Here is a 53,792-nt window from a genome sequence, read left to right on the forward strand (position 1 = left end):
TGGACTGGATCGTCATCACCGACCACGGCGGCCCGGCGCACCAGAAGTTCTCGGTCGACGCGATCACGCCCGAGATCGAGGCGGCCCGTGGCCAGTTCCGCGATCTGCTGATCTACCAGGGCCTCGAGTGGAACATCCCCAGCGCCGAGCACGCCACGGTCATGCTCCCCCCGGGGCGCGACACCGTGGACATCCTCAAGGCGTTCGAGGCCGGCTACGACGGCTCCGTCCTGAGCGCCCGCGGCGTCACCGGCAACGTCGAGCCCTACGCGCTCGAGGGCCTGCGGTACCTGGACAACCAGGTGCGCAACCGGCGTACCGAGATCGCGCTGATGTTCGCCAACCACCCGAGCCGGCAGGGCATCGACAGCCCGCACGAGATCCGCAACTGGCGCGACGCGGCCCCGTCCGTCGCGGTCGGCATGGAGGGTGCCCCCGGGCACCAGGCCGCCGGCATCCCGACCTCGCAGGGCGGCCCGGGCCGCGCCCGCGGCTACTACGACAACGCCGGCACCCGGGCCGACCGGTTCGCGCCCTACCCGGCCGAGTCCTACCGCACCTTCGGTGGCTTCGACTGGATGACCGCGACCGTCGGCGGCCTCTGGGACTCCCTGCTCGCCGAGGGCAAGCCGTGGTGGGTCACCGCCACCTCCGACTCCCACCAGGTCTTCCGGGACACCCGGGTCCCGGGGTCGCAGAACTACGACCAGACCGGCGTGCGCGGCGACCCGGTCGACACCGGCGTCCCGATCACCACCTACGGCGACTTCTGGCCCGGCCAGTACAGCAGCACCCTGGTCGTGGCCCAGTCCCGGCAGTACGTCGACGTGATGCGCGGGCTGCAGTCGGGCAAGGTCGTGGCGGTGCACGGCCGGCTCATCGACGGCCTGGACCTGCGCGTCCGCTCCATCGGCGATGGTGACAGCCGGGGCGTGACCCTCGGTGGCCGCACCTTCGTCCGCCGCGGCGGCGACGTGCAGGTGTCGATCACCGTCGAGCTGGCCGGTGGTCCCAACGCCAACGGCGACGTGCCGGAGCTGGCCAAGGTGGACCTGATCAGCGGCCCGGTGACCGGCGTCGCCGCCGACCGGGACGTCTTCCGCGCGCCGCAGACGACCGTGGTCGAGACCTTCGAGGTCCACGCCCGCGGCCGCCGGGCCACGTTCGAGCACACGTTCAAGAACGTGCAGCAGTCGTTCTACGTCCGGGTGCGCGGCAGCGACGGCCGGCAGCTGGACGCGAGCGGCAACCCGCTGATCGACGTGGTCGGCAACGCGAACCCGTGGGAGGACCTCTGGTTCTACGCCAACCCCGTGTTCGTCGACGTCTTCTGATGGCCGGTCGCTGGTTCGGCGGGTCCCCGGGGGCCGAGGTGCTCCCCGACGCCCACCTGCTGGCGGCGGTCGACGCCGCACTCGCCGGGTCGGGCACCTCGGCGGAGCTGGTCTGCACCTCGGTGGACCGCTCCGCCGGGGTGCCCCGCACCGGGGTGGCCCTGCGGTTGTCCGCCGAGCCGGCCGACCCTGCCGGCACCCGGGTGGCGCTGGCCCGGGCGCTGGGCGGGCCGGTGGTCGACGAGGGCACGGCCGGTCAGGGACACGACGCGGCGCCCGCCGTCACGGCCCTCACGCAGGTGCGGGACGGCGCGGACGGGCGGTGCGTCCGGTTCCCCGGGCAGGACGTCGTCCAGGGTCGTCTGTCGGTCGCCGACCTGGTCGCCGCGACGGCGATCGAGGAGGTCGTCGGTGTCGGTGTCCAGGTGGGGCCCGAGCACGTCGTCGACACCCTGGGCTTCCTGCGTCCGGTCTTCACCGCGGGACGGCTCAGGCTGGTGGTGGAGCAGGGGGCCGAGGGGGCCCTGCAGCCGTTCGAGATCGCCGACCCGCACGAGTGCTGCGGCGGAGTGGCGCACTGACCCGGACCTCGGAGGGGCAGCCCCTCCGGGGTCGGGGTCAGACCACCGGGGTGGCGAAGCCGATCTCCTTGCCGGCGAGGCAGGCGGGGAAGGTCTCGAACACCGCCGCCCGCTCGGGGGAGGCGTTGTAGCGCTCCTCGACCTCGAGGAAGTCGGCGTCGTCACCGTCGTGGGCGACCGCCCAGGTGAAGGTGGAGTGCTCCTCCTCGGCCAGGGCGAACAGCACCCGGAAGCCGAACTGCTCCCGCACCGGGACGATGGTGGGGAACCACGCCAGGAAGTCGGCCATCCGGCCCGGTTCGATCTCGTAACGTCGCAGCTGCACGGTCATGCGCCCAGTCTGATGGAGTCCCAGCGGCGCGGGAACCGCGCCCTGGGACTCCATCAGCGCAGGGTCAGGACGACGGCGGGACGTAGAACTGCAGGTCGTTGCCCTCGGAGTCCTTGAACGGCGCGATCCGGCCCCACGGGTGGTCGCTGATGCCGCCGGTGAACTCCACGCCCTTGCCCTGCAGCTCGGCCACCTCGGCGTCGAGGTCACCGTCGGGCTGGAAGGTGATGACGGCGCCGCCGTCGGCGTGCCTCGCGGTCCCCTCCCGGGCGTTGAGCCCGATCATCAGGCCGTTGGAGTCGAACTCGCTCCAGTCCTCGGTGACCTTCTTCTCGGTCAGCCCCAGGGTGTCCCGGTAGAAGGCCCGGGCCCGGTCCATGTCGTCGACCGGCACCCACACGCTCGCCACACCACTCGCCACGTCAGTTCTCCTCAGGTAGGTCGTGCACGACCCGTGCCCAGCCGGGCGGTCCGGCAACCACCGCACGGCCCCGGCAGACTGGGGGCGTGCGCACCTCGACCGACGGCTGGACGACGTGTGCGCTGGGGCACCGGCACTGGGGGCGGGCCGGCGCGGCCGGGCTGCTGCTGCACCGCCCCGGGTCGGCCGGCACCGAGGTCCTGCTGCACCTGCGGGTGGGCTGGTCGCACCACGGCGGCACCTGGGGCACCCCCGGTGGCGCGCTGCTGGCCGACGAGGCCGCGGCCGACGGCGCGCTGCGCGAGGCAGGGGAGGAGCTGGGCCTGCGCCGCTCGGACGTCGTGCTCGGGACGGCGTCCGTCGACGACCACGGCGGCTGGAGCTACACGACCGTGCTGGCCGTCCCCGCCGGGCGGCTGGAGGCGGCCGACCTGGTGCTGAACGAGGAGAGCACCGACGTCGGCTGGTTCGCCCTCGACGCACTCCCCGTGCTGCACCCGGGGCTGGCCGGCTCGCTGCCGACCCTGCTGCCGCTGCTGGCGGCCTGACTCACGCGCTCCCGGGGACGGTGACCGGGACGACGACCAGCCGGTGGTCACCGAACTCCATCGCCCGCACCTCCGCCGGTCCGGCCTGAACCGGGTCGAGGGCCAGCACGTGGTCGAACTGCACCCGGGGCGCGGGTGCGGGGTAGGTCGGCGCGCTCGCCAGCCGCTGGGCGCGGGCCAGGGTCGCCGGCAGGGGGCCGATCAGGTTGAGGTCACCGGCCAGCAGCACCGGCCCGGGCAGCGTGCGGGACCAGCGGCGCAGCCGGAGCAGCTGGCGGGACGCGGTGTGCGGGGCGAAGGACAGGTGGGTGCTGATCACGGTGACCCCGTCGAGCTCCGCGGCGACGGCCAGCCGCGGCTCGTCGGGGAACCACCAGGTCCGGCTCTCCCCGGTGCGCGGGTCGGGGGCCCGGATCGGCAGCCTGGCCCGGCCGGCGCCCAGCGCCTGCACCGACCAGCGGCGCACGGGCAGCCGGCTGAACAGCGCGATGCCGTAGAGCGGGCCGGTGGGCTCCTCCCACGACCCGCGCAGCACGGGCGGGTCGACCGGCGTCCAGCTGCGGAAGGGGTCGGGTGTGCCGGCGACGGCGGCGGCGAACCGCCAGTCGGTCGTGCCGAGCGCGGCGGCGACCTCGGCGGGCTGGTCGACGCCGTGCGAGCGCGGCTGGGCGACGTCGACCTCCTGGACGGCGAGGACGTCGACGTCGACGCCGGCGAGCGCGGCCCGCAGCCCGGCGGCGTCGAGCGAGCGGCCCCCGGAGTCGCGGGCAGAGGCGAGGTTCAGCGTGCCGACCCGGAGTTCCACCCGCCCATCAGACCAGTCCCACGGCAGTCGTGCTCTGCTCACGGTGGTGCGCGGAGCACGAGCGTCCGGGGAGCAGGTGCCCGGGGCGGCGGCTAGGTTCCCACCCGTGAGTGCACGCGCGGACGTCTCGGAGATCTTCGACGCCTCGGCCTGGGCGCAGGTGCCGGGCTTCGAGGGGCTCACCGACGTCACCTACCACCGCGCGGTCGACGCCGGGGTGGTGCGGATCGCGCTCGACCGGCCCGAGGTGCGCAACGCCTTCCGGCCGCAGACGGTCGACCAGCTGCTCGCCGTGTTCGAGCACGCGCGGCTGTCTACCGACGTCGGCTGCGTGCTGCTCACCGGCAACGGCCCCAGCGAGAAGGACGGCGGCTGGGCGTTCTGCTCCGGCGGTGACCAGCGGGTGCGCGGGAGGTACGGCTACGAGGCCGGCGACGGCGTCAGCGGGCGGCTGCACATCCTGGAGGTGCAGCGGCTGATCCGCTTCATGCCCAAGATCGTCGTCTGCGTCGTCCCGGGGTGGGCGGCCGGCGGCGGGCACAGCCTGCACGTGGTCGCCGACCTCACCCTGGCCAGCGCCGAGCACGCCCGCTTCAAGCAGACGGACGCCGACGTGGGCAGCTTCGACGGCGGGTTCGGCTCGGCCTACCTCGCCCGGCAGGTGGGCCAGAAGTTCGCCCGCGAGATCTTCTTCCTCGGCGAGGAGTACTCCGCCGCCGACGCGCACGCGATGGGCATGGTCAACCGGGTGGTCCCGCACGCGGAGCTGGAGGCCACCGCGCTGGACTGGGGACGCCGGATCGTGGCCAAGAGCCCGACCGCCCAGCGGATGCTCAAGTACTCGTTCAACGCCATCGACGACGGACTGGTCGGCCAGCAGCTCTTCGCCGGGGAGACCACCCGGTTGGCCTACATGGCCGAGGAGGCCGTCGAGGGCCGCGACTCCTTCCTGGAGAAGCGCCCCGCCGACTTCACCCGCTTCCCCTGGCATGTCTGAAGGACCCCGTCGCCCCCCACCACTCGCTCCGCTCGCGGCGGGCCCCTGCGACGGGGCCTTCCAGACCAGACCACGAGCCCACGTCATGGAGGTAGGAAGATGATCATCGAGGTGATCGGCGGTGCCGACGAGGTGCCCGAGGTGCGGGTGGCCGACGTCGACGACCTGACCCGGCTGCACCTGGCCGTGGGCGCGGTGACCGACGAGGAGGCCGACGCCGCGCTGCGCTCGGCCGGGATGGGCCGGCTGACCGACGGGGACACCGGCGTGGTGTCCGTCGCCGCGCTGCGTGCGGCCGCCGAACCGCAGGCGTCGACCGCCGACTGGGGCGACCGCTTCGACGCGATGGTGATCTTCGCCGCGGACAAGGGCTGGACCGCCGACGACGGCGCCGGTCTGCAGGTGCACGTGGAGCCCGCCGCGTCCGCCTGACCAGCGGTTCGACCCGGTCACCGGCACGGCGCGCCGCGCCCGGGTCACCTGTGGTCTCGCTGTGTCACGGCGCGGTGGTTGTGGTCGTTCCATGTTCTTGGGCACGATTGCACGGTGGCGATGACAGACCTCCCCCCGCGACCCGCCGGCGCACGTCCTCCGGGCCGCCCGCTGTCCTCGGAGCTCTCCGACCAGCTGGTCGCCGTGGCGATGGACATCCTGGCCGACGAGGGGTGGGGGCGGCTGAACAGCGACCGCGTCGCAGCCCGTGCCAAGGCGGGCAAGGCCGGCATCTACCGCCGGTGGCCCACGATGGCCGCCCTGGCCCGGCACGCCCTCTCCACGACGTCGCTGGTGGAGCTGCCCGCTGACGCCGGCTCGCTGAGCGCCGACCTGTGCGGGCTGCTGGTGCGCTGGACCCAGCCGCTGGACCGGTCCGAGCGCGCGGCGGCCAGCCTCGTGGGCGCCGCCCGGCACGACGACGACCTGCGGGCCGGCCTGGACGAGGCGCTGCTGCGCCCGCTGGGCACCGCGGTGCGCGAGATCGCCGCCCGGGAGGCCGCCCGCGGGCACGAGCTGCCGGCCGCGCGCGTAGCGCTCCTGGGCTCGGTGCTGGAGGCGCTGTGGTGGCAGCGCTACGCCGCCGCTGCTGCGGCTCCGCGGAGCTCCGCGGAGGTCGAACACCTGGTCACCGACGTGCTGGTGCCCATCGTCGAGCCGGAGCACGTGGCCGAGCCCGAGCGCGTGGCCACGGCCGGCTGACCGGCGCTCAGTCCACCGACAGGCCCAGCTGCCCGGCCAGCTCCCGGACGGCGTCCTCGAGGACGCCGAAGGTGGCGGTCACCGCGGCCTGCGCTGCCGCCTGCCCTGCCGGCGTCCAGCCGTCGGCCAGGCCGGTACGGCGGTGCTCGGCCACGAGCACCGCGCCGGCGTTGAAGAACAGCTCGGCGGTGAGCCGGCCGAGCAGCTGCACGGGGGCCGGCGCGGGCCGTGCGGGTCCGGCGAGGGCGGTGGCCAGCGCGTCGACGGTCAGCTCGACGGCCTCGGCCACGAGCATGCGGCTGCGGGTCTGCAGGTCGGGGGAGCGCACCATCGCCTCGACGTAGCTGCTGCGCTCGGGCAGCCCGGCCTCGGCGACCAGCGTGCTGATGTCCCGCTCCACCTGGTGCCGCAGCGCGCTCAGCGGTCCGGTGCCCGGCGGGCGCCCGGCGACGGCGGCGGCCGGGCCCCTGATCTCGGGGATGCGCCCGTCGTGGAAGAGGGCCTCCTTGCTCTCGAAGTGGTTGAAGACCGTCTGGACGGCGACGTCCGCGGCGGCGGCGATGTCGGCGGTCGTGACGGCCTCGAACCCGCGCTCGGCGAACAACCGGTGCGCCGCGCTGCGGATCTCCGCCCGCGTCCGTGCCTTGCGCAGCTCCCGCCGCCCCCCGGTGACGTCCTCCACGCCGCCAGCGTAGGTGGCCGTGCGGTCGCCGCCGGTGGATCAGCCGGTCGGCGCGCTGTCGGCGGCCCGGCGGAGCTCGGCGGCGGCCGGTGCCCAGTCCGCCCAGGTGGCGTCGGCCCAGGCGCCGACCAGCGCCGGGAGGTCCACCACGTCGAGGTCGGCGGCGAGGTCGGCCACCGTCGTCGTCCAGCGGGCCGGCCGTTGCAGCGACCGCAGTGCGGCGTCGTCCACCCGGGCGGCCAGGGCCGCAGCGGCGAGCGGGCCCTGCCCGCGGTCGCGCTCCAGGTACAGCCGGAGCGCGGCCGCGGCCGGCTCGCCGGGCAGGTGGTGCTGGGCGTCGTAGGTGTCGCGGGCCAGCTGCAGCAGGGCGGCCGTCTGCGCGTCCTGCGCCGCCTCGTCGCGCAGCCCGCCGACGGTCACCTGGAACAGGTGCCAGCAGCCGGCGGAGGCACCGGGGTGCCGGCCGTCGGCGTCGGCGGTGGCGACGAGGACCGCGCCGCAGCCGGGGCAGACCGTCGTCCGCAGCTCGGTGGGCCCGGACGAGGTGTCGGCAGCGGTCACGACGGTCGATGGTGCCGTACCCGGCCGGGAGTCGCCGACCGGGACACCGGTTGGCCGGTGCACCAGTGGGGAAGCCAAGCCGCATGGCCGAACCCACGATCGCCGTCCTGGACGTCGACGGCACCCTCGTCGACTCGAACTACCAGCACGCCCTGGCCTGGTACCGGGCGCTGCGCTCGCTCGGGGAGACCTTCCCCGTGTGGCGCATCCACCGCCTCATCGGCATGGGCGGGGACCAGCTCGTCGGTGCCCTCGGCGGGGACGAGGTGGAGGCGCGCATCGGTGACCAGGCGCGGGAGAGGTGGGTCGAGGAGGTCGACACGCTCATCGGCGAGATCGCCCCGCTCCCCGGCGCCCGCGACCTGCTCGCGGCGATCAAGGACCGCGGTCACCGGCTCGTGCTGGCCAGCTCGGGCCAGCCCCAGCACGTCGACCGGTTCGTGGACCTGCTGGGCGTGCGCGACCTCGCCGACGCGATCACCTCCTCCGAGGACGCCGAGGCCTCCAAGCCCGCGCCGGACCTGCTGCAGGTGGCGCTGCAGAAGCTGGGCGCGTCCCCGGACGCCGACAGCGTGATGATCGGCGACTCGGTGTGGGACGTGGAGGCGGCGAAGAAGGCCGGGATGCCCGCGATCGTCGTGCGTTCGGGCGGCTTCGGCGACGACGAGCTCCGCGACGCCGGCGCGATCGCGATCTACGACACCCCCGCCGACCTGGCCACGGCCCTGGACGACACCCCGCTGGCCTGACGGGGCGGGCCCGCCGGCGTCACGCCGGCGGGTCGGCCCTGCTCAGCCGACGACCCCGGCCCGCAGGACGGCGTACTCCTCGACGGCGGCCATCGGCGGGCGCTCGTCGACGGCCACGCTGTGGCTGGTCGGCACGAACCCGCTGCCGTCGTGGGCGAACTGGGTGAGCAGCCCGCCGGGCTCCAGGCGGCCGCGGGCCGGGCGGCCGCGCTCGGCCCGGGACAGCACCGTGGACACGATCTGGCCGGCCATCTTCCCCAGCGCGACGTCGGTCTGGTGGGAGTGTGTCCGGGTGCCGAGGTCCACCTGGGCCAGACCCTGGAGCCCGCAGATCCGCAGCAGGTCGATCAGCAGGCCCACCTCGACGCCGTAGCCGGAGACGAACGGCACCTGCTCCAGCACCGACCGGCGGCCGGCGTACTCCCCGCCCAGCGGCTGCACGAAGCCGGCCAGCTCGGGCCACAGCGCGTTGAGCAGCGGCCGGGCGGTGAGCTCGGTGACCCGGCCACCACCGACCGGGCGGTGCACGCCGTCCACGGTCAGCGGCCGGGTGTAGCAGCCCTTGACGTACTCGACGCGCGGGTCGAGCAGCAGCGGGGTGAGCAGCCCGGGCACGTAGTGGCCGACGTCGCCGAGCAGGTCGGAGTCCATGAAGACGACGAGGTCGCCGGTGGTGGCGGCCAGCGACTTCCACAACGCCTCGCCCTTGCCGGGGCGGTCGCCGTAGCAGGGCAGCACCTCACCGGCGGCGACCACCTCCGCCCCGGCGGCGCGGGCCGCCTCGGCGGTGGCGTCGGTGGAGTTGGAGTCGACGACCAGCAGCTCGTCGACGAGCGGGACGTCCTGGACCCAGCGGGTCACCAGGTCCCGCACCAGGACGCCGACCGTCGTCTCCTCGTTGCGTGCCGGGAGGACGACGCTGATCCGGTGGCCGCCGCGGCGCTTGGCCAGCAACAGGGCGTCGACGTCGATCTCGGCCAGGGAGGTGGCCGACGTGGTGCGGTGCTCGAACCAGGCGCGGGCGTCAGGTCGCATCGGCCCACTGTCGAGCACGGCCGTCTCCCTCCGCACGTCGGCGGGACGTCGTTCACACGAACTTCACGTTCGGTGGCACGAGTGTGACCATCCGGACCCACGCGGGCAACCACCGGGCGGACCCCCGGCGAACGGCCGCTGAACGGCCCGCCCGCGCCGGACGCCGCGCGACGGGACGCGCCCAGGGCGACCGGTGGGACGGGCGGGGAGGGTGGGTGCGTCAGCGTTGCCCCCCGGTCCGGACGGCACCTGGCGTCGGCCCGCCGCGTCCCGCCGGGACGTGACTCGAGCGGGCGCGGGGGCAGGCACATGGGCGGTCACAGGACGGTCCGGACGCACCGGCGGGCAGCACGGACGGCGGATCGGGTCGTCACCGTCACCGTCGTCCTCGTGGTGCTCCTGCTGCGGCTGGGGGTCACCGCGGCCGGCGCCACGCCCTACCCGTCGCCGGCCGGCGGCACCCGCGACGTCACGGGGCCGGTCCTGGACCGCTGGCTGGCGCTGGGGGGTCCCACCGGGCCGCTCGGCGCGCCGCTGACCGGGACCGTCGCGACGCCCGACGGGCTCGGCCGCTACGCGCACTCCCAGGGCGGCTCGGTCTACTGGTCGGCCGGCACCGGGGGCGCACGCGGTCACCGGCGCCGTGGGGGACCGCTGGGCCGCGACCGGCTGGCAGAACGGTCCGCTGGGCCTGCCGACGTCCGACGCCTTCCCGGTCACCGGTGGCAGCGCGCAGGACTTCCAGGGCGGCCGGCTCACCTCCACCGGCGGCGGCACGGCGATCAACACCGGCCTCCCGCTGGGCGTCGTCCCGCCGGGCACCCAGGTGGCCACGGTGGTGGCGCCGTCGGCCGGTTCGACCACCGCGACGCTGACCGCCTGGCAGCGGGGTGACCGCGGCTGGACGCCGGTGGTCGGCCCGGTGACCGCGCGGGTCGGCGCGGGGGGCGTGGGCGCGGCGAGCGAGTCGAGCACCCGCACCTCGGCGGGCACGTTCACCCTCACCGAGGCCTTCGGCCGCGCGGGCGACCCCGGCACGGCGCCGCCCTACCGGGTCGTCGACCGCGACGACTGGTGGGTGTCGGACGTGAACAGCGGCCGGTACAACACCCACGCCCGCTGCGCGCCGGGCACCTGCGACTTCGACGAGCGCGCGGGGGAGAACCTGCTCGCCGCCGGCCGCGTCTACGACAACGCGGTCGTCATCGACTACAACCGCCGGCCGGTCACCCGCGGCGCCGGGTCGGCGTTCTTCCTGCACATCGTCAAGGGCGCGGCGACGGCCGGGTGCGTGGCGATCGACCAGGCCGGCCTGCAGGCCGTGCTCCGCTGGCTGCGTCCGGGTGCCTCCCCGGTCATCAGCATCGGCGTCGGCTGACCGGCAGCACCCCGCTCAGGCCTGCGCGGCCACCGGGGGTCCGGCGACGGCGTCGTCCGCCGGTGCGTCGCCGGCCGGCTCGGGGTGGCCCAGGTCGGTGAGCCACCCGCGCAGCACCCGGTGCAGGTGCTCGGCGCCGACGACCTCGCCGGGGTCGGCCCACGCCCGGGGCGCGAGCAGGAACCCGTGCTGCTGCGGGCCGCCGAGACCACCGTGCGAGCCGACGTGCGGCTCGAAGGGGGAGGCCTCGTCGGTGACCGGGTCGTAGGCGCTGTTGACGACGACGTCCGGGCAGTGCGCGAACCCCGTGGCCCGGGCGACCAGCCCGGCCGCGTGCGGACCGTAGGGCGCGAGCGGGTCGGTGCCGATGACCACGCCGGTGCGCAGCCGGTGCAGGCCCTCGCGGCCGAGCACGACCGGCCCGAACTCCTCCGAGTGCACGAGCAGGAAGCCGATGCCGGCGTGGTCGACCAGGCTGGGCAGCAGGTCGGGCCAGTGCCGCTCGATGGTCTCCAGCGGCACCCGGCCCGGGTGGTCGGTGAAGGAGACCATCGCCATGTGGCCGCTGACGGTCACCACCACGCCGGGGGCGACCCGGGTGACCGCGCCGGGCTCACCGGGCGGGGTGGGCACCTCGGGGGCGGCAGAGCGCTCCACCCGCGCCCGCAGCCGCCGGGCCACCATCCCGCCCCCGGCGGCGGCCTCGGCCAGCGCGCCCGTCATCTGCCAGCCCGGCGCCGTCCGGGCGGGGGCCGGCGGCAGCAGGCCCAGCAGCCTGCGGCGCGGTGCCGGCGGCTCGGCGCCGGCCAGCCGGCCGACGAGGTCCTCGACGGTCTCGCCGAACCGGTCGGCGAACGCCTCGCCCTGGGTCTGGCCGTGGTCGGAGAGGCAGACCAGGTGGTAGGGCCGCGGGGCCAGTTGGCTGGCCCGCCACAGCCGGCCGACCTGCTGGTCGATCCCGCGCAGGACGTCCAGGGCGTCGAAGCGCTCGATGCCGGAGTGGTGGGCGACCTCGTCGTAGCCGACGAAGTCCGCGTAGACGACCGGCCGGCCGGTCAGCAGGTCCTCCACGACGGCGTTCACCACGACGTCGCGGGTCAGCACGGTGGTCGCCGGCCGGGCCAGCGGGTAGAGCCCGCCACGCCTGATCCGCGGCCGGACGTCGGCCCGGCGCTGGGCCGCGGCCGCCGACAGCTCCCGGAGCACGTCGACGAGGTAGACGCACAGGGTGCGCAGCGCGTTCACCGGGTTGGCGAAGTACCCGTAGTACCCGGCGCCGAGGCCGTCGCGGGTGCGCCGCTCCCGCCGGGACCCCCGGCCCACCACGGCCAGCGAGCTCATGGTCAGCGACACGTGCGCGGCGTCGCCGGTGAACAGGTTGCCGCGGCCGGCGCCGTCCCCGGCGAGCAGCCCGCGCCCGTCGGAGTGCCGGCGCTCGATCTCCGCGGCGTCGCCGGGGGAGGAGACGGTGACGACCCGGTCGTGCTCCTTCTCGTACCAGCGGAAGCCCAGGACGTCGTCGTTCGAGCCCTGCAGGATCCCGCACTGGCTGGCGCCGGTCTGCGAGCTCCAGTCGGTGTGCCAGGCGCGCAGCTCGTGGCTGCCGGCGCGCAGCCAGGCGGCCAGGGTCGGCATCGACCCGTCCCGGACGGCGCGCCGGGCGACCCCGTACCCCAGGCCGTCGATCTGCAGGAACACCACGCCCGGCGGGCACTCCCCGGCGTCGGGGGCGCCCCGGCCGCGGCGGCGGGTGCGGCGGAAGAAGACCTCGTCCTCGTTGACCGCCAGCACACTGCTGATCACTCCGGCCGTGGCGGCCATGGCCACGGCCACGACCAGCGCGGTGTCGAAGCCACGGACCTCGACCCCGGGGACGGCCAGGGAGACCGCCAGCACCCCGCCACCGAGCAGCAGGAAGCTGCCCAGGCCGAAGGTGAACACCGCGATCGGCAGCGCGATCCGCATGACCAGCGGCCAGACGACCGCGGCGAGCACGCCCAGCACCAGCGCGGTGACGGGTGGCTGCCACCAGTCGCGCACGGCGAACCCGGACAGCCAGGAGTCCAGGACGACGAGCACGCCGGTCACGGTGGCCCAGACCAGCAGCAGCCGGGCCAGCGTCCGGCCGCCGCGCAGCACCCGGCCCGGGCGGGTCGGCCCGCTCACGGCGTCCGGTGGGCGGCCGGCGTCGGGACGACGGGGGCGGGGTCGGCGCTGCGGTGCCGCCGCCGGCGGGAGGAGACCAGGTTGAGCACGACGCCGACCAGCAGCACCAGCCCGGTCGCGATCAGGGTGGCGACCAGCGGGGAGTCGAAGACGCCGCCGCTGACCACACCGAGCAGCGCGTAGGCCAGCGCCCACAGCGTGGCGCCGGCGAGGGAGGCCGGCAGCAACCGGCGCCACGGGTAGGCCAGCGCGCCGGCGGCGAGCAGCACCGGGATGCGGCCGGCGGGCAGCAGCCGGCCGATGACGACGATCTGCCAGCCGTGCCGGCGGAACTGCTCGCGCACCTCGGCGACCCGGTCGGCCGGCTGGCGGCGGGCCACCCAGCGCACCGCGGTCGGGCCGCCGGAGCGGCAGACGGCGAAGGTGAGGACGTCGCCGAGGAAGGCGCCCAGGACCGACAGCAGCACGACCACCGGCAGGGACAGCTGCCCACCGCTGACGGCCACGGCCGCGGCCGCCCCGACGACCGCCCCGGTGGGCACGACCGGGACGACGGAGCCCAGCAGCACCCCGCCGAACACCAGCGGGTAGCCCAGCGAGCTGCCGTCGGTCCAGCTGACGGCCAGCACGTCGACGGTCACGCGCCGCCCTCGACCTGCGCGGGCAGCACGACGGGCGAGCCGGGGGCGGTGAGCGCGACCTGCGTCGGCGCCCCGCCGGCGGCGGCCCGCGCGGCGACCTCGGCGGCGAAGCGGCGGGGCGGGTCGACCAGCAGCTCGCGCATCCGCGCCCGCCACGGGCTGGGCAGCGAGCACAGCCCGGCGACGGCGAAGGTGCCCCAGTGCACCGGGACGGCGACCCGGGGGCGCAGCTGCTGCACGGCAGCGGCGGCACCGGCCGGGTCGAGGTGGCCGGGGCCGAGCGAGGGACCCCAGCCCCACACCGGCACCAGCGCGACGTCGATCCCGTCGTCGCCGAGGTCGGTCATGCCGGGGAAGGCGTCGGTGTCACCGGCGGCGTAGACGGTGACGCCGTCGCCGGTGAGCAGGTGGCCGACGGCGGGGGCGTGCGGTCCGTGGGTGAGCCGCGGGCCCCACCGGTGCGCGGCGTGGTCGGCGTGGGTGGCGGTGACGGTGAGGCCGCCGTCGGTCAGGCTCTCGCCCGGGCCGAGCTCGGTCACGGCGGAGAAGCCCTGCCGGGTCAGCCACCGGCCGGCACCGCGCGGGACGACGATCGGCGTCCCGCGGCCGAGCAGCCGCAGCGAGGGCAGGTGCAGGTGGTCGTTGTGCAGGTGGGAGACCAGCACGAGGTCGACGCCGGCCCAGCTCTCCGGCGCCAGCGGGGCGACCATCCGGCGCAGCGGGCCGAGCCTGGGGGTGAGCAGCGGGTCGGTGAGGACGGTGCGGCCGGCGAGCTCCGCCCGGACGGTCGAGTGGCCGAGGAAGCGCAGCGACGGCGTGCTCACCCGGTCAGTATCGGGCGTGGGCGGGACCTGGTGGTGTGACCTCGGCCCTGCGGTGGAGCGGGAGCTCAGCGACCGGCGTTGTAGTGCGCCCTGATCTGGGCGTCGGTGAGCACGCTGGGGTAGACGGCGGCGTGCGCGAGCAGGCCGGTGTAGTAGCGGTTCGACGGCTCGTTCGGCCAGCCGGCCGTCTGGCCGCGGCCGATCCGCCACGTCCCGCTGGCGTTGAACCCGGTGGTGGCCGTGGCGTCGCCGGCCACCTTGACGGCGTCGACGTACAGCGCGATGCCGTTGCTGCCCTGGGTGGCCACCACGTGGTGCCAGGCGCCGTCGTCGTAGGCACCCGGGCTCCGCACCGTCTGGTAGGTGCCGGCGGTCGGTTCCAGGCCGAAGCTGATCCGGCCGAAGTTGCCCATGTAGACCATGCGGTCGTTGTCGTTCCCCGAGCCCCCGTCGCGGCGGAAGCCCATGACCAGCCCACCCGGCGTGGTGGTGTTCAGCCAGATCTCCAGCGAGTAGGTGTTCGGGTCGGTGACCGTGAGCGGGGAGGTGATGTAGGTGGTGGAGCCGTCCAGCGAGACCGCGCGACCGGCGCCCCGGCAGTTCGGGCCGGACTGGCCGAGCACCATCGAGCCCTCGTAGGTGCCGTTGTCGACGGTGCCGGTGGAGCCGGCGTTCGTGGCCACCGTGCCGGTCGTCTCCTGCAACGGGTAGTAGAGCGTCGCCGCGGGGGAGGCGGCGGCCTGCGCGCACGTGTAGTGGGCGTTGGCGCTCCAGGCGTCGGCGTCGTTCGTCGTCCTGGCGGTGTAGCGCGCGTCGGCGGTGCTGGTCGTGACGACGGAGACGACCGCCATCAGGAGGCCGGTGACGGTCACGGTGAGCCGGGTCCGCGGGCGCGGCGGGCGGTGCCGGTGCCGGTGCCGGGGCGGCGTGGCGGCGGACCGGCCGGGCCGCGAGGCGAGCAGCGTGCGCAGCCGGCCGGGCGGGCGGTGGGCGCCCTCGGTGCGGGTGCGGGTGCGGGTGCGGGTGCGGGTGGGGGACGGGCCGGCCGGTCCCTCGTGCAGCAGCGCGGCGCCCACGAGCAGCACCAGGCCGGCAGCGGCGCCGGCGAGCGGGAGCACGTGCCGCTCGGAGAGCCAGACCAGCGGCCAGCCGATGACGGGGAGCCGGAGCGCACCCACGCCGTGGACGGCGTCGCGGTCGACCAGGGTCGAGTCGTCGGAGGCGTTGGCGTCCCCGCGCAGGCGCAGCTGGTCGCCCTCGAGGGCCACCAGCCGGTGGACGCGCAGCCGACCGGGCCGGTCGGGGTCGTCCACGAGCAGCACCATGCCGGTGCGCAGCTGGTCGGTCTCGACGGGGCGGGCGACGACGACGTCCCCGACCTGCAGCCGCGGGGACATGGAGCCGGAGACGACCACCGTCGACTCCCAGCCGACGGCGGCGGGCACCAGCGACCAGCCGACCAGCCAGAGCAGCCCGATGAGCAGGGCCCGAGCGGCGCAGCTGACCACGAACGCCGGCCAGCGGGACCGCCAGGAGGCCGGCAGGGTGCGCCGGTCCCGGCCGGGCGCGGCCGACGCGGCCGCCCGCAGGGCCCGCGGGGACGGGCGGGGGACGCCGTCCTCGTCGACCACCCGGCCACGGAGGAGCGCTGCAGGCGAGAGCACCGGGTCCTCCGTCGGATGGGTCGTCAGCGGGCAGCGGGGGCGGTCAGTTGTTCTGGGACTCCCAGACGAACGTGATGGACGCGGACCCGTTCTGACTACCTGTCGGCGCATTGGCGTTCAGTGTGTAGTTGAACCGGAAGGTCCGGCTGGTGTCGGTGTTGGCGGTCGTGGTCCACAGCGTGGTCCCGGCGGTCGCGTAGCTGCCGCGGCTGCTGAAGGCCGCGAGGGTGCCGTTGTGCACGTCGCCGTTGGCACCGCTCGGGGTGAAGCCGGTGCAGGAGCCGAACGACCCGCCCGTGCCCTTGGTGATGGTCAGGTCGATCGAGGCGGCGAGTGCGTCCGCGGTCCCGGGCTTGGAGGTGGTGTAGCCGGTGCCGTAGAGCTTGACGTCGCCCGGGAGCGACCCACCACCGGTGACGGTGATGCACTTGCTGCCGGTGTCACCGGGCTTCATGCCGGTGACGTTGAACATCGCCACGCCGGTGCCGCCGTTGCTGCCGTCGTCGTCGACCAGCGTGACGCCGCCGGAGTTCCAGTTGTTGACGCCGTTGGTCGTGGTGGCGGTGAACGCGGCGTAGGAGGTCTGCCAGATGACCGAGGTGCCGAGGGCGACGGCCAGCACGGGGGTGAGGACGAGCCCGAGGCGGACAGCGCGCCGCTTGGGCAGGGAGGGAGCGAGGTGCTTCATCGTCTCGGGAGGCTCTCTGTGTCTGGGGTGGGGCCGCTGACGTGCCGGCGTAACCCCTACTTCGGCCGGTCCGACCAGGTGCTTGAGCACTTGACGGCACGCAATTCACTGGAACCCGGAGCCCGGTCCCGGGCCGGCTCGGGGGCGGACGCCGTCGTCAGCTCGCGGTGGCCCTCTCGTGACCGAGTTCCTCCGGGGACCGTCTCGTCCCCCTGGCCCACGCCGCCGCGGGTCACACCAGCAGCGCCGCGGCGCCGGCGGCCGAGGGGTGCCGCAGCAGCGCGGCGACCTGGTCGGCGGTCAGCCCGGTGGGCAGCACCGGCCCGGTGACGGCCATCTGGCACTGCGCACGGATCGCCTCGTAGAGCTCCGGGCTGCCCACGCCGCTGGCGAACGTGTAGACGTCGAAGGCGGCCGCGCTGCTCTCGATGGCCGACAGCACCCGCATCGTCCGGTCGTGGTCGCCGGGGGCGGCCAGGCCGCGGACGTCGACGCGCACGGTGTCCAGCGGCACCCGGGCCAGCTGCGACCACAGCGTGGAGCCCATGCCGAAGTCGTTCAAGCACAGGTGCACGCCGGCGGCGCGGACGGTGTGCAGCGCGGGGATGAGCCCGGCCGAGGAGGTCTGCAGCACCTCCTCGTCGAAGGCCAGCGCCAGCTGTCGCGGCACCATGCCGGCCTCGGCCAGCGCGGCGGCGACCTCGCCGGCGAGCTCGTCGGCGTGCACCTGCCCGGCCGGCAGGTCGAACCCCAGCGTCAGCTCGCCGTCCAGGGCGGCCACCTCCGCACAGGCCCGCCGCAGCAGCCACTGCTGCAGCACGCCGTTGCAGCCCTGCCGCTCGGCCGCGGCCCACAGCTCCGGTGCCGGCAGCACCCCGAGCTCCGGGTGCGCCCACACCGGGGCGCTGTGCAGCCCGTAGACCTCGCCGGTGTCGCTGGTGGAGACCACGTCGTAGCGCAGCTGGACCTCACCGGCCGCGATGGCGGCCAGGACGTCGCTGCTGGCCGCGGCCTGCCCGACCAGGTCGTCGGTGTGCACGCGCCAGCAGCCCTTGCCGGCCTGCTTGGCCGCGCCGAGCGCGGCGTCGGCCTGGCGGAAGGCGACCTGCCCGCCGCCGGGGTTGAGCCGGGCCAGTCCGACGCTGGCGCCGACGCTGAAGCTGCGGTTGCCGACCCGGTAGGGGTGGGCCAGGACGTCGACGACCCGCTGGGCCGCCTCGACCGCGTCCTCCTCGGCGCCGGCCACGAGCACGGCGAACTCGTCGCCGCCCAGGCGGGCGACCAGGTCGTCGGTGCGCAGCAGGCTCTGCAGCCGCCGGGCCACCTCGACCAGCAGCAGGTCGCCGGCCTCGTGCCCGGCGGACTCGTTGACGGCCTTGAACCCGTCGAGGTCGAGCACGAGCAGGCAGCGCTGTCCGCCCGGGGTCGTCGGGGCGGCCATCTCCTGGAACAGCATCGCGCGGTTGGGCAGCCGGGTGAGGTGGTCGGTGAAGGCCATCCGCTCCAGCTCCCGCTCGCGGCGGCGGCGGGTGGTCACGTCGCGCAGGTGCAGCACCCGCCGGCCGCTGCCGGGGCGCTCGTGGTGGGTGACCTCGAGCTCGCGGGGCTCGCCGCCGGCGTCCTGCACGCGCAGGTGCAACGCGGGGGCGACCTCGCCGGTGCCGACGGTCAGCTCGTGGCGCACCCGGGTGCGGTCGCCGTCGTGCAGCAGGTCCAGCAGGGAGGGGTGCAGGTCGGAGTCGAGGACGCCGAGCAGGGTGCGGGCCGCCGGGGAGGTGAACTCCAGGCGCAGCTCGGCGTCGACGATCGCCACGCCGTCGGAGCTGGCCTCGACCAGGCCGCGGAAGTCGTCCTCGCTGCGCACCAGGTCGGCCTGCACGCGCCCGCTCTCCCGGATGCGAAGCACGATGCGCACCAGCAGCATCGTGATGACCACCGCGGTGCAGGCGATCGCGCCGTCGTGCACGGGCATGTCGAGCACGATCGCGGCGACGAGGGTGACCGGGACACCGACCAGGGCGGCCACCTGCACGGCGACGCCGGCGGCGTTGACGACCGGGGTGGTGTCCGAGGGCACGCCGGTGCCCGCCGCGGCGACGGCGAGCCGGACGGCCCGGACGGCGACGACGAGCGCGGCGACCACAGCCGCGTCAGCCGCGCCGGCCCACAGTGTCGACGGCACGACGATGTAGACCGCCTGCAGCGCCGAGCTCGCGCCCACGAGGACGGTCGTCGCGGTGACCGCGGTGGCCGGCCGGCGCACGGCGGCGGTGGAGACGGTGCACAGCGCGCCCACGAGACCGATGGCGAGCGCCGGGTAGACGCCGTAGCCGATCACCAGCGGCAGCAGGTCCCCGCGCACCGCGCCGGGGGACAGCGCGGGGGACAGGACCAGGACGTCGGCGACGACGACGAGGGCGAAGGCGACCATCACCCCGTCGACGACCAGCAGCGGCCAGTTGGTGCCGCGGACCCGGCCGCCGAGCAGCGCCGCACTGACCGGCGGGCCGAACGCGGCGAGGAGGACCAGCAGGTCGCCCAGCCCCAGGTCGCCGAGGGCGACGCCGGTGCCCAGGCCGCTGACCAGGCTGGCCAGCGCGAACAGCAGCGCGCTGGCGCCCAGCACCTGCCAGGGCAGCCGGTCCCGCCGGCGCATCCGCCGGGTGAGCCGGTGGGCATGCCAGGCGGCCCAGCCGCCGACCAGCACCAGGACCATGTTGTCCCACTCCGGCCCCGGGCCGTGGGCACTGAACGGGACGGTGACCGCCAGGGCCAGCAGGGCGGCCAGCAGCACCGCGGTCAGCGGGGCGCGGCGGACGCGGGTCACGACGCCGTCCCGTCGGGGGAGGCGCCGATCTGGACCGCCGCGCCGGGCCCGGCGATCCCGGGCAGGCCGGCGGGCAGCGCCGAGACGTCCATCGGGCGGGCCAGCAGGAAGCCCTGGATGTAGCGATGGCCCATGTCGCGCAGCAGCTGCAGCTCCGGCTCGGTCTCCACGCCCTCGACGACCACCGCCAGGCCCAGGCTGCTGCCCAGGTGCAGCACCGAGGCGCACAGCGCCCGGCGCTGGGGGTCGGTCTCGACGTCGGCGAGGAACTGCCGGTCCATCTTCAGCACGTCGATGGGCAGGCCCACCAGGTAGGCCAGCGACGACCAGCCGGTGCCGAAGTCGTCGACGGCGATCCGGACGCCGAGCCGCCGCAGGGCGGCCAGGTCGTCGGTGACGTGGCTGTCGTCCAGCAGCACCGACTCGGTGATCTCCAGGATCAGCCGCGAGGCGGGCAGGCCGCTGGACTCCAGCGCCGCGAGGACGTCGGCGACCAGCTCGCCGCTGCGCACGTGCCGTGCGGAGACGTTGACGGCCACGCCGAGGTCGCGGTGCGGCAGGGCGGCGATCGTGGTCATGGCCTCGACCAGCACCCAGCGGCTGATCTCGCTGATCAGCGCCGACTCCTCGGCCAGCGGGACGAACTCTGCGGGGGAGACGTCGCCGTAGGTGGGGTGCCGCCAGCGCAGCAGCGCCTCGACCGAGACGGTGCGGTGCAGGGCCAGGTCGACGACGGGCTGGTAGACCAGCCGCAGCTGCTCACGCTCCAGGGCGCGGTCCAGGTCCACCCGCAGCGACTCCTGGCGGTCCTGGGTGATGCGCAGCGCGTCGGAGTGCCGGCGCACCCGGCCCGGACCGGCGGCCCGGGCGCTGCGCAGCGCCAGGTCGCCGCGGCGCAGGCCCTCGCCGGCGTCGACGTCCGAGCCCAGGGAGGCGATCCCGGCGACGGCGGTCAGCCGGAGCGTGCCCGCGCCGATGGCGACCGGCTCGACGGCGGCGACGAGCCGGGTGGCGACCACCTCGGCGTCGGCGATGCTGCCGTCGACGAGCACCGCGAACTCACCGGCGCCGGACCGGGCCAGCCAGTCGTCGCCGCGCAGGACCCGGCTGAACCGGGTGGTCAGCTCGCACAGCACCGCCGCGTCGTCGGTGTCGGGCAGCCCCTCGACGCCCAGCAGCACCAGCGAGGTGGTGGGCACGGCCGGGTCGCGCAGCAGCGCGCCGAGCCGGGTGGTGAGCGCGGAGCGGTTGGGCAGCCCGGTGGCCGGGTCGGAGGTGCTGAAGGCGAGGTCGGGCTCGACCGCGGTCGGCGCGGTGGCCGTGACGTCGCGGCAGTAGAGCACCAGGCCGCCGACGTCGGGGTCGCTGCGCAGGTCGCGCACCTGGGCCTGGATCAGCCGCCAGCGGCCGTCGAGGTGGCGCACCCGGGCGGTGCGGGTCTTGGTCGAGCCGGCCTCGGTGCTGGCGGAGGTGAGCGCGGTGATGAGGCCCGGGGTGTCGTCGGGGTGGACGACGTCGGTCAGCTGCCCGCCGACGATGCGCGCGGGGTCCAGTCCCAGCAGGTCGGTGATGGACGGCGAGACCCACCGGACGGTGAGCTGGTCGTCCAGGATCAGCACCGGGTCGGCGCTGCTGCGCACCAGCGCCCGGAAGTAGGCCTCGCTGCGCTGCAGGTCGGTGGTCAGCTGCTGCTCGGTGCGCCAGGAGACGGTCTGGTGGGCCAGCAGCGCGCCCAGGCCCAGGATGCCGAGCGTCGTCCCGGCGAGGGTCAGCTCACCGGTGAGGAGCACGCTGACCAGGAGCAGGCTGCCGCCGGCCATCGCGGTGGTGTGCGGGAGCAGGGCACCGAGGGTGGAGCCGTTCCGGGTGCCGGCCGGGGCGGGCCGGTCGTCGGGACGGTCGGCGCGGCAGGCGGCAGCGAGCAGCATGAGCCCGAGGACGCTGGCGGCGCAGGCGAGGAACTGCACGGTGCCCGGGCCGCTCGCCACGGAGGAGGAGGCGCCGGCCAGCGCGGTGGCGACCTGGGCGGCGAACAGCGACCAGCCGATCGGACGCTGCCGCACGGGGGCGAGGGCGACGAAGACCAGGGAGAGCCCGGTGCCGAGCGCGATGCTGGTCAGGAGGGCGAACAGGGCGACGGTCTGCGGGAGCGTGAGAAGCCCGGACCGGCCGATCGTGAGCTGGTAGAGCGAGTGCACGGTCAGCAGGTCGGCGAGGACGAACAGGACGAGCATCGTCGCCACCTGCGCGCGGGCCGCGCGCAGCTGTGCCCGGTCGAGCATCCGGTGGACCGCGACGACGACGAGCAGCTGCCCGGGGACGCTGCCCAGGGCGGTCTGCCCCCAGGGCAGCACCGCGCCCAGCAGGAGAGCGCCGCCGGCGCTGACCGCCACGGAGACGACGTACCAGCGCCAGCCCGCAGGGTGGGCACTGCGCCGCCCGTTGCGGCCCAGGTGGACCAGGACGACCGCGACGACCGCGAAGTTCAGCGTGACGGCCACCGGGACCGCCAGCCGACCAGGCAGCAGGCCGGCCGCGAGCGTGGTGAGGCTGACGAGGGCAGCGAGGAGCAGGTGCCGGTTCAGCACGGGGGAGGCCGCGCCGCCCCGTCGAGGGGCGGTCGCGGCCCGCGCCGGTGCGGCGAGCACTCCAGAGGTCACAGGGGAGTGGTCGGGAGGTCGGGCTCTCCACTGCAGCCGCAGCGGCCCCCCGTCACCCGCAGGGGGGAAGAGGGTGCGGCGCGGTCGGGTCTACCAGCGCAGCGGCTGGACGGCCCGTGAGTCGGCGGTGCGGCAGGCGCGGCAGTGGCCCCAGGTCACGACGGGTCGCGGGCTGCTGGGCTCGCCGCACTCGGGGCACTCGATGGTCGCGTCGGGGTCGGGCTGGGCGACGGCCTCGGCGCGGGTGGCGTGGACCGCCGGGTCGCCGGCACAGGGGCAGCCGAGATGTGCGTCCGAGCAGCCTGCGGGTCTGGTCGCGATGGTGCGCCTCCTGGGTGTCTCCGATGACGGTACTGGCCTGCACCAGCCCCCCGGACACGATTGCGTCCCGGTCCGTCCGCGGACCCGGGCGCACGACGCCGGGCGGTGAGCGGTCGGTCACCCAGAGGTCGCCGCCGTCCCGCGCCGGGGAGGAGCTCGGGTCGCCGCCGGTTCCGTCACCGCGCAACCCGCAGACCCGACCCGCCGGGGGTGGGGTGGACGAGCGTCGTGCGTCACCAGGTGGCAAGCTCCCGGACGTGAAGACGTGGCTCGACGCGTGGCCGGTGTTCCGGCAGCTCACTGGGAACGACCCGCTGGGGCGCGGCGTGGCCGCGCGCAGCAAGGCCACCGAGCAGGTGGTCAGCCGCACGGCGACCGCCGACCGGGTGGTGAAGTCGGTCTGCCCGTACTGCGCCGTGGGTTGTGCGCAGCGGGTCTTCGTGAAGGACGAGCAGGTCGTCCAGATCGAGGGCGACCCTGACTCCCCGATCAGCCGCGGCCGGCTCTGCCCGAAGGGCAGCGCGACCAAGGGCCTGGTCAACAGCCCCTCCCGCGTCACGACGGTCAAGTACCGCCGTCCGTACGCCACGGACTGGGAGGACCTCGACCTCGACACGGCGATGGAGATGATCGCCGACCGCGTCCTGGAGGCCCGTGAGAAGGGCTGGCAGACCATGGACGCCGGCAAGCGGGTCAACCGCACCATGGGCTTCGCCAGCCTGGGCGGCGCGACGCTGGACAACGAAGAGAACTACCTGATGAAGAAGCTGTACAGCGCCCTGGGTGCGGTACAGATCGAGAACCAGGCCCGCATATAGCACTCCGCGACGGTTCCCGGTCTGGGAGCCTCGTTCGGTCGTGGCGGCGCCACGAACCCCCTGCAGGACCTCGCCAATGCCGACTGCATCGTCATCGAGGGCTCGAACATGGCCGAGTGCCATCCGGTCGGGTTCCAGTGGGTGACGGAGGCCAAGGCGCGCGGCGCCAAGATCATCCACATCGACCCGCGGTTCACGCGCACGTCGGCCATCGCCGACCTGCACGTGCCGATCCGGCTCGGCACCGACATCGCGTTCCTCGGTGCGCTGATCAAGTACGTCCTGGACAACGACCTGTACTTCCGTGAGTACGTGGTCGCCTACACCAACGCCGCGTCGCTGGTGGGTGAGGACTTCGTCGACACCGAGGACCTCGACGGCCTGTTCTCCGGCTTCGACCCGGAGAACGGCCAGTACGACGAGACCTCCTGGGCCTACGAGCCCGCCGAGGCGCCGCACGCCAGTTCCGACGACCCCGCCGGGGCCGCCGAGCAGGAGGCCGCCAACCAGCAGGACTCCGTGGAGGCCAGCGACCAGGCACAGACCCACGGCAGCGGTGGGCCGACGATCCCGGCCAAGCCCAAGCGCGACGAGACGCTGGAGCACCCGCGCACCGTCTTCCAGGTGCTCAAGCGGCACTTCGCCCGCTACACGCCCGAGATGGTCTCCGACGTCTGCGGCATCGAGCCGGAGGTGTTCGAGCAGGTCGCCAAGTGGGTCACGTCGAACAGCAACCGCGACCGGACGACGGCGTGGGTGTACTCGGTGGGCTGGACGCAGCACAGCGTCGGCGCGCAGTACATCCGCACCGCCTCGATCCTGCAGCTGCTGCTGGGCAACATCGGCCGTCCCGGCGGCGGGATCATGGCGCTGCGCGGTCACGCCAGCATCCAGGGCTCGACCGACGTCCCGACGCTGTACAACCTGCTCCCCGGCTACCTGCCGATGCCGCACGCGTCGCTGCACGAGACGCTGTCCGACTACGTCGCCGACGCCGCCGGCAAGGGCGGCTTCTGGGGCAACAAGCCCGCCTACATCACCAGCATGCTCAAGTCCTGGTGGGGCGACGAGGCGACCGCGGAGAACGACTTCGCCTTCGACTACATCCCCAAGATCAACGGCGACCACAGCTCCTACCGCACGATCGCGGACATGATCGCCGGCAAGGTGCACGGCTACTTCCTGGTGGGTGAGAACCCCTCCGTCGGGCACCCGAACGGCAAGATGAACCGGTTCGGCCTGGCCAACCTCGACTGGCTGGTCGTCCGCGACCTCCAGATGATCGAGTCGGCGACCTTCTGGAAGGAAGGGCCGGAGATCGAGTCCGGCGAGATGGCGCCGGAGACGATCGGCACCGAGGTCTTCTTCATGCCTGCGGCGACGCACGTGGAGAAGGAGGGCACCTTCACCCAGACGCAGCGGCTGCTGCAGTGGCGGGAGAAGGCCGTCGAGCCGCCCATGGACGCACGCAGCGACCTGTGGTTCTACTACCACCTGGGCCGCATCCTCCGGGAGCGCCTGGCGTCCTCGACCGACCCCAAGGACCGTCCGCTGCAGACCCTGACGTGGGACTACCCGCTGATCGGGGAGACCGCGGACCCCGACGCCGCGGCCGTGCTGCGCGAGATCAACGGCACCGGTCCCGACGGGCGGGCGCTGTCGACCTACATCGACATGAAGGACGACGGGTCGACCACCGGCGGCTGCTGGATCTACACCGGCGTCTACGCCGACGAGGTCAACCAGGCCGCCCGGCGCAAGCCCGCCCGTGAGATGGGCCCGGTGGCCGGCGAGTGGGGCTGGGCCTGGCCGCTCAACCGCCGCATGCTCTACAACCGCGCCTCGGCCGACCCCGACGGCAAGCCGTGGAGCGAGCGCAAGGCGTACGTGTCCTGGGACGAGGCAGCCGGCCGGTGGGTCGGTGAGGACGTCCCGGACTTCGAGGCGACCAAGCGGCCGGACTACGTCCCGCCGGAGGGCGCACGGGCGCAGGCCGCCATCGGTGGTGCCGACCCGTTCGTCATGCAGGGCGACGGCAAGGGCTGGCTGTACGCACCGGCCGGGCTGGTCGACGGCCCGATGCCGACGCACTACGAGCCCTCGGAGTCGGTCGCGGAGAACCACCTCTACGCCCAGCAGTCGAGCCCGACGATCGAGCGGATCGCCGGGCCCTGGAACCGGGAGAACCCCTCGCGCAGCGAGGTGTACCCGTTCCAGGTGACCACCTACCGGCTCACCGAGCACCACACGGCCGGTGCCATGAGCCGCACCCTGCCCTACCTGTCCGAGCTCCAGCCGGAGTTCTTCGTCGAGGTCTCACCCGAGCTCGCCGAGCTGCGCGGTCTGACCAACGGCGAGTTCGCCACGCTGATCAGTGCCCGGACGGCGATCGAGGCCAAGGTGCTGGTGACCGAGCGGATGCGCCCGATCAAGCTCAAGGGCGGGCAGGTCGTGCACCAGATCGGCATGCCCTACCACTGGTCCTACGCGGGTCTGTCCACCGGCGACAACGCCAACGACCTGCTCGGGATCGTCCTGGACGCGAACACGCACATCCAGGAGGACAAGGTCAGCACCGCCGACATCGTGCCCGGCCGCCGGCCGCGCGGGCCGGAGCTGCTGGACTACGTCGAGGCGTACCGGATGCGGGCCGGCGTCCAGTCGGGCCGGGTCGGGCTCAACGGCCGCGCCCCCGACGAGGACCCCAGCGCCATGGAGGCGTCAGGCGCATGAGCACCGTTCCACCGGACACCGAGAGCAGGGAACGGCGATGACCACCGTCAGCTCGGCCAGTCCCTCCCTGGAGGGGGCCGACAGCAGGAACCGGCTGTTCGGGCCGCTGCCCGACGTCTCGGCCGACGCCGGCTACGAGGAGGACCACCCGAGCCGGGTGGGCTTCTTCACCGACACGTCGGTCTGCATCGGCTGCAAGGCCTGCGAGGTCGCCTGCAAGGAGTGGAACACGCTCCCCATGGACGACGCGAACGGCGTCCTGGGCCAGATGGGCATGTCCGGCATGTCCTACGACAACACCGGGCAGCTGGGCGCCAACTCCTGGCGTCACGTGTCCTTCATCGAGCAGAGCCGCTCGGTCGACCTGCCGATGCCCACGATCGGGATGCCCGGCGCCGACCGGCACGACCACGGCCACGACCACGGCGCCAACGCGATCAGCCCGCAGGCCGACAGCGTGCTCGCCGCGCAGACCAGCGTGCTCAACGCCGAGGCGCTGAGCGAGTTCGACCCGCAGACCTCCGTCACCGGTGGCGACGGCGGCACGCAGATCCGCTGGCTGATGTCCTCCGACGTCTGCAAGCACTGCACGCACGCCGGGTGTCTGGACGTCTGCCCGACCGGTGCGCTCTTCCGCACCGAGTTCGGCACCGTCGTCGTCCAGGGCGACATCTGCAACGGCTGCGGCTACTGCGTCTCGGCCTGCCCCTACGGCGTCATCGACGTCCGCAAGGACGACGGCCGGGCCTTCAAGTGCACGATGTGCTACGACCGGCTCACCGACGGGCTGCAGCCGGCCTGCGCCACGGCGTGCCCGACCCAGTCGATCCAGTTCGGTGACCTCGACGAGCTGCAGGCCCGGGCCGACGCCCGGCTGGCGACGCTGAAGAGCCAGGGCGTGGAGACCGCGCGGCTGTACGGGCGGGACGAGAGCGACGGCGTCGGTGGCGTCGGCGCGTTCTTCCTGCTGCTCGACGAGCCGGAGGTCTACGGCCTGCCGCCGGACCCGATCGTCACCACCCGCGACCTCCCCGCCATGTGGAAGGCCGCGGCGACCGGTGCGGCGATGATCGTCGGCGTGGTCGCCTCCTCCTTCCTGGGACGGCGGCGCTGATGACCACCCCGAGCAGCAACGGCCACCCGGCCGCGGACGACGCGCACCTCAACGGGCGCTCCCTCGACGCCGGCCCGACCGGCAACGAGCCGGCCGGCGAGGCCCCGCTGGTCGCGGCGGCCGGTGGCTGGCACCGCGCCGGTGGCACCGACCTGACCCAGCCCAAGCGGCGCAAGCGGCGCAAGGGCGGCGGCGGGTGGGGGAGCGGCAACCGCGAGGCGGCCATGGTCCCCGACGCGGAGTTCAGCTCTTACTACGGCCGGCAGATAGTCAAGACGCCGACGTGGAAGAACCCCGAGGTCCCGCTGTACCTGTTCCTCGGTGGCGCCGCGGGCACGTCGTCGGTGCTGGGTGCGCTGGCCGAGTTCACCGACCGGCCCACGCTGGCCCGCAACGCCGAGTACGTCGCGGGTGCCGCGGCGCTCGGCTCGGTGGTGCTGCTGATCGACGACCTCGGCCGGCCCGAGCGCTTCCTGCACATGCTCCGCGTGTTCAAGCCGACCTCGCCGCTGTCGGTGGGCTCCTACATCCTGTCGCCGTTCAGCGCCTTCACCTCCGCGGCGGCCGGCTTCCGGCTGCTGGAGCTGGCGCCGCTGCTGAAGTTGGGCACGAAGGTGCTGCCGTTCCTGCCCGCGCTGGCCCGGTTCTTCCCCGGTGCCCGCAAGGCGTCGGCGATCGCGGCGGCGGCGTTCGGTGGCCCGATGGCCACCTACACCGCGGTGCTGCTGTCCAACACCGCCGCGCCGAGCTGGCACGAGGTGCACACCGAGCTGCCCTACGTCTTCGCCGGGTCGGCGATGGCGGCCGGCGGCGGGATCACGATGGCGCTCACCCCGGTCGCCGAGGCCGGGCCCTCGCGCAAGACCGCGCTGACCGGCGTGGCCCTCGAGCTGTTCATGATCAACAAGGTCGAGCACGGGCACGGCCTGCTGAGCGAGCCGTACCACGAGGGCAAGGCCGGCACGCTGATGCGCGCGGCCAAGAAGGCCACGATCACCGGTGCGGCGTTCACCGCGCTGCTGGGCCGTACCCGGGCCGGTGCCGTCATCGGGGGCACGTTGCTGGCCGCGGGCTCGGTGATGACCCGCATGGGCGTCTTCGAGGCCGGGATCGCCAGCACGAAGGACCCGAAGTACATCGTCATCCCGCAGAAGGAGCGGATGGCAGCCCGCAAGGCCGGCGAGGCCGTCGCCGAGGACGAGGCGCGCTCCGTCGTCCGCTGAGCCACCGGCACCGGCCCGTTCCCCGCTCGACCCGGGGGAGCGGGCCGGTCCCGTGTCCGGGGTCGACCACGGGAAGGGCTGCGCTCAAGATCGTCCGGCTGCGTGCCGATGTCCTCCCTGGTTGGCCGCCCGTGCCAGCCGAGACGGAGGCCGGTCATGCGCAGTGCCCAGGTGACGGGTGACGACGCACCCGGACGAGCCCACGGCCCGTCGGTGCAGGAGTCCTCGTTGTGGGCCTGGACCACCCAGGACTGGGCGGTCAACGCGGGCTACACCGACTCCCGCCTCGTCCTGCTCTGGTACCGCTCGGCCCAGTGGGCCATCGCGCACGGGGGGTTCCCCGGTCGCGTGTACGGCGCGGTCTACCGGCTGCTCTGCTCGCTGTTCATCGGCGTGGAGCTGCCGCCCGAGGCGGTCATCGGCCCCCGGCTGCGGCTGTTCCACCCGCACGCCATCGTGGTCAACCCCGCCGTCCGGATGGGGGCGGACTGCGTGCTGCGCCAGAACGTCACGATCGGCAACGTGACCCGGCGCGACGGCACGGAGAAGGGCGTCGCCTCCCTCGGGGACGGCGTGGAGCTGGGCGCCGGCTGCGTGGTGGTCGGCGACGTGCACGTGGGCGACCACGCGCGGATCGGGGCGCTCGCCCTGGTGCTGGAGAGCGTCCCCGCGCGCGGCGTCGCGGTCGGCAACCCGGCCCGGGTGGTGCGCATCGATGCCGGACGCTGAGCCGATGCGGCTGCTCGCCCACTCGGTCGCGCTCGCGCCGCTGGGCGGGGTGGAGATCTGCACCCTGCAGGACGCGATCGGGCTGGCCGGACGCGGGCACTCCCTGGGCGTCGCCCACGGCGCCGACGGCCCGCTGCGCGCGGCGTACGAGGCAGCCGGCATCGACCTGGACGGCCCACACCGGTTCGGGTTCGACCCGCGGACGGCGCTGCGCGACGTCCGCGCCTTCTCCCGCCCGGCCCGCTGGGCCCGGCAGCGGGCCACCGAGGTCGTCTGGCTGAACCGGGTGGAGCACCTGCCCTGGGGGCAGGCCGTCGCCCGCTGGTCCGGGGCCGCGCTGGTCTGCCACCTGCACGCACCGCCGCCGTTCCGCTGGCTGCGACCGCTGGCCGCCGGCGTGGACCACCTCGTGGCGATCTCCGGCTCCGTCCGCGACGCCTACCTCGACCGGGGCGTCGACCCCGCGCGGGTCACCCTCGTGCCCAACGCGCTGCCGCCGAGGGCCTACCCGCGCGGGGACGTCGCCGAGCGCGCGGCGGCCCGCGCCCAGCTCGGCCTCCCGCCCGACGCCCCGGTCGTGCTCTGCTACGGGCACCTGAGCCGGGCCAAGGGCGTGCCCGAGCTGCTGCGCGCCTGGACGCAGCTGGCCAGCAGGCGGCCCGACGCACTGCTGGTGCTGGTCGACTCGCTGTCCGCCGAGCCCGACCCGGTGGTCGCCGCACAGCTGGCCCAGCTGGACCCGCGGTCCTACCGGCTGTTCCCGATGGCCACCGACGTCGTCCCCTTCCTGCACGCCGCCGACGTCGTGGCCTTCCCGACCCTGCTGCCGGAGACCTTCGGGCGGGTGGTGCTCGAGGGCCTGGCCACCGGCCGGCCGGTGGTGGCCTCGCGGGTCGGCGCGGTGCCCGAGCTGCTGTCCGGGCCGATGGCGCGCTTCCTCGTGCCCCCCGGGGACGCCGACCGGCTGGCCGTCACGCTGGCCGGGCTGCTGGACTGGCGGCGCGACGAGCCGGGCCTGGGCGCGGAGTGCGTGGCGTGGGTCGAGCGGCACTGGTCGTTCCCGGCGCACCTGGACCTGCTCGAGGGCGTGCTCGCCACCGCACGCGACGCCCACCGGCGCCGGCCCGGACACCGTGCACCGGCCTGACCGCCGGTCCTCAAGGACCACCGCCGAGGTGCCGATGACCTCTTGTCGGGCCACCGTGGCCCGCAGTGGGGAGGTGGGGTCGTGACCGTCGCCGTTCCCCCCGACGCCCGCTCCGCGCAGCCGGCCACCGCCGCCGACCGGACGCCGGCCGTCGTCCGGGCGCGCACCGAGCGGCTGGTCGTGCAGGCCGCCGCCGTGCTGGCCGTGGCGGCCCCGCTCGTCGCGGCGCTGGACGTGCCGCTGCCCGGCCGCACGCTGCTGGCGCTGCTGTTCGTCCTGGCCGTGCCCGGTGTGCCGGCGGTCTCCCTGCTCCGGGTCCCCAATGTGCTGCTGGCCGCCTCCCTGGCCGGCGCGGTGAGCATCGCCGTCGCCCTGCTGACCACCGACGCCGCCCTGGTCGCCGGCTGGTGGCACCCGGTCGGGGTCGCCGCCCTCACGGGCGCCGCCGGGCTCGCTCTCACCGTCCCCGCGCTCCGCAGGCTGCCGCGCACCGCCCTGCCACCCCGGGCCGGCCGCGGGACGGCGACGCTCCGCCGCCGGGCCCTGCCGCTGACCGCGCTCGCCGCCGCGCTGGCGCTGTGGGCCCTGGCGACCACGACCGTCGACCTCGACGCGGCCGGCGGCCTCGGCGTGGTCGGTGTGGTCGGCTGGCCGTACCTGCTGTCCCTGGCGCTGGTCGCCGGGGTGGCCGCCCGCGAGCTGCTGCGCCCGGTGCTGGACGGGCCGCTGCTCGCGCTCAGCGCCGCGGTGCTCACCGTCGTGGTCTTCGCCTTCGGCAACGTCGCCGACGGTGCGGCCGGCTTCTCCACCGGCTGGCTGCACGTGGGCTTCATCGACTTCATCACCGGCAACTCCGCCTCCTTCACCGGCCTGGACGCCCGCGCGTACTGGCCCGGCTTCTTCGCCGCCGGCGCCCAGTTGGTCGCGCTGGCCGGCATGCCCGACGCGCGCTCGCTGCTGATGCTGGCCCCGGTGTTCTACGACCTGGCGGCGATCGCGCCGCTGCTGGTCGTCGCCCGGTGCGTCACCCGCTCGCGGCGGCTGGCCTGGCTGTCGGTCTTCGTCTACCTGGCCTTCAACTGGTACCAGCAGGACTACTTCTCCCCGCAGGCCACCGCATTCCTGCTGTACCTGGTCACGATCGCGGTGCTGCTGTGGTCGGCGACGGCCGCGCCGCACCGGCCGGTGACCGGCAGCCGCCGGCAGCGGGTGCTGGGCGCCTGGCGCCGGTCACCCGAGCTGCCCGCCGGGGTCTCTGCGCGCCGCGTGCTGGCCTGGGAGGGCGCCCTGCTGCTGCTGGCCGCGGCGATCGTGGTCAGCCACCAGCTCACCCCGATCACCCTCGCCCTGGCCTGCCTGGCCTTCGTGCTCACCGGGCGGACCTGCGCCCGCCGGCTGTGGCTGGCCGTGGGCCTGCTGTTCGCCGTCCACTTCAGCTACGGCGCCACCGACTACTGGATCGGCCACCTGGGCAACGTCCTGGGCGACCTGGGCCGGCCCGGCGCCAACTTCGACACCGCGGTCTCCGCCCGGGTCGCCGGGGACCCGCTCTACCTGCGCATGCAGAACGTCCGGATGGGCTGGTCGCTGGTCTACCTGCTGGCCGGTGTCGTCGGCTGGTGGTCGATCCGCCGGCGCCGCGAGGCCCCGGTGGTCGCGGCCCTGGTCGCCGTGGCCGGGTCGCTGGTGCTCTTCGGCAGCTACGGCGGGGAGGTCGTGCTGCGGGTCTTCGTCTTCGCGGCCCCGCTGCTCGCCCCGCTGACCGCGCTCGCGCTGCGCCGGCTCACCCGGCTGCGCACCCGCGCCGGCACGGCCGTGCTGGCCGCGGTCCTGCTGCTGCTCGGTGTCGGGATCACCGCGACCCGCGGGGTCAACGTCGCCTTCGAGCGGGTCACGTCCTCCGACGTCGCCGCGGCCGACGCCCTCGCCGGCCGCCTCACCGACGGGGACGCGATCGGCATGCTCACGCCCACCGGTGCGGTATTCGGGATCGGCGTCGGCCGCTGGAGCGCGGTGGACCTGGCCGACCCCGAGTGCGGGTCGTCGGCGCTGCGGTGCGCGGAGCAGGAGCAGCCGCGGTTCGTGCTGCTCGGCCGGAGTCAGGAGGCGCAGGTCCGACTGCAGGGCGGCGAGCCGACCGGCTGGACCCAGCTGGCCGACGACCTCGTGCGGTCGGGCACCTACCAGGTGCTCTACACCGGGCCGGACGCCACCGCCCTGGAGCTCACCGGGACGGCCGGCCGATGACCGCCGCGCTCGCCGGCTGGCTCGGTGCCTGCCTGTTCGCCGCCGCGCTGCTGCTCACCGCCGTCCTGGAGGTCCGCGACGCCGCGGGCCCGGGCCGCTCCCGGTCCACCCGGCGGGCCCTCACCCTCGCGCTCTGCGTGCTCGTGGCGGCCTGTGCCGTCGCGACCGTGGTGCGCTTCGCCGTCCACCTCTCCTGAGGAGCACACCCGTGACCACCGCGACGAGCACGTCCCCCGGCACCTGGTGCGGTGAGCTGGAGCTGTCCGCCGCCCCGGCGGTGACCGGGGTGCAGCCCTGGGCCGGCCAGCCGCGCGCCCGGGTGCTGGTGCGCCTCCACGGGGCACCCCTGGGCTACCTCACGGTGCCCGCCGGCCCCGGCGGCCCGGACGCCGCCGCCGTCGTCCGGGAGTCGCGGACCGTGCACGCCGAGGCGGTCGCGGCACACCTGGCGCTCGAGCACCTGCAGCCCGGCCCGGACCCGCTGCCCACGGCGGGGGAGGACTGCCCGGTGCGCAGCCGCTCCGACCGCAGCGTGTCGGTGGTGGTCTGCACCCGCGACCGCAGCGAGGTGCTGGCCGGCTGCCTGGAGCGGCTGGCCGCCCTGGACCACCGGCAACTGGAGGTGGTGGTGGTCGACAACGCCCCGACCGACGAGCGCACCCGCGTGCTGGTGGAGGCCCTCGCCACCAGCGACGCCCGCTTCCGCTACGTCCGTGAGCCGCGCCCGGGGCTGTCCCGCGCCCGCAACCGCGGGCTGGCCGAGGCCCGGGGCGAGATCGTGGCGTACACCGACGACGACGTCGCGGTCGACGCCGGCTGGGTGTCCGGCCTGCTGCTGGGCTTCGCCCGCCGCGCGGACGTCGCTTGCGTGACCGGCCTGGTGGCCACCGCCGGCATCGGCAGCCCGGCCGAGGAGTACTTCGACGCGCGCACCGAGCTGTGGTCGACGCGCGTCAGCCCCGAGCTGTTCGACCTGGCCACCGTGCCACCGGGCAACGCGCTCTACCCCTACGGCGCGGGCCTGTTCGGCACCGGCGCCAGCATCGCCTTCGACCGGCAGCTGCTGGTGGACCTCGGCGGCTTCGACGAGGCGCTCGGCGCCGGCGCCCGCACCCGCGGCGGGGAGGACCTCGACGCCTTCCTGCGGGTGCTGCGCGCCGGTCGGGCGCTGGCCTACGAGCCCTCCGCGCTGGTCTGGCACCACCACCGGGCCGACGACGCCGCGCTGCTGCGCCAGCTGTTCGGCTACGGCAGCGGGCTGTCGGCGTTCCTGACCAAGTGCCTGCTCACCAGGGGAACCCGCGGTGAGCTGCTGCGGCGGGTGCCGGCCGGCCTGCGCCGTGGCCGGGACCTCTCCGCGACCACGACCGAGCGGCTCGGCGGCTCCGCGGCGGCCCCCCGGGGTGCGACGCGGCGTGAGCTGGCCGGCTTCGCCGCGGGCCCGGTGCTCTACCTGCGGGCCCGCGCGGAGGTCAGGCGCTCGCCCGGCGTCCCGGCCGCAGCGCCGCACGCAGTCGCACGCTGAGGTAGCCGGCCGCCGTCCAGCCCAGGCCCTCGACGATCATCGCGGCGCGGGCGGCACCGGAGGAGTCGCCGCGCAGCGTCTGGCCGAGCCCGCGGAGCACCCCGCGCGGGAGCGTGCGGCGCACGTAGTCCCGCTCGGTGGACAGCGCGGCACCGGCGCCGGCCAGTCCGCTGACCAGGGCCTTGGACCGGCCCTCGGCCAGGCAGCGGCGGCGGAAGTAGGTGCGGGCCACCCGGTCGGTGGACACCGTGTGCCGCACCCGGGCGGCCGGCTCGAGCACGATCCGGCCCTCGCCGGGGACTGCGCCGGCGCGGATGGAGAACTCGGTCTCCTCGCAGCCGGCGGCGTCCTTGCCGAGCCGGCCCATGCCCGTGTCGAAGCCGCCGACGGCGGTGAAGACGTCCCGCCGGAACGCCATGTTGGCCCCGATCGGGTTGCGGATCTGCGCCCGGGTCGTGGGCAGGCCGGTGTAGCTGCAGCCGACCACCCAGAGGAACTCCGGCGGGAACCAGCTGGGCCGCAGGGCGGGCCAGGCCGGCTCGACCCCGCCGCCGACGCCGATCACGTCGTCCTCGGCGAAGGCGGCCATCAGCTGCTGGGCCCAGTCGGGCTCGGCGGCCGCGTCGTCGTCGAGGAAGGCCACGACGTCGCCGGTGGCGGCGGCCACGCCGGTGTTCCGCGCGCCGGACAGCCCGCGGGGGCCGGTGCTCGGCAGCACGGTGACGTCCTCGCCGACGGTGGCCCGGGCCCAGGCGAGCAGCTCGGGGGAGTGGTCGACCACCAGCAGCACCTGGTCGGGCCGGCGGGTCTGCCCGGCCAGGCTGGCCAGCGCCGCGGCGACGTCGGCGGTGCGCTCGGTGGTGTAGGCGCACACCACGACGGTGAGGGTGTCGGCGCGCCGCGCGGACGTCGAGCGCGGGGCGGCGTGCGCGTGGGGGTGCAGGACCTGGGTCATGACCGTTCCTCCGGCTCTGTGGTGGGGTGGTCAGACCGCGGCGGGGACGACGACGGGCGCGAGCCGCGGGGTCGGCAGGAGGACCACCGGCGCGAGCGCCGGCACGGGGGCCGGCGCGGGGGTCGTGGCCCGGGTGACCGGGACGTGGGTGCCCTTGCCGTTGACCCGCTCGACGACCAGGGCCCGCAGCACGCGGAGGCCGTCGCGCCAGGTGTTGAGGTTGCTCGAGCCGTGGATGCGCTCGAACTCGAAGCTGCCGACCTCGGTGATGCGCAGGCCGGCCTTGGCCACCCGGGTGTTGATCAGCGTCTCGATCTCGAACCCGTCGCCCCACAGCTTGGACTCGGTGTGGCGGTCGGTGGCGTCCAGCTCCAGGGCGTCGAGGCAGTGCGCCCAGAAGGCGTTGTAGCCGTAGCAGAGGTCGGTGTAGCGGGTGCCGAAGAGGACGTTCGCGGCCCGGTTGAGCCAGCGGTTGCCCCAGGCCCGCAGGCCGGTGATGTCCGAGCTGCCGCCGCCGGCGGCGAACCGGGTGCCCTTGGCGAAGTCGGCGCCGTCGACGAGGGCCTGCACGAACAGCGGGATCTCCCGCGGGTCGGCCGAGCCGTCGGCGTCGAGCATGACCACGATGTCGCCGGTGACCGCGGCGAAGCCGCAGGCCATGGCGTTGCCCTTGCCCCGCCGGTTCTGCAGCACGATCGTCACGTCGGGGCGCAGCGAGCGGGCGACCGCGACGGTGTCGTCGACGCTGCGGCCGTCGACCACGATCACCTCGTGCACGTCGGCGGGCAGCAGGCCGAACACGTGCGGGAGGTTCTTCGCCTCGTTGTAGGTCGGGATGACGACGCTCACCCGGGGGGCGGCGTACGACGGGGCGGGAACGAGGGAGAGCGGCATGGGACAGGTCCTCTGATCGGAGAGAACGGGTCCGGTTTCGCCTCTGCTCTCCGCCGGGCTGTGGCGACCATTTCGTGCGCCCGGCGGGTCAACGCTCACCCGTGCTGCTGTGCTTGCAGTGACTGTGCGTCATCTGACTACGGGGGTGGAGGAGCACCCGGCAAGCGTCCTTGCCCCGAGTGGGTGACCGATCGCCCCCCGGGTCGGCCTGACGGGTGACGCAGCGTGTTCGGATCCGGCGCAGGGACGCCGATCCGCCCGTCGGCACCCCCACCGGGGGACAGCGCGGCCACGGGCGGGTGACGAACCGCCCGGGACGGCGGTGTCCGGCACCCCCGCGCCCCTACCGTCGGCCCCACAGGACACCCGGACGGAAGGGGGCGACATGACAGCAGTGGACCCATTGCACACCGATCGGCCGAGCAGGGCAGGTGGACCGGCGCAGCAGGTGCTGGAGCCGTCGGTGGCCCCGGCGGTGGAGCCGGCCGGCGCTGCGGCGACCGAGCCGTCCACCGGCCCGTTGTTCGGCCGCGGCCTGCTCTACGTCGCGGTCTGGGCGCTGCAGCTGCTCAGCTCGGTGGTGTTCGCCCCCGTGCTCGCCCACCTGCTGCCCCCGGACCAGTTCGGCCAGCTGGCCGCCGGCATCGCGGTGCACCAGGTGCTGGTGGTCGCCGCCGTCGTCGGGCTGGACCAGGTCCTGGTGCTGCTGCGCGCCGAGGACGGCGTCGACCGGCCCGCCCGTGCGCTGGTCGCCCTCGGGCTCGGGCTCGGGGTGCTGGTCACCCTGGTCGCCGTCGCCACCCTCCCGTGGTGGAGCGGCCCGCTGGGCTTCGGCGAGGGGTCGCGGGTCCTGCTGGTCACCGTCGCCTGGACCGCGCCGGCCGCCTGCCTGCAGCTGGTCTCGGCTCTGCTGCTGGCCCAGGACCGCTTCCGCGCCTTCAGCGTGGTCACCCTGCTGTCCGGGGTGGGCGGCCAGGTCGTGGGGATGGCGCTGCTGCTGGGCAGCGGCTCGCGGGTGGCCGGCACCTACGCCCTCGGCAACCTGGTCACCCTCTCCCTGGCCCTCGTCGTCGGGCTGCTGATGGTGCGTCCCGGGTGGCGGGCGGCCCTCGGCCCGGCGCTGGCCCGGCGCGCGCTGTCCCTCGGCGTCCCGCTGATGATCGGCTCGCTCGCCGTCTACGTGCTCAACGCCGGTGACCGGATCGTGGTGCAGCGGCTGCTGGGCTCGGCCGAGGCCGGCCGGTACCAGATCGCGTACACCATCGGCAACGTCGTGGTGATGCTGCTGGCGGTCACCAGCGGGGCCTGGGCGCCCCGGATCGCCGCCATCCGGGACGAGTCGCACCGGTGGGCGGTGATCGCCTCGGCGCGCGACGGGCTCGTGCGGCTGATGGGCCCGGTGATCCTGGGGCTGACGCTGGGCGCGCCGTTCGTGCTCGACGTCGTCGCCCCGGCCAGCTACGACACCGGCCCGCTGCTGCCCGTCGTCCTGCTGGTGGCCCTGGCCGGGTTCCCCGTGCTGGCGAGCGCGGCGACCGGACGGGCGCTGATCACGCTGCGGGCCACCGCGCCGCTGGCGGTGGCCGCGGGCGTGGCCGCCGTGCTCAACGTCGGGCTGAACCTGGTGCTGGTCCCGGTGTGGGAGCTGTCGGGTGCGGCCGCCGCGACGGTCGTGGCCTTCGCGGCCCAGGCCGGGGTGCAGCGGCTGGCGCTGGCCCGGCGGGCGACCCTGCCGCGGCTGCTGCCGGGTGTGTGGGTGCCGACCGCGGTCGCCGTCGCGGTGGCGGTGGCCACGCTCGAGCTGCCCTCCACCCTCACCTGGGACGCCGCCCGGGCCGCGGCAGGACTGGCCTGCCTGCCCTGGCTGGTGGTGCAGCTGCGCGTGCTCCGGGACACCGGCGACCCCCAGCGGGCTGACCAGCCGGGGTGAGCTCCCGCCCGGCGCGCCCGCCCGGGGCCTCCGGTCGTGGTTGGGTGCGCGGGTGAGCGACTCCTCCCTGCCCCCGCACGGTGTCCAGGTGGTCGTCGTGGACGCCGGCCCGGACCTCCCCGCCCTGGACGTCCGCCGTCCCGACGGGACCCGCTGGTCGGGCGTGTGGCTGGTCGTCCGGGTGGCGGGCGCGCCGGTGGCGCTGGTCGAGGTGGACCTCGCCGGCCGGGACGTGCTGCCCGCCGACGAGCTGCGCCGGGCCGTCGACCCGGTGGCCCGCGCGGCGGCTCCGCGACCGGTGGCCGTGCTGCCGGACGACGTGCTGCCCTCGATCAGCGTGGTGGTGCCCACCGACGCCCGCCGGCCCGACCAGCTGCGCGAGTGCCTCGCCGCGCTCGCCGCCCTGCAGGGCCCCGGCCTCGAGGTGCTCGTGGTGGACAACTCCCAGGGCGCCGAGCGGGAGGGCGTGGTGGCCGCGGCGGCCGCCGGGCTGCCCGGGGTGCGCGTGGTCCGCGAGCCGGTGCCGGGCATCTCGGCGGCCCGCAACGCCGGCGTCGCGGCCGCCCGGGGCGAGGTCGTGGCCTTCACCGACGACGACGTCCAGGTCGACCCGGACTGGCTGCGTGCGCTCGCGACCCGGTTCGCGCGGCAGCCGGACGTGGAGCTGGTGACCGGGCTGATCCTGCCCGGGGACCTGGAGACCGACGCGCAGCTGTGGTTCGAGCGGCACTACGGGGGCTTCGGCGGCACCCGCCAGTTCGCCCCGCTGACCTACCGGGGCCGCCGGTCGGCGTCCCCGCTGCGGCGCAGCACCGTCGCGATCGAGGACGCCACCGGCGCGCGGAGCGGCGCGATGGCCGTCTACGGCGCCGGCCGCTGCGGCGCCGGCGCGAACTTCGCCGTCCGGACGGCGACGCTGCGGCGGCTCGGCGGGTTCGACCCGGCGCTGGGTGCCGGGACGCCGGCCCGGGGCGGGGAGGACCTCGCACTGTTCATCGCCCACCTGTGGGCCGGCGGGGCGATCGGCTACGAGCCGACCGCGGTGGTCTTCCACGCACACCGCGCCGACGAGGCCGGGCTGCGCGCCCAGCTGCACGGCTACGGGCTCGGCTACACCGCGATGCTCACCGCCCTGGTCGCCCGTGACCCGCGGCACCTGCTGGGGCTCGCCGCGCAGGTGGCCGTCCAAGGCGCCGGCCGGCTCCACGGTCGCCCGGCCGGGACGCCGGACCCCACCCCGAGCACCGTGCTCGGGCCGCCGCCGCCCGCGGACCTGGGCGCGGTGGAGCAGCGCGCCAAGCTCCTCGGGCCGGCCGCCTGGGTGCGCAGCCGCCGGGCCGCCGGGCGCGCCGCGGTCTGAGGCCGGGTCAGTCCCGGGACCAGACCGCGATCCAGTCGACCAGCACGTGCGCCCGCACCGCGGGGTCGGGCGGCTGGGCGGTCACCTGGGTCTCGACCTGCACCACCGGGCGCATGGGGTGGGTGGGCACGGCCGCCGGGTCGGTGGTCGTCCAGGACAGGTCGTCCAGGACGTAGGTGACCCGGCCGGGCTCCCACTCGATGGTCGCGGTGTGCCAACTGCTCATGTCCGACCCGGTCCGGACCGACCACGCGTTGCGCGAGGGGTCCCCGGTGACGTCGTGGGCGTAGCCGTAGACGTCGTCGCCGAGGGTCGCCTCCGGGAAGTCCAGCTCGCCCTGCGCCCACTGCTCGCTCACCGGCCAGAGCAGGAAGGCGAACTTGAAGTCTGCAGCGCGGTCGGACCGGACCCGGATCGAGTACCGGCCGTAGAGCTGTCCGACCTGGGCGGGACCCGGGGTCAGCGCCATGACCTGCGGGGTGACCCCCTCGGTGTGCACCTCCATGTCGGCGGTGCCGTCGTGCACGGTGGTGGTGGTGTCGCTGGCGTAACGCCCCTGGCTCTCCAGGGGGCGCCCGTTGACCCGCGAGGTGTCGCGGTAGCCGTCGTACGCGGCCCACCCGGGGTAGACGCTGTCGAAGTCGCCGAGGGCCGCGTCGGTGGTGAAGTCCTCGTGCAGCTGGAGGGTCCAGCCGGGCAGGTCGGTGACCGGCGCGGCCGGGTCGGGCGCCGTCGTCGTGGTGGCGGGGGGAACGGCGGACGAGGGTGCGGCGATGGGAGCCGCCGCGCCGGGCGTGCACGCGGTGAGCACCACCAGCAGCCCCACCACCGACGCCGGCGCCCGCCGGCCACGGTGGGAGGAGGGCCACGGCACGGCTCACCGTAGGCCGCGCGGGGGTGATCGCACCGCAGGCAGACCGGGGTGCGCGAGGATGGGCCGGTGTTCGGTGCCGAGCGGGCCTGTCGATGCGGTCACTCCCGGACCGCGCACGAGCACCACCGCCGGGGCAACGACTGCGCGCTGTGCTCCTGCCCCCGCTTCGCCGCCGTGTCGTGGTGGCGCGGGCGCACCGCCCGCTGACAACCCAGCGTCACGGACGGCGTCCACCGCGGGCTCCCGCCACGACCGGGTGATCCTCCGTCACCGTTCGGGTGCCCATCCTGGTGCCCGGACCGGCGTTCTCGTCACCATGTGTGAGGGCCGGAGGTGGCCCGACGCCGAAGAGACGAGTGACGATGCGCAGCACCAGTGGAACCCAGCACCTGCCTGCCGACGCCGGACCGCGAGTGCGCGGCACCGTGCACCGCGCCCTCGCCACCGTCGTCCTCGGCCTGGTGGCGCTGCTCGTCGGTGCGGGCGTCACCGCCCCCGCGGCGTCCGCCGCCGCCACCGGGTGCTCGGTGCAGGTCGTGGCCCACCCCGACGACGACCTGTTCTTCCAGAACCCCGCCGTCCAGGGCAGCATCACCGCCGGCTCCTGCGTGACCACGATGTACGTGACCTCCGCGGACGCCGGGCTGGGCGCCACCTACGCCCGCAGCCGGGAGGCCGGCGTGCGCGCGGCCTACGCGACCATGGCCGGGGTGGCCAACACCTGGTCGACGGCCACGCAGAGCTGGAACGGCAAGACGGTCACCGTCTCGACGCTGACCCGCGCCTCCCGGATCAGCCTGGTCTTCCTGCGCCTGCCCGACGGCAACCTCGACGGCAGCGGCACCACCGCCTCGGGCGGCACCAGCCTGCAGGAGCTGCTCACCGGCACGATCAGCACGCTCAGGACGGTCGACGGCCCGGTGCAGAGCTACACGTGGGCCGACCTGGTGCAGGTGATCGGGAAGCTGGTCACCGCCAGCAACGCGAGCGCGATCCGCACGCTGGACTTCTTCGGCGACTACGGCGACGGCGACCACAGCGACCACATCAGCGTGGCCCGGGCGACCCTCCAGGCCCAGCGCGCCTACGCGCCGACGGTGCCGATCAGCTCCTACGCCGGCTACCCGGGTGCCTCGCTGGCGGCCAACGTCTCCGGGGCCGCGCTCACCGCCAAGCAGCGGGCCGTGCTGGCGTACGCCCCCTTCGACTCCAACATGTGCCAGTCGCTGACCGCCTGCAACGCGCGGTCGGAGGGCGCCTGGCTGACCCGCCAGCACCTGGCCGGTGAGCTGCGCACCACCGACGGCACGCAGACCGGCAACCTGGCGAGCGCGGCGATGGTGTCCACCTCCTCCCAGGACGTGAAGAACGGCATGGGCGGCAGCAACGCCGTCGACGGCGTGATCAGCGGCTACCCGGTGGACTCCTCGGCCGAGTGGTCGACCGCCGGCGGTGGCGCCGGCAGCTGGATCACCCTGGGCTGGATGGAGCCGGTGCAGATCGACCGGGTCGTGCTCCACGACCGGCCGAACACCAGCGACCGGGTCACCGGCGGCACGCTGACGTTCTCCGACGGCTCCACGGTCACCGTGCCCGCGCTGGACGACGCCGGCGGTGCGGTCGTCGTCCCCTTCCCCGCCCGCTCGGTCACCGGCGTCACCTTCACCGTGACCTCGGTCAGCGCCTCGACCCACAACGTGGGCCTGGCCGAGATGCAGGCCTGGAGCCCGGGCTCCGGACCGGTCGTCGCACCGCCGGCCCCCGCCGCCGACGTCGACCACGCGCTGACCGCGAGCGTGACGGCGTCCTCGCAGAACTGGAACGACGACCAGACCGCGGCCAAGGCCGTCGACGGCATCGCCGACGGCTACCCCGGTGACCACACCGCGGAGTGGGCGACCCAGGGTGGTGGCGTCGGCTCGACGCTGACCCTGACCTGGGCCGCGCCGGTCACCCTGGGCCGGGTCGTGCTGCACGACCGCCCCAACACCTCCGACCAGGTCACCTCCGCCACCCTGACCTTCTCCGACGGGTCGGTCGTGCCGGTGCCGCAGCTGATCGACGACGGCGGTGCCGTGGTGGTCAACTTCCCGGTCCGCACGACCAGCAGCCTGACCTTCACGGTCACCGGGGTCAGCGCGACGACGTCCAACGTGGGCCTGGCCGAGCTCGAGGCGTGGTCGCAGTCCTCGGTCGCCGCACCGGAGACCGAGACCCCGGCTGTCGAGACCCCGGCGACGGCCGCGCCCACCACGACCCCGGTTCCCACCACGACCGCGCCGGCGACGCCCACCACGCCGGCGGCTCCGACGACGACCGCCCCGACGACGACCGCCCCGGCTCCGGCGGCGCCGACCACGGCTGCCCCGACTCCGGCGGCTCCGACGACGGCCGCCCCGACTCCGGCGGCCCCGACGACGGCCGCCCCGACCCCGGCGGCTCCGACGACGGCCGCCCCGACCCCGGCGGCGCCGACCACGGCCGCGCCGACCACGACCTCCCCGGTCAGCACGGTCGACCTGACCGACAGCGCGACGGGCACGATGGGGCTCGGCAAGATGTCCGGCGTCGGCTCCTGGTCCCGGTGGACGTGGACGAAGCCGGTCACCGTCGGCCGGCTGGTGATCACCAACCGGACCTCGTGGCAGATGAACGTGACCAGCGCGCAGTTGGCCTTCTCCGACGGGTCGACGGTCGCGGTGCCGGCCTACCCCGCGCCCGGGAAGTCGATCACCGTGACGTTCCCCGCCCGGACGACGTCCAGCCTCAAGCTCACCGTCACCGGCGTCGCCGGGATGACCGTGACCGCGGGCCTCGTCGACGTCGGCGCCTTCAGCTCCTGACCGCGACCGCACGCCCCCACGGGCCCCGTCCAGCCACCGGCCGGACGGGGCCCGTCGACGTCCCGCCCCGGACCGCGAGCGACACGCCCCGGGACGGCGGTCGGGCGGCGCGCCGCCCGGTGGGCCGGGCCGGGGCCGTCCGGCCGGGCGGGGGCTGCTGCAGTTGCTAGCGTGCGGGCATGGCCGTCAGCCCGCACCCAGACCTGCACGGACCGGTCGCGATCGTCGCCGGAGGGCTCTCCCACGAGCGCGCGGTGTCGCTGTTGTCCGGGGAGCGGATCCAGCGTGAGCTCCAGTCGGTGGGCGTCGACGCGCAGGTGGTGGACGCCGACCAGTCGTTGCTGGCCTCGCTGCGCACCGGCGGCTACACCGCGGTGATCCCGACGATCCACGGCGACATCGGCGAGGACGGCACGCTGCAGACGGTGCTGGAGATGGCCGGGGTGCCGTTCACCGGGTCGTCGTCCAAGTCGTGCCGGCTGGCCTGGGACAAGACGGTGGGCCGCACCCTCACCGAGCGGGCGGGGTTGTCCTCGCCGCCGTGGGTGGCGCTGACCAGCTCGTCGTTCAAGGAGCTGGGCAGCAGCGAGGTCGTGCGCTTCCTGGTCGAGGACATGAGCTGGCCGCTGGTGGTCAAGCCCAACCGTGGCGGCAGCGTGCTGGGGGTCAACGGCGTGGAGAGCGTCGACGCGCTGGTCGACGCGCTCATGCAGGCCTTCGCCTACGGCGAGACGGTGCTGATCGAGAGCTTCACCGAGGGCATGGACGTCAGCGTGGCCGTGCTGGACGTCGACGGGGAGCCGCGCGCCGGCGTGCCGGTGGGCCTGGAGTACGACCGCAAGGACCGCTTCGACTTCGTGGCCCGGTACGACCCGGCGCGGGTGCAGGTCAACACCCCGGCCGAGCTGCCCGAGGAGACGCTGGCGGCGCTGCGCACGGCCGCGGAGACCGCCCACGCGGCGCTGGGCATGCGCGACCTGTCCCGGGTGGACTTCCTGGTCGCACCGGACGGCGAGTTCGTGGTGCTGGAGGTCTCGGCGATCCCCGGGATGACGGCCACGTCGCTGTTCCCGTTCAGCGTGCAGGCCGAGGGCGGGTCGTTCAGCGAGGTGCTGGTCTCCGTGCTCAAGTCCGCCGTGGCCCGGAGGTCGGCGACGTCGTAGCGGCACGGGCTCAGGAGAGCCCGGAGCCGGTCGGACCAGCGGGGGCTCTGGGTCAGCGAGGGCCTGCCCTGCCGGGCAGGACACCGTGTCCCCCTGGGAGGGGGTCGCGGCCGCACGTGGAGCTGCCCCGTGCCGCCGGGACACGGCGACACGGGGCAGGTCTGGGGTGCGGCACCCGCTGACCGGCTCGGGTCAGGGGCGCCCGCCGCTGTAGCGGATGACGCGGCCGGCGCCGATGCTGCGGGCGGCGGTGAGGCAGAGGGTGGCGCGGCGGTGGACCTCGCCCGGCGAGGCGTCGCGGGACAGCCCGGCGATGCCGACGCAGGCGGTCACGCCCTCGACGCCGGCGTCGGCGATGGTGGTGACGAGGCGGGTGGCGGCGGTCTCCGCGTCGTGGGCGACACCGTCGAGCAGGACGGCGAACTCGGTGGGGCCGGAGCGGGCCAGCCAGTCCGTGCCGCGCAGGTCCGCCGACAGGGCCGCGGCCACCTGGTCGAGCTGGCTGCCGGCCATCGGCCAGGCGGTGTCGCGGCGCAGCAGCCCGATCAGCAGCAGGGTGGCCGGTGCCTCGGTGACGGTGCGGGCGCGCTCGGCGATCCGGTCGAGCAGCGTGACCCGGCTGGGGAGCAGAGTGATCGCGTCGTGCGTGGCGGCGTCGGCTCGCTGGTCTGCGGCGAGGAGGGGGTGGGCGGCGAACGGCATACGGTCTTGTCGGCGTCCCGAGCGGCCGGGTTGAGCGCCGTTACCGAATCCTCACCTGGACGCCATGACGCAGGGAGCCCCGCACCTCGGACCGAGGGGCGGGGCTCCGTGGCGTGCGGGCTCAGCGGGTGGGGCCACCCAGGTTGGCCAGCTTGCCGGCGATGCCGCCGGCGGCGCGCAGCGCCTCACCGCGGGCGAACACGGTCGGGGCCTCGTTGGAGCTGCGGCTGCGCACGGCCTGCTCGAGGGCGTTGGTGAGCAGCGCGGCGGGGGAGTCCTCGGGCCACAGGTACAGCGACATGGCGCCGGGGATGTTGTTGACCTCGTTGACGAACACCTCGGTGCCGTCGCTGAGGAAGTCCAGCCGGGCGAGGCTGCCCAGCCCGACCAGACCGGCGACCTGCTCGGCGAGCGAGCGGATCCGGGCGGCGAGCTCCTCGGAGATCGGGGCGGGCATCTCACGGGGCGCCTGGCTGAGCCCGGAGGTGTGCAGGTACTTGTCCGAGTAGCTGTAGATCGAGTCCGAGCCGGGGCGGATCGGCTTCTCGATCAGCGACGCCCGGAACGTCGGGTGGGTGATCACCGCGACGTTGAGGTCGTAGAGGTCGGGCCGGTAGGGCTCGAGGACGGCGCCGTCGGCCAGGTGCACGTTCTGCTTGGCCAGCCCCTTGGCGGCGGCGAGGTCCTGCACGACCTCGATGCCGATGCTGGAGCCACCGAAACGCGGCTTGACGATGTACGGCCCGTCGAAGTCGGGGTCGGCGTGGCCGTCGCCGACGATCAGCCGGGGGAGGGTCGGCAGGCCGGCCTGGGCGATGACCGAGCCGAAGGCGAGCTTGTCGACCGACAGGGCGCCGGCGAACAGCGAGCCGCCGGTGGAGGGCAGGCCCATCCAGTCGAAGAGCGCGCGGGCGCCACCGGCCTCGGCGTAGCCGCCGTGGAAGCAGCTGAGCACGGCCTCGGGGCGGTAGGTCTTGGGGCGCAGGCCCTTGACCGGGCGCCAGCCGCCGCTGCGGCCGAGCACCGGCTCCACCTGGGTCGCCCGGGCGGGGGGGCCGTCGATGAAGTCGCGCGCCTCGCTGTCGACCGGGACGGTGTGCCAGTTGCCCCCGCGGTCCCAGTAGACGGCGAGGACGTCGAGCCCGCTCTGGTTCAGCAGCCGCGCGGCCTGCAGGCCGGTCAGGATGCTGATGTCGTGCTCGGCCGAGGGACCACCGAATGCGACGGCGACCTGCTTCATCGTTCCTCCTGCTGCCTGGGGGGCGTGGCTGACCAGCTGTCGGGGGCGCTACCGGTCACGGGTAGTGATCAGGCAGGTCGTTCTCGAACAGTACGACGTCCCCCGGCTCGGCCTTGCCGGATATGTGGGCCATCGCCGCCTGCCGGCTGGGGACCAGCACCGTGCGGTCGGGCACCGACCCGGCGACCAGCGGACGGCGGTTGGTGCCGCCGACGACCACCAGCGTGGCGCCCGGGGTGGCCATGACCTGCTCGGCGAACTCGCGGTTGCGCTGGTCCTGGGAGGAGCCCAGCTCGACCATGCCCGGCGTCACGACCCAGACCCGGTGGCCCTCGCCGAGCTGGCGGGCCAGCGCGAGCGCCTGGGCGGCGCCGTCGGGGTTGGCGTTGTACGTGTCGTCGATGACGTGGATGCCGGCCTCGTTGACCGAGGCCTCGGCGCGGTGCGCGACGCCGGGGAGCTTGCGGCCCACGGTGGCCTCGATGCTGGCCCAGGAGACGCCGAGCACCCGGGCGATGCCGGTGGCGATGGCCAGGTTGACCGGGTGGCCACCACCTGGCGGCTGCGCGATCCGCGTCGTCCCGCGGCCCTCGTCGGTCAGCACCCACGCATCGCCGTCGGGCACGACGCGCACGTCGGCAACGGTGTCGGGCCGGGTGGAGACCCGGACGACGGTCTTGGACGACTGCAGCCGGTCGGCGGCCTCGGCGAGCTCGGGGACGTCGGTGTTGAGGACGACGATCTCCGCGCGCTCGGTGATCTCGAGCTTGGCGGTGACGATGGCCGCGCGGGAGCCCATCCGCTCCAGGTGCGCCTCGCCGATGGTGGTGATCGCGGCGATGCGGGGCGGGAAGGTCTCGGTCAGCCGGCGGATCTCACCGGGGCCGTAGGTGCCCATCTCGGCGACGAACACCTCGGTGGACCCGGACAGCCCGTCGTTGATGCTGCGGGACAGGCCCATCATGTTGTTGAAGCTGGCGGGGCTGGCGAAGACGCTCTTCTCCGGTGCCAGCAGCGCCTCGACGTAGGCCTTGGTGGAGGTCTTGCCGTACGAGCCGGTGATGGCGACGACGTCGGGGGAGACCTGGGCCAGCCGGGCGCGGGCGCTGGTGACGAACTTCGAGCCGAGCTTGGCCTCGAGCGGCTTGAGTGCGGCCAGGACGCCGTCGGTGACCGGCGCGGTGAACAGCACGAGCGCGGCGCTGACGGCGGGGGAGCGGAAGGCGACGGCCGCGGCGAGTTGCACGGCCACGGTGCCGCCGGCCAGCCGGCGCAGCCGCTGGGTGAAGGCCGGGCGGGGGAACGGCTTGCGGAACACCAGCCCGACGGGCGCCGCGGCGGCGGCCAGGGCGGCCGGGATGCCCAGCACCGGGTAGCGGAAGGCGCCCGCAGCGCAGACGGCGCCGACGGCGTAGGGCAGGGCCGAGACCGGCGTGCGGGTGGCCCACATGCGCAGCATCGCGGTGTTGCGGCCGGGCTCGTAGTGCTCGCGCTGGGCGACGCGCCACCAGGTGAGGTCGGCAGCGGCGGTGCCGGCGGCGACGGCCGCCCACTCGGCGGCGGTGAGGGCGGCGCTCACGCGTCGGTCCCGGTGGCGAGGAGCGCGCGCAGCCGCTGGTCGATCGCGGCGTCGAGCGAGGGCTGGAGCAGGTGGGCGGCGTCGTCGACGACGGTCAGCGTGCCGCCGGTGCGCTCGGCGATCTGCCGGGCGGTCGAGAGTGGCGCGGCCGTGTCACCGGCGCCCCAGACCAGTTCGATGGGGCCGTCGTACCGGGCGAGTGCGTCGAGCACGGTGCTGTACTCCTCGTTGACGGTGCGGACCAGGACCTCGCGCAGCACGCCCTCGGCGTTGCGGTAGTCGGCGGAGCCGTACTTCCTGCGGGCGGCCTCGACCTGACCGGCGGGCAGGATGCCCAGCTTCCCGGCCCTGCGGAGGACCCGGTAGGCCAGCGGCGCCTTCGGGGCGGCACCGGCGCGCAGCAGCGGGGTGCCGGTGAGCAGCAGGCCGCCGACGAGCTCGGGGCGCATCGCGGTCAGCTGTGCGGCGACCCGGCCACCGAAGGAGTGGCCGACCAGCACCGGGCGGTCGAGGGACTCGACCAGCGGGAGCAGCCAGCGGGCGTAGTCGTCGGAGCCCCAGGCCGCCGGCGGAGGTGCGGCAGAGCCGAATCCGGGCTGGTCGAGGGCGAGGCCACCGACCCCGGCGAGCGCGCCGGCCCAGTCCTGACGGGTGCGGCCCCAGCCGTGCAGGGCGATCACGCGGTCGGGCTCGCTCCCGAATCGCTCGGCCAGGAACCGACCATCCAGGAGGCTGACGAGCACCTGGGGAGTCTAGTACAGCGGCTCGGCTTCTCCCGGTCGTCGCCCTCGAGCTACGGGTCTTGGTCCGGGTCCTGGCCCCAAGGCCATCGGCTGTGGGCACGAGCTGCGGGACGGGCCCGCGCAGTTCCCTGCTGCCCGACCGACCGCCCCCTGTTCGGCGGTGGTCGACGTCCCCGCCATCAAGCCGGGCCCGGGCACGGTCCCGACCCCGCGGCAGTCCAGCGACTCAGGGGCGGACTGTCGCATCCCGCACGTCCGGTCGCGGAGGCGCTTTACGAAGTCGTCGCTCCAGGGGCTCCTCGACCCGGGAGTAGAGCAGGACCGCCGCCCCGACCGCCCCCGCCAGCGACAGCAGCGTCGCGCCGACGGCGACCCACCAGCCGGAGCCGACCTCTGGCGCGATCCGATCCACCACTCGGACGACGAGTTGGTGGACCAGGTAGAAGGCGAAGGACAACTCCCCCAGGCGGCGTGGCCACCGCCGGCCCAGCAGCGTTCCCCGTCCGGTCAGGTCCCGGGTCACGGCGCAGGCGATCACCAGGCCATAGGGAACCGCCGCGGCGAGGTAAGAGTGGTCCAGGTAGCTCATCGTCACGTACGCCGCCGCGGCGAGGACAACCGACCAGCCGAAGCTGATCGGGGGTCGCCAGCCCGACCTGATGGCCGCCGCGACGACCATGCCGAGGAGGAACTCGGGGAGTCGCTGCACGGGGAAGATCTGCAGGTAGTCCGGGGGCTCTGCGACGGCGGACCACACCAGGCCTGGGCCGACAGTCACGAGGACGAGAACGCTGGCGACGAGTGCCTGAAAGGTCCTCCGCGTGGGCAGGAAGCGGACCGCCAGAGGGAAGACGAGGTAGAAGAACAGCTCGCAGGACAGCGTCCAGCCGACCGCGTTGCCCGCCCAGTAGACGTCCGCGCGGGGGATCCAGGCCTGGAGTCCGAGGAACGAGGGAAGGGCGACCCAGAGCGGACGCCATCCCCCCTGCACCACCATGGTCAGGACGATGCCGGCCAGCAGGGCAACCCAGTACGCGGGGGCGACCCTGGCGAACCGACGCCGGTAGAAGGCCCGCGGCGTGTCCCCGGGCTGGTGCGACCAGGTCAGCACGAACCCGCTGAGGACGAAGAAGAAGGAGACGCCGGTGAATCCAGGGTTGAACAGCACCTCGACCACGCGGTCCGCCTGGGCGCCGGAGAAGAAGTTCTCGTTCGCGTGGGTCAGGAAGACCCCGAACGCAGCGACCGCACGGAGTCCCGTGAGACTGTTGAGGCGCGGTGCGCCACCTGCTGCGGCAGCGTCAGCCGCACCCTGATCCGGCCGTCTGAAGGCCCCCCGCCTCATGATGGAGGCACGGTACGGGACGTGGAGGCCTCAACGGGAGTGGTCGAGGCTGATCACCCCTCCGTCATCGACGTGAGGCGTCTGCAGGCCGGGAGGCCAGCGACGGCCCGGAACTCCGCCCGTGCGGTCATGGACTCCGTAGGACGGCGATGACCCGGTCGGCGATGATGCGGTACCCGGCGTCCCCGGGATTGGCGTCCGCCTGGCCGGACCGGTGGTTGGCCGGGTCGGCGTACACGTCGGAGAGCTGGACGAACCGGCCGCCCACCGACTCGCAGCCGGCCCGGACGGCGTCGTCGTAGGCGACCGTCTCCGGCCGGGACGGCGGCTGCCAGACTCCCAAACAGAGCACCAGTGCCTCCGGATAGCGGTCCCGCAACCCGGCCAGCCGGTCGCGGTACGACGTCGCGAACCGGGCCGCCGGCACCGCCTCCCAGTCGTTGGTGCCGAGCTCGACGACGACGGCATCGGTCCGGTCGGGCAGGTCAGCCTGGTCGAGGACCCCGTCGAGGGTCCCTCCGGCAGACGCCTGGACGTCCCAGGCGAACGGCAGCGGCACGGCAGCCTCGGCGAGGGCCGCGAAGCCGGCGGCGGGGTCGGTCGCGCCCTGCCCGAGGCTGAGGCCGTCGCCCAGCAGGAGCGTGCGCGCGATCTGTGCGGGCCGGACGACCGCGGGTCCGGTGGGCGTCGGCTCGGCCACCGGGGCGGGCCGGTCGTACTGATCGCGGCGTCGATCAGCCAGGACGGCCCACTGGTCGACGTGGGAACTGGAACATGCTGTGACAGCTCTTGCACCGGCGCTCGCCCGAAGTGGACGGTGATGGAGGCCCAGCCTTTCGTTCGGCGATGCCGGCGCTTGGGCCGACGTGGCGCTCGGCCCAAGCGCTGCAAGTCCGGCGGTTCGACCAGTAAGCGGCCCTCAGTGCGGGAGGAACGCAAGTCTTGCGGAACAGCCCCGCCACAGGAAAGCTGCGCCGGAGCGGAGGCGCACCTGGTCCTGCCGCACCCGGCTCTGCCCCCATGAAGACACTGCATCTGTCCTGTCGTCGACCGTCCTGGTGGACTTTGGCCGCACCGGTCGGGGCTTGGGCACCGCACGTACACCCAGGAGTGACATGCCGCTCGCGGAACTAGAGGCTGTAGGTGACAGCGGCCTCCCCGCTCTCCGCACATGCGATGTCTGCGTCGTCGGAACCGGTCCGGCGGGAGCGACGCTCGCCCGGGAACTTTCCGGTTCGGGGCTTCAAGTCACCGTTCTCGAGAGTGGGGGCTCAGCGCGAACCGACCGCGCCGACGCACTCAACGAGGTGGAGAACGTGGGTCGGCCGCGCGCTGAGGATCAGTGGGCGGTGCGCAACCGGGTGCTTGGGGGTAGCTCCCACACCTGGGGTGGGCGCTGTGCTCCTTTTGATGACGTCGACTTCGCCGAGCGTTCTTGGATACCCGGCTCCGGCTGGCCCTTCGGCCGAGAAGAGCTCGACCCCTACTTGGACCGAGCGGCGTCCCACCTCGGCTTGGTCGTGGGCACCGGCTTCGAGGACGACAACTTCTGGGCACTGGCCGGCCGTCCGCGACCGGCCCGGGATCCGGATCCCGAGCTGCTGAGGTCCTTCTTCTGGCAGTTCAGCCGAGACAGCGACGAGTCCTATCCCTTCGAGTACATGCGTTTCGGCCGCAGCTTGGCCCGGCGGGTCGGCCCAAATGTCACTGTGGTGACTGGCGCGACGGTCGTCCGAGTCGACCCGGTGGACTCCGGTCGCACCGTGCGGTCGGTCGAGTACGTCGGGCCGGACGGGCGGCGGCGGACGCTGACCGCCGCGACTGTCGTCCTCGCCGCTGGCGGCATCGAGAACGCCCGGATCCTGCTCTCATCGGACACTGTGACTCCCGACGGGCTGGGCAACGACCATGGGCGGGTGGGCCGCTACCTCATGGACCACCCCCGTGGCCTGCTCGCTTCCTTTGACCTGGCCGGCACCGGAGAGCTGCAAAAGCGGCTGGGCCGCTACAACGTCCGGGGCCGCATGTTTCGAGCTGGCTACCGACTGAGCCCGGCGGTGCAGGAGGCCGAGGGTCTGCTCAACTGCGCTGCCTGGCTCGGCGAGGAGTTGGCGGACGACGACCCTTGGGCAGCGTTGCGCCGGTTGGCCGGTGGCAAGCCGCGACTACCGGACGACGCGGTCGCGCTGAGCGGAAATCTCGGGTTCCTGGCCCGCGGAGCTCGGGACTACTTCATCGAGCGCAATGGCGTACCGCGCAAGCTGAGCGCATTGCAGCTGCTCGGCATGGTCGAGCAGCGACCGGACGCCGACAGCAGGGTGACGCTGTCGGAGCGCCGCGACGCGTTCGGGGTTCGGTTGCCGCGCATCGATTGGCGGGTGCACCCCGACGAGCCGCGCACCATGCGGCGGATGGCAGAGCTAGTCGCCCAGGAGATCACCCGGCTGGGGCTGCCCGCGCCAACGCTTCAGGAGTGGGTGCGTGACGGCGCGGACTTCCCGCCCGCCGTCATCGACGTCGCCCACCCGACCGGCACCACCCGGATGGCCGTCGACCCTGCCACTGGAGTGGTCGATGCGAACTGCCAGGTTCACGGCGTCGCGGGGCTTTACGTCGCGGGCAGCTCGGTGTTCCCAACCGCTGGACACTGCAACCCGACGCACATGATCGTTGCGATGGCGATCCGGTTGGCCGACCACCTCAAGGACGTGCTCGTCAGGACCTCCGTTCCCCAGGTTCCGCGCGGCCGGACCCTCACCGTCCTGCTCACCGGGGGCACCGGACGGATCGGCCGAGTCGTCCTAGGCGATCTGGTGGCGCGCGGCTACCGCGTGCGGGCCACTACCTCCCGGCAACCGCCGGAGGATCATCGTCCGGAGGTCGAGTGGGTCGAGTTCGACCTCCTCGAGGCGAGCGCGTCAGCCCTCGACGAACTCGTCGCCGGGTGTGACGCCGTGGTCCACTTGGCGGCTGAGATCGGCCAGCAGGATCGCATGCAACGGCTGAACGTCGAGGCCACCCGGCTGCTCGCGGAGGCGGTCGAGCGGGCTGGTGTACGCAGCTTCACCTACACCAGCACTGTCTCGGTCTATGGCAGCGGCCGTCACCGGACTGCAACGGAGGACTCCGCAGTGCTGACGGTCGACCATGACGTGCCCGCCGAGTATTGGGCGCTGGACTACGTTCGCGAGTACGGGCGGACCAAGCTCGCCGGTGAACTCGCGCTGCGCGAGGTGGCTCGGCACGCGCGCTACACGGTGTTCCGGCCCGCCGTGGTGGTGGATGTCGATGACCTCGTCGCCATTCGAGACTGGGGGCGTGGCAAGCGGGTGCTGGCCGCTCATCGCCACGCCCACCACGTCTACGTCCGTGACGTTGCTGAGGCCGTGGCCTGGTCGGTCGAGCGGTCACTGGCCGGAGTCGGGGAGCCGGGTGTGACGATCTACAACCTGGCCGAGGACGACGTCCCCGAGCCGACCCACGCGCAGTTCTTGAAGCGGGCGCACGCGGTCAGTGGCGACCCGCGGTTCCGGGTGCTCCCGGTTCCCGGGGCCGCCGACTGGCTGCACGACTTCCTGCGGTTCCGGCGCTCGCCGTTCCGCAAGCCTCTGTGGCGGATGCGCTTCCCCAGCGACCGGCTGCAGGCCGCCGGCTTCACGCCGCGGTACGGCATGGCGCATGCGCAGAACGAGGCGCTGGACCGCATCCGCCTGGATGCCGGGCGCTGAGCGGCGTGGGCGCCGGACAAGTGCTGTGGTCGATGTTCTAGATGTTCCAGGACGCCGATGACAGCGCCTACGCTGGTCTGCGCCCGCGGCACTCCGCGGCGGTTCCTAGCAGTCGTCGGCCGGCTTGCTGGTCCCGTCGGTGCGGTCATGGACTCCGTAGGACGGCGATGACCCGGTCGGCGATGAGGCGGTACCCGGCGTCCCCAGGGTTGGCGTCCGCCTGGCCGGACCGGTGGTTGGCCGGGTCGGCGTACAGGTCGGAGAGCTGGACGAACCGGCCGCCCACCGACTCGCAGCCGGCCCCGATGGCGTCGTCGTAGGCGACCGTCTCCGGCCGGGAGGGGGGCTGCCAGACCCCGAGGCAGAGCAGCAGTGCCTCCGGGTAGCGGTCCCGCAGCCCGGCCAGCCGGTCGCGGTACGACGCCGCGAACCGGGCCGCCGGCACCGCCTCCCAGTCGTTGGTGCCGAGCTCGACGACGACGGCATCGGTCCG

Annotated in this window: 44 protein-coding genes and 2 pseudogenes; 23 read left to right on the forward strand and 23 right to left on the reverse strand. The window is 74.5% G+C overall.

Annotation, left to right across the window (positions count from 1 at the left end; translation table 11 throughout):
- Positions 1 to 1,334 (forward strand): histidinol-phosphatase (locus GCU67_RS19910; RefSeq protein WP_163613112.1); only part of this gene is annotated, 1,334 nt, incomplete at its 5' end.
- Positions 1,334 to 1,915 carry a hypothetical protein gene (locus GCU67_RS19915; RefSeq protein WP_163613113.1) on the forward strand — a complete coding sequence of 194 codons (582 nt, stop codon included), beginning with the start codon at positions 1,334 to 1,336 and terminating at the stop codon, positions 1,913 to 1,915. The genes GCU67_RS19910 and GCU67_RS19915, both read left to right, overlap by 1 nt.
- Positions 1,916 to 1,952: 37 nt before the next feature.
- On the opposite strand, the gene GCU67_RS19920 is transcribed toward GCU67_RS19915, so the two are convergent.
- The gene (locus GCU67_RS19920) at positions 1,953 to 2,246 is read right to left on the reverse strand and encodes a hypothetical protein (protein WP_163613114.1); all 294 of its coding nucleotides are present in this window, start codon (positions 2,244 to 2,246) and stop codon (positions 1,953 to 1,955) included.
- Between the two features lie 64 nt (positions 2,247 to 2,310).
- Positions 2,311 to 2,667 (reverse strand): VOC family protein, encoded by a 357-nt coding sequence (locus tag GCU67_RS19925; protein ID WP_338105180.1) that lies wholly within the window; start codon positions 2,665 to 2,667, stop codon positions 2,311 to 2,313.
- Between the two features lie 86 nt (positions 2,668 to 2,753).
- On the opposite strand from GCU67_RS19925, the gene GCU67_RS19930 reads away from it, so the two are divergent.
- Positions 2,754 to 3,215, forward strand: a complete 462-nt coding sequence (locus GCU67_RS19930) for an NUDIX domain-containing protein (protein WP_163613115.1) — start codon at positions 2,754 to 2,756, stop codon at positions 3,213 to 3,215.
- A 1-nt stretch (position 3,216) separates the two neighbouring features.
- Here the strand turns inward: GCU67_RS19930 and GCU67_RS19935 are convergent, their stop codons facing one another.
- On the reverse strand, positions 3,217 to 4,020 hold the full coding sequence (locus tag GCU67_RS19935) for an endonuclease/exonuclease/phosphatase family protein (protein WP_163613116.1): 804 nt from the start codon (positions 4,018 to 4,020) through the stop codon (positions 3,217 to 3,219).
- Between the two features lie 106 nt (positions 4,021 to 4,126).
- Here GCU67_RS19935 and GCU67_RS19940 point away from each other — a divergent pair, with 106 nt between their 5' ends.
- The 3 genes from GCU67_RS19940 to GCU67_RS19950 all read left to right on the forward strand — a co-directional run bounded on the left by GCU67_RS19940 (position 4,127) and on the right by GCU67_RS19950 (position 6,211).
- Positions 4,127 to 5,017, forward strand: a complete 891-nt coding sequence (locus GCU67_RS19940; protein WP_163613117.1) for a 1,4-dihydroxy-2-naphthoyl-CoA synthase — start codon at positions 4,127 to 4,129, stop codon at positions 5,015 to 5,017.
- Positions 5,018 to 5,116: 99 nt separating this feature from the next.
- A complete protein-coding gene (locus GCU67_RS19945; protein ID WP_163613118.1) occupies positions 5,117 to 5,449 on the forward strand; it encodes a hypothetical protein in 333 nt (110 codons plus the stop codon).
- Between the two features lie 120 nt (positions 5,450 to 5,569).
- Complete coding sequence (locus GCU67_RS19950) at positions 5,570 to 6,211, forward strand: TetR-like C-terminal domain-containing protein (RefSeq protein ID WP_163613155.1); 642 nt, start codon at positions 5,570 to 5,572, stop codon at positions 6,209 to 6,211.
- Positions 6,212 to 6,218: 7 nt separating this feature from the next.
- Here GCU67_RS19950 and GCU67_RS19955 read toward each other — a convergent pair whose 3' ends face one another.
- Positions 6,219 to 6,893, reverse strand: coding sequence for a TetR family transcriptional regulator (locus GCU67_RS19955; RefSeq protein WP_163613119.1), 675 nt, complete (start codon positions 6,891 to 6,893; stop codon positions 6,219 to 6,221).
- 39 nt (positions 6,894 to 6,932) lie between these two features.
- Positions 6,933 to 7,454, reverse strand: coding sequence for a DUF5946 family protein (locus tag GCU67_RS19960; RefSeq protein WP_163613120.1), 522 nt, complete (start codon positions 7,452 to 7,454; stop codon positions 6,933 to 6,935).
- A gap of 83 nt (positions 7,455 to 7,537) precedes the next feature.
- Here GCU67_RS19960 and GCU67_RS19965 point away from each other — a divergent pair, with 83 nt between their 5' ends.
- On the forward strand, positions 7,538 to 8,203 hold the full coding sequence (locus tag GCU67_RS19965; protein WP_163613121.1) for an HAD family hydrolase: 666 nt from the start codon (positions 7,538 to 7,540) through the stop codon (positions 8,201 to 8,203).
- A 42-nt stretch (positions 8,204 to 8,245) separates the two neighbouring features.
- Here GCU67_RS19965 and GCU67_RS19970 read toward each other — a convergent pair whose 3' ends face one another.
- Positions 8,246 to 9,238, reverse strand: a complete 993-nt coding sequence (locus GCU67_RS19970; protein WP_163613122.1) for a glucosyl-3-phosphoglycerate synthase — start codon at positions 9,236 to 9,238, stop codon at positions 8,246 to 8,248.
- Positions 9,239 to 9,547: 309 nt separating this feature from the next.
- Between GCU67_RS19970 and GCU67_RS23095 the strand changes: the two are divergent.
- Positions 9,548 to 9,860, forward strand: a pseudogene (locus tag GCU67_RS23095) (LGFP repeat-containing protein); the annotation flags it as partial.
- Positions 9,861 to 9,881: 21 nt separating this feature from the next.
- Positions 9,882 to 10,616, forward strand: a complete 735-nt coding sequence (locus GCU67_RS19980) for a L,D-transpeptidase family protein (RefSeq protein WP_338105181.1) — start codon at positions 9,882 to 9,884, stop codon at positions 10,614 to 10,616.
- Positions 10,617 to 10,631: 15 nt separating this feature from the next.
- Here the strand turns inward: GCU67_RS19980 and GCU67_RS19985 are convergent, their stop codons facing one another.
- The 7 genes from GCU67_RS19985 to GCU67_RS20015 all read right to left on the reverse strand — a co-directional run bounded on the left by GCU67_RS19985 (position 10,632) and on the right by GCU67_RS20015 (position 22,086).
- The gene (locus GCU67_RS19985) at positions 10,632 to 12,782 is read right to left on the reverse strand and encodes a phage holin family protein (protein WP_163613124.1); all 2,151 of its coding nucleotides are present in this window, start codon (positions 12,780 to 12,782) and stop codon (positions 10,632 to 10,634) included.
- A complete protein-coding gene (locus GCU67_RS19990; protein ID WP_163613125.1) occupies positions 12,779 to 13,423 on the reverse strand; it encodes a VTT domain-containing protein in 645 nt (214 codons plus the stop codon). The genes GCU67_RS19985 and GCU67_RS19990 overlap by 4 nt, the downstream gene beginning before the upstream one ends.
- Complete coding sequence (locus tag GCU67_RS19995; protein WP_163613126.1) at positions 13,420 to 14,247, reverse strand: MBL fold metallo-hydrolase; 828 nt, start codon at positions 14,245 to 14,247, stop codon at positions 13,420 to 13,422. The genes GCU67_RS19990 and GCU67_RS19995 overlap by 4 nt, the downstream gene beginning before the upstream one ends.
- Before the next feature lie 65 nt (positions 14,248 to 14,312).
- The gene (locus GCU67_RS20000) at positions 14,313 to 15,911 is read right to left on the reverse strand and encodes a LamG-like jellyroll fold domain-containing protein (protein WP_163613127.1); all 1,599 of its coding nucleotides are present in this window, start codon (positions 15,909 to 15,911) and stop codon (positions 14,313 to 14,315) included.
- Positions 15,912 to 15,954: 43 nt separating this feature from the next.
- Complete coding sequence (locus GCU67_RS20005; protein WP_163613128.1) at positions 15,955 to 16,599, reverse strand: hypothetical protein; 645 nt, start codon at positions 16,597 to 16,599, stop codon at positions 15,955 to 15,957.
- A 232-nt stretch (positions 16,600 to 16,831) separates the two neighbouring features.
- Entirely contained in the window at positions 16,832 to 19,426 is a 2,595-nt protein-coding gene (locus tag GCU67_RS20010; protein ID WP_163613129.1) for a diguanylate cyclase domain-containing protein, read from the reverse strand.
- Complete coding sequence (locus GCU67_RS20015; protein WP_163613130.1) at positions 19,423 to 22,086, reverse strand: EAL domain-containing protein; 2,664 nt, start codon at positions 22,084 to 22,086, stop codon at positions 19,423 to 19,425. The genes GCU67_RS20010 and GCU67_RS20015 overlap by 4 nt, the downstream gene beginning before the upstream one ends.
- 578 nt (positions 22,087 to 22,664) lie before the next feature.
- Here GCU67_RS20015 and GCU67_RS23135 point away from each other — a divergent pair.
- The 9 genes and pseudogenes from GCU67_RS23135 to GCU67_RS20060 all read left to right on the forward strand — a co-directional run bounded on the left by GCU67_RS23135 (position 22,665) and on the right by GCU67_RS20060 (position 33,943).
- On the forward strand, positions 22,665 to 23,225 hold the full coding sequence (locus GCU67_RS23135) for a molybdopterin-binding domain-containing protein (protein ID WP_163613131.1): 561 nt from the start codon (positions 22,665 to 22,667) through the stop codon (positions 23,223 to 23,225).
- 12 nt (positions 23,226 to 23,237) lie between these two features.
- Positions 23,238 to 25,958 (forward strand): annotated as a pseudogene (fdh, locus tag GCU67_RS20025) (formate dehydrogenase); the annotation flags it as partial.
- Between the two features lie 37 nt (positions 25,959 to 25,995).
- On the forward strand, positions 25,996 to 27,072 hold the full coding sequence (locus tag GCU67_RS20030; protein WP_163613132.1) for a 4Fe-4S dicluster domain-containing protein: 1,077 nt from the start codon (positions 25,996 to 25,998) through the stop codon (positions 27,070 to 27,072).
- A complete protein-coding gene (gene nrfD / locus GCU67_RS20035) occupies positions 27,072 to 28,295 on the forward strand; it encodes an NrfD/PsrC family molybdoenzyme membrane anchor subunit (protein WP_163613133.1) in 1,224 nt (407 codons plus the stop codon). The genes GCU67_RS20030 and nrfD overlap by 1 nt, the downstream gene beginning before the upstream one ends.
- A gap of 156 nt (positions 28,296 to 28,451) precedes the next feature.
- The gene (locus tag GCU67_RS20040; protein WP_163613134.1) at positions 28,452 to 29,024 is read left to right on the forward strand and encodes an LbetaH domain-containing protein; all 573 of its coding nucleotides are present in this window, start codon (positions 28,452 to 28,454) and stop codon (positions 29,022 to 29,024) included.
- Positions 29,011 to 30,171: a glycosyltransferase family 4 protein gene (locus tag GCU67_RS20045; protein ID WP_163613135.1), complete on the forward strand. Its 1,161-nt coding sequence runs from the start codon at positions 29,011 to 29,013 to the stop codon at positions 30,169 to 30,171. Before GCU67_RS20040 ends, GCU67_RS20045 begins: the two co-directional genes overlap by 14 nt.
- A gap of 81 nt (positions 30,172 to 30,252) precedes the next feature.
- Positions 30,253 to 32,418 (forward strand): serine/threonine protein kinase, encoded by a 2,166-nt coding sequence (locus GCU67_RS20050; RefSeq protein WP_163613136.1) that lies wholly within the window; start codon positions 30,253 to 30,255, stop codon positions 32,416 to 32,418.
- A complete protein-coding gene (locus tag GCU67_RS20055) occupies positions 32,415 to 32,615 on the forward strand; it encodes a hypothetical protein (protein WP_163613137.1) in 201 nt (66 codons plus the stop codon). Before GCU67_RS20050 ends, GCU67_RS20055 begins: the two co-directional genes overlap by 4 nt.
- Positions 32,616 to 32,626: 11 nt before the next feature.
- Positions 32,627 to 33,943 carry a glycosyltransferase gene (locus GCU67_RS20060; RefSeq protein WP_163613138.1) on the forward strand — a complete coding sequence of 439 codons (1,317 nt, stop codon included), beginning with the start codon at positions 32,627 to 32,629 and terminating at the stop codon, positions 33,941 to 33,943.
- On the opposite strand, the gene GCU67_RS20065 is transcribed toward GCU67_RS20060, so the two are convergent.
- On the reverse strand, positions 33,891 to 34,898 hold the full coding sequence (locus tag GCU67_RS20065) for a glycosyltransferase family 2 protein (protein ID WP_163613139.1): 1,008 nt from the start codon (positions 34,896 to 34,898) through the stop codon (positions 33,891 to 33,893). The two genes, GCU67_RS20060 and GCU67_RS20065, sit on opposite strands and share 53 nt — an antisense overlap.
- Positions 34,899 to 34,928: 30 nt before the next feature.
- Positions 34,929 to 35,792 carry a glycosyltransferase family 2 protein gene (locus tag GCU67_RS20070; protein WP_163613140.1) on the reverse strand — a complete coding sequence of 288 codons (864 nt, stop codon included), beginning with the start codon at positions 35,790 to 35,792 and terminating at the stop codon, positions 34,929 to 34,931.
- A gap of 385 nt (positions 35,793 to 36,177) precedes the next feature.
- Here GCU67_RS20070 and GCU67_RS20075 point away from each other — a divergent pair, with 385 nt between their 5' ends.
- Both GCU67_RS20075 and GCU67_RS20080 read left to right on the forward strand, forming a co-directional pair.
- The gene (locus GCU67_RS20075) at positions 36,178 to 37,722 is read left to right on the forward strand and encodes a lipopolysaccharide biosynthesis protein (protein ID WP_163613141.1); all 1,545 of its coding nucleotides are present in this window, start codon (positions 36,178 to 36,180) and stop codon (positions 37,720 to 37,722) included.
- A gap of 52 nt (positions 37,723 to 37,774) precedes the next feature.
- Positions 37,775 to 39,082 (forward strand): glycosyltransferase, encoded by a 1,308-nt coding sequence (locus tag GCU67_RS20080; protein ID WP_163613142.1) that lies wholly within the window; start codon positions 37,775 to 37,777, stop codon positions 39,080 to 39,082.
- A gap of 7 nt (positions 39,083 to 39,089) precedes the next feature.
- On the opposite strand, the gene GCU67_RS22925 is transcribed toward GCU67_RS20080, so the two are convergent.
- Positions 39,090 to 39,956, reverse strand: coding sequence for a family 16 glycosylhydrolase (locus tag GCU67_RS22925; protein WP_163613143.1), 867 nt, complete (start codon positions 39,954 to 39,956; stop codon positions 39,090 to 39,092).
- A 362-nt stretch (positions 39,957 to 40,318) separates the two neighbouring features.
- Between GCU67_RS22925 and GCU67_RS20090 the strand changes: the two genes are divergently transcribed.
- Positions 40,319 to 42,799 carry a DUF7402 domain-containing protein gene (locus GCU67_RS20090; RefSeq protein WP_163613144.1) on the forward strand — a complete coding sequence of 827 codons (2,481 nt, stop codon included), beginning with the start codon at positions 40,319 to 40,321 and terminating at the stop codon, positions 42,797 to 42,799.
- A 179-nt stretch (positions 42,800 to 42,978) separates the two neighbouring features.
- On the forward strand, positions 42,979 to 43,962 hold the full coding sequence (locus tag GCU67_RS20095; RefSeq protein ID WP_163613145.1) for a D-alanine--D-alanine ligase family protein: 984 nt from the start codon (positions 42,979 to 42,981) through the stop codon (positions 43,960 to 43,962).
- A 192-nt stretch (positions 43,963 to 44,154) separates the two neighbouring features.
- Here GCU67_RS20095 and GCU67_RS20100 read toward each other — a convergent pair whose 3' ends face one another.
- The 6 genes from GCU67_RS20100 to GCU67_RS20125 form a co-directional block, all read right to left on the reverse strand.
- Positions 44,155 to 44,664: a GGDEF domain-containing protein gene (locus GCU67_RS20100; protein ID WP_163613146.1), complete on the reverse strand. Its 510-nt coding sequence runs from the start codon at positions 44,662 to 44,664 to the stop codon at positions 44,155 to 44,157.
- Positions 44,665 to 44,785: 121 nt separating this feature from the next.
- Positions 44,786 to 45,904, reverse strand: coding sequence for a D-alanine--D-alanine ligase family protein (locus GCU67_RS20105; protein WP_163613147.1), 1,119 nt, complete (start codon positions 45,902 to 45,904; stop codon positions 44,786 to 44,788).
- A 55-nt stretch (positions 45,905 to 45,959) separates the two neighbouring features.
- Positions 45,960 to 47,483 (reverse strand): Mur ligase family protein, encoded by a 1,524-nt coding sequence (locus GCU67_RS20110; protein WP_163613148.1) that lies wholly within the window; start codon positions 47,481 to 47,483, stop codon positions 45,960 to 45,962.
- The gene (locus GCU67_RS20115; RefSeq protein ID WP_163613149.1) at positions 47,480 to 48,226 is read right to left on the reverse strand and encodes an alpha/beta fold hydrolase; all 747 of its coding nucleotides are present in this window, start codon (positions 48,224 to 48,226) and stop codon (positions 47,480 to 47,482) included. The genes GCU67_RS20110 and GCU67_RS20115 overlap by 4 nt, the downstream gene beginning before the upstream one ends.
- A 226-nt stretch (positions 48,227 to 48,452) precedes the next feature.
- A complete protein-coding gene (locus GCU67_RS20120) occupies positions 48,453 to 49,571 on the reverse strand; it encodes an acyltransferase family protein (protein WP_163613150.1) in 1,119 nt (372 codons plus the stop codon).
- A 127-nt stretch (positions 49,572 to 49,698) separates the two neighbouring features.
- On the reverse strand, positions 49,699 to 50,271 hold the full coding sequence (locus GCU67_RS20125; RefSeq protein WP_163613151.1) for a GDSL-type esterase/lipase family protein: 573 nt from the start codon (positions 50,269 to 50,271) through the stop codon (positions 49,699 to 49,701).
- Positions 50,272 to 50,686: 415 nt separating this feature from the next.
- Here GCU67_RS20125 and GCU67_RS20130 point away from each other — a divergent pair, with 415 nt between their 5' ends.
- Positions 50,687 to 53,299, forward strand: a complete 2,613-nt coding sequence (locus tag GCU67_RS20130; protein WP_163613152.1) for a GMC family oxidoreductase — start codon at positions 50,687 to 50,689, stop codon at positions 53,297 to 53,299.
- A 145-nt stretch (positions 53,300 to 53,444) separates the two neighbouring features.
- Here GCU67_RS20130 and GCU67_RS20135 read toward each other — a convergent pair.
- On the reverse strand, positions 53,445 to 53,792 hold a 348-nt coding region (locus GCU67_RS20135; RefSeq protein ID WP_163613153.1), incomplete at its 5' end, for an SGNH/GDSL hydrolase family protein.

Source organism: Modestobacter muralis (genome assembly GCF_010682105.1).
GTDB lineage: Bacteria > Actinomycetota > Actinomycetes > Mycobacteriales > Geodermatophilaceae > Modestobacter > Modestobacter muralis.

Excerpts from the sequence above, each read along its gene's own strand:
- GCU67_RS19915 (WP_163613113.1), top strand. The coding sequence starts at position 1,334 with ATGGCCGGTCGCTGGTTCGGCGGGTCCCCGGGGGCCGAGGTGCTCCCC.
- GCU67_RS19920 (WP_163613114.1), bottom strand. The coding sequence starts at position 2,246 with ATGACCGTGCAGCTGCGACGTTACGAGATCGAACCGGGCCGGATGGCC.
- GCU67_RS19945 (WP_163613118.1), top strand. The coding sequence starts at position 5,117 with ATGATCATCGAGGTGATCGGCGGTGCCGACGAGGTGCCCGAGGTGCGG.
- GCU67_RS19950 (WP_163613155.1), top strand. The coding sequence starts at position 5,570 with ATGACAGACCTCCCCCCGCGACCCGCCGGCGCACGTCCTCCGGGCCGC.
- GCU67_RS19965 (WP_163613121.1), top strand. The coding sequence starts at position 7,538 with ATGGCCGAACCCACGATCGCCGTCCTGGACGTCGACGGCACCCTCGTC.
- GCU67_RS19970 (WP_163613122.1), bottom strand. The coding sequence starts at position 9,238 with ATGCGACCTGACGCCCGCGCCTGGTTCGAGCACCGCACCACGTCGGCC.
- GCU67_RS20005 (WP_163613128.1), bottom strand. The coding sequence starts at position 16,599 with ATGAAGCACCTCGCTCCCTCCCTGCCCAAGCGGCGCGCTGTCCGCCTC.
- GCU67_RS20030 (WP_163613132.1), top strand. The coding sequence starts at position 25,996 with ATGACCACCGTCAGCTCGGCCAGTCCCTCCCTGGAGGGGGCCGACAGC.
- nrfD (WP_163613133.1), top strand. The coding sequence starts at position 27,072 with ATGACCACCCCGAGCAGCAACGGCCACCCGGCCGCGGACGACGCGCAC.
- GCU67_RS20040 (WP_163613134.1), top strand. The coding sequence starts at position 28,452 with ATGCGCAGTGCCCAGGTGACGGGTGACGACGCACCCGGACGAGCCCAC.
- GCU67_RS20045 (WP_163613135.1), top strand. The coding sequence starts at position 29,011 with ATGCCGGACGCTGAGCCGATGCGGCTGCTCGCCCACTCGGTCGCGCTC.
- GCU67_RS20055 (WP_163613137.1), top strand. The coding sequence starts at position 32,415 with ATGACCGCCGCGCTCGCCGGCTGGCTCGGTGCCTGCCTGTTCGCCGCC.
- GCU67_RS20065 (WP_163613139.1), bottom strand. The coding sequence starts at position 34,898 with ATGACCCAGGTCCTGCACCCCCACGCGCACGCCGCCCCGCGCTCGACG.
- GCU67_RS20070 (WP_163613140.1), bottom strand. The coding sequence starts at position 35,792 with ATGCCGCTCTCCCTCGTTCCCGCCCCGTCGTACGCCGCCCCCCGGGTG.
- GCU67_RS20075 (WP_163613141.1), top strand. The coding sequence starts at position 36,178 with ATGACAGCAGTGGACCCATTGCACACCGATCGGCCGAGCAGGGCAGGT.
- GCU67_RS20090 (WP_163613144.1), top strand. The coding sequence starts at position 40,319 with ATGCGCAGCACCAGTGGAACCCAGCACCTGCCTGCCGACGCCGGACCG.
- GCU67_RS20095 (WP_163613145.1), top strand. The coding sequence starts at position 42,979 with ATGGCCGTCAGCCCGCACCCAGACCTGCACGGACCGGTCGCGATCGTC.
- GCU67_RS20100 (WP_163613146.1), bottom strand. The coding sequence starts at position 44,664 with ATGCCGTTCGCCGCCCACCCCCTCCTCGCCGCAGACCAGCGAGCCGAC.
- GCU67_RS20105 (WP_163613147.1), bottom strand. The coding sequence starts at position 45,904 with ATGAAGCAGGTCGCCGTCGCATTCGGTGGTCCCTCGGCCGAGCACGAC.
- GCU67_RS20120 (WP_163613150.1), bottom strand. The coding sequence starts at position 49,571 with ATGAGGCGGGGGGCCTTCAGACGGCCGGATCAGGGTGCGGCTGACGCT.
- GCU67_RS20130 (WP_163613152.1), top strand. The coding sequence starts at position 50,687 with ATGCCGCTCGCGGAACTAGAGGCTGTAGGTGACAGCGGCCTCCCCGCT.